Annotated in this window: 54 protein-coding genes (1 of these 54 running past the window's edge); 27 read left to right on the top strand and 27 right to left on the bottom strand. The window is 39.1% G+C overall.

Going from position 1 to position 57,671, the window contains the following annotated elements; translation table 11 throughout:
* Both EWU23_RS12530 and EWU23_RS12535 read left to right on the top strand, forming a co-directional pair.
* The coding region (locus EWU23_RS12530; RefSeq protein ID WP_166232716.1) for an integrase core domain-containing protein at positions 1 to 346 on the top strand (346 nt) is incomplete at its 5' end.
* Between the two features lie 248 nt (positions 347 to 594).
* Positions 595 to 2,979, top strand: coding sequence for a zinc-dependent metalloprotease (locus tag EWU23_RS12535; RefSeq protein WP_166232718.1), 2,385 nt, complete (start codon positions 595 to 597; stop codon positions 2,977 to 2,979).
* Positions 2,980 to 3,337: 358 nt separating this feature from the next.
* Here the strand turns inward: EWU23_RS12535 and EWU23_RS12540 are convergent, their stop codons facing one another.
* The 18 genes from EWU23_RS12540 to EWU23_RS12625 all read right to left on the bottom strand — a co-directional run bounded on the left by EWU23_RS12540 (position 3,338) and on the right by EWU23_RS12625 (position 26,416).
* Complete coding sequence (locus EWU23_RS12540) at positions 3,338 to 4,006, bottom strand: TetR/AcrR family transcriptional regulator (protein ID WP_166232720.1); 669 nt, start codon at positions 4,004 to 4,006, stop codon at positions 3,338 to 3,340.
* Between the two features lie 201 nt (positions 4,007 to 4,207).
* The gene (locus EWU23_RS12545) at positions 4,208 to 4,726 is read right to left on the bottom strand and encodes a hypothetical protein (RefSeq protein ID WP_166232722.1); all 519 of its coding nucleotides are present in this window, start codon (positions 4,724 to 4,726) and stop codon (positions 4,208 to 4,210) included.
* A 13-nt stretch (positions 4,727 to 4,739) separates the two neighbouring features.
* Entirely contained in the window at positions 4,740 to 6,167 is a 1,428-nt protein-coding gene (locus tag EWU23_RS12550; protein WP_166232724.1) for an amidohydrolase, read from the bottom strand.
* 20 nt (positions 6,168 to 6,187) lie between these two features.
* Entirely contained in the window at positions 6,188 to 7,075 is an 888-nt protein-coding gene (locus EWU23_RS12555; RefSeq protein WP_166232726.1) for a hypothetical protein, read from the bottom strand.
* Positions 7,076 to 7,223: 148 nt separating this feature from the next.
* Positions 7,224 to 7,589, bottom strand: coding sequence for a hypothetical protein (locus tag EWU23_RS12560; RefSeq protein WP_166232728.1), 366 nt, complete (start codon positions 7,587 to 7,589; stop codon positions 7,224 to 7,226).
* 121 nt (positions 7,590 to 7,710) lie between these two features.
* The gene (locus EWU23_RS12565; protein WP_166232730.1) at positions 7,711 to 8,955 is read right to left on the bottom strand and encodes a glucuronyl esterase domain-containing protein; all 1,245 of its coding nucleotides are present in this window, start codon (positions 8,953 to 8,955) and stop codon (positions 7,711 to 7,713) included.
* A gap of 26 nt (positions 8,956 to 8,981) precedes the next feature.
* Positions 8,982 to 9,890, bottom strand: coding sequence for a substrate-binding domain-containing protein (locus EWU23_RS12570; RefSeq protein WP_166232732.1), 909 nt, complete (start codon positions 9,888 to 9,890; stop codon positions 8,982 to 8,984).
* Between the two features lies 1 nt (position 9,891).
* Positions 9,892 to 10,839, bottom strand: a complete 948-nt coding sequence (locus EWU23_RS12575; protein WP_166232734.1) for an ABC transporter permease — start codon at positions 10,837 to 10,839, stop codon at positions 9,892 to 9,894.
* 7 nt (positions 10,840 to 10,846) lie between these two features.
* Positions 10,847 to 12,340, bottom strand: coding sequence for a sugar ABC transporter ATP-binding protein (locus tag EWU23_RS12580; protein WP_166232736.1), 1,494 nt, complete (start codon positions 12,338 to 12,340; stop codon positions 10,847 to 10,849).
* A gap of 20 nt (positions 12,341 to 12,360) precedes the next feature.
* Complete coding sequence (locus EWU23_RS12585) at positions 12,361 to 13,518, bottom strand: Gfo/Idh/MocA family protein (protein WP_166232738.1); 1,158 nt, start codon at positions 13,516 to 13,518, stop codon at positions 12,361 to 12,363.
* A 21-nt stretch (positions 13,519 to 13,539) separates the two neighbouring features.
* Positions 13,540 to 14,571, bottom strand: a complete 1,032-nt coding sequence (locus EWU23_RS12590) for a sugar phosphate isomerase/epimerase family protein (protein WP_166232740.1) — start codon at positions 14,569 to 14,571, stop codon at positions 13,540 to 13,542.
* Positions 14,572 to 14,593: 22 nt separating this feature from the next.
* On the bottom strand, positions 14,594 to 15,802 hold the full coding sequence (locus EWU23_RS12595) for a class I mannose-6-phosphate isomerase (protein WP_166232742.1): 1,209 nt from the start codon (positions 15,800 to 15,802) through the stop codon (positions 14,594 to 14,596).
* A gap of 16 nt (positions 15,803 to 15,818) precedes the next feature.
* Entirely contained in the window at positions 15,819 to 16,880 is a 1,062-nt protein-coding gene (locus tag EWU23_RS12600; protein WP_166232744.1) for an aldose 1-epimerase family protein, read from the bottom strand.
* Between the two features lie 15 nt (positions 16,881 to 16,895).
* Complete coding sequence (locus EWU23_RS12605) at positions 16,896 to 19,634, bottom strand: c-type cytochrome (RefSeq protein ID WP_235942216.1); 2,739 nt, start codon at positions 19,632 to 19,634, stop codon at positions 16,896 to 16,898.
* Positions 19,635 to 19,648: 14 nt separating this feature from the next.
* Positions 19,649 to 20,389, bottom strand: a complete 741-nt coding sequence (locus tag EWU23_RS12610) for a 3-keto-disaccharide hydrolase (protein WP_235942221.1) — start codon at positions 20,387 to 20,389, stop codon at positions 19,649 to 19,651.
* Positions 20,390 to 20,494: 105 nt separating this feature from the next.
* Positions 20,495 to 21,700 carry an FG-GAP repeat domain-containing protein gene (locus EWU23_RS12615; RefSeq protein ID WP_166232748.1) on the bottom strand — a complete coding sequence of 402 codons (1,206 nt, stop codon included), beginning with the start codon at positions 21,698 to 21,700 and terminating at the stop codon, positions 20,495 to 20,497.
* 63 nt (positions 21,701 to 21,763) lie between these two features.
* Positions 21,764 to 23,275, bottom strand: coding sequence for a RagB/SusD family nutrient uptake outer membrane protein (locus EWU23_RS12620; protein WP_166232750.1), 1,512 nt, complete (start codon positions 23,273 to 23,275; stop codon positions 21,764 to 21,766).
* Between the two features lie 33 nt (positions 23,276 to 23,308).
* Entirely contained in the window at positions 23,309 to 26,416 is a 3,108-nt protein-coding gene (locus EWU23_RS12625) for a SusC/RagA family TonB-linked outer membrane protein (RefSeq protein ID WP_166232752.1), read from the bottom strand.
* A gap of 350 nt (positions 26,417 to 26,766) precedes the next feature.
* On the opposite strand from EWU23_RS12625, the gene EWU23_RS12630 reads away from it, so the two are divergent.
* On the top strand, positions 26,767 to 27,993 hold the full coding sequence (locus EWU23_RS12630; RefSeq protein ID WP_166232754.1) for a M24 family metallopeptidase: 1,227 nt from the start codon (positions 26,767 to 26,769) through the stop codon (positions 27,991 to 27,993).
* A gap of 295 nt (positions 27,994 to 28,288) precedes the next feature.
* On the opposite strand, the gene EWU23_RS12635 is transcribed toward EWU23_RS12630, so the two are convergent.
* The 4 genes from EWU23_RS12635 to EWU23_RS12650 are packed head-to-tail and all read right to left on the bottom strand — an operon-like array spanning position 28,289 to position 33,444.
* A complete protein-coding gene (locus EWU23_RS12635; protein WP_166232756.1) occupies positions 28,289 to 29,716 on the bottom strand; it encodes an ATP-binding cassette domain-containing protein in 1,428 nt (475 codons plus the stop codon).
* A 1-nt stretch (position 29,717) separates the two neighbouring features.
* On the bottom strand, positions 29,718 to 31,625 hold the full coding sequence (gene acs, locus EWU23_RS12640) for an acetate--CoA ligase (protein WP_166232758.1): 1,908 nt from the start codon (positions 31,623 to 31,625) through the stop codon (positions 29,718 to 29,720).
* 18 nt (positions 31,626 to 31,643) lie between these two features.
* The gene (locus EWU23_RS12645) at positions 31,644 to 31,862 is read right to left on the bottom strand and encodes a DUF6814 family protein (protein ID WP_166232760.1); all 219 of its coding nucleotides are present in this window, start codon (positions 31,860 to 31,862) and stop codon (positions 31,644 to 31,646) included.
* A 1-nt stretch (position 31,863) separates the two neighbouring features.
* Positions 31,864 to 33,444: an MFS transporter gene (locus tag EWU23_RS12650; protein ID WP_166232762.1), complete on the bottom strand. Its 1,581-nt coding sequence runs from the start codon at positions 33,442 to 33,444 to the stop codon at positions 31,864 to 31,866.
* Positions 33,445 to 33,590: 146 nt separating this feature from the next.
* On the opposite strand from EWU23_RS12650, the gene EWU23_RS12655 reads away from it, so the two are divergent.
* Together EWU23_RS12655 and EWU23_RS12660 are read left to right on the top strand one after the other, a co-directional pair.
* Positions 33,591 to 35,135 carry a serine hydrolase domain-containing protein gene (locus EWU23_RS12655; RefSeq protein WP_166232764.1) on the top strand — a complete coding sequence of 515 codons (1,545 nt, stop codon included), beginning with the start codon at positions 33,591 to 33,593 and terminating at the stop codon, positions 35,133 to 35,135.
* 122 nt (positions 35,136 to 35,257) lie between these two features.
* Positions 35,258 to 36,286, top strand: a complete 1,029-nt coding sequence (locus EWU23_RS12660) for a sugar phosphate isomerase/epimerase family protein (RefSeq protein WP_166232766.1) — start codon at positions 35,258 to 35,260, stop codon at positions 36,284 to 36,286.
* Positions 36,287 to 36,499: 213 nt separating this feature from the next.
* Here EWU23_RS12660 and EWU23_RS12665 read toward each other — a convergent pair whose 3' ends face one another.
* Positions 36,500 to 37,333: an NAD(P)H-hydrate dehydratase gene (locus EWU23_RS12665; protein WP_166232768.1), complete on the bottom strand. Its 834-nt coding sequence runs from the start codon at positions 37,331 to 37,333 to the stop codon at positions 36,500 to 36,502.
* 108 nt (positions 37,334 to 37,441) lie between these two features.
* Here EWU23_RS12665 and EWU23_RS12670 point away from each other — a divergent pair, with 108 nt between their 5' ends.
* The 13 genes from EWU23_RS12670 to EWU23_RS12725 all read left to right on the top strand — a co-directional run bounded on the left by EWU23_RS12670 (position 37,442) and on the right by EWU23_RS12725 (position 48,112).
* On the top strand, positions 37,442 to 39,088 hold the full coding sequence (locus tag EWU23_RS12670; protein ID WP_166232770.1) for a carboxylesterase/lipase family protein: 1,647 nt from the start codon (positions 37,442 to 37,444) through the stop codon (positions 39,086 to 39,088).
* A 38-nt stretch (positions 39,089 to 39,126) separates the two neighbouring features.
* On the top strand, positions 39,127 to 40,173 hold the full coding sequence (locus EWU23_RS12675) for a Gfo/Idh/MocA family oxidoreductase (protein WP_166232772.1): 1,047 nt from the start codon (positions 39,127 to 39,129) through the stop codon (positions 40,171 to 40,173).
* Between the two features lie 4 nt (positions 40,174 to 40,177).
* Complete coding sequence (locus EWU23_RS12680) at positions 40,178 to 40,819, top strand: Crp/Fnr family transcriptional regulator (protein ID WP_166232774.1); 642 nt, start codon at positions 40,178 to 40,180, stop codon at positions 40,817 to 40,819.
* Between the two features lie 177 nt (positions 40,820 to 40,996).
* Entirely contained in the window at positions 40,997 to 42,391 is a 1,395-nt protein-coding gene (locus EWU23_RS12685) for an OprD family outer membrane porin (protein ID WP_166232776.1), read from the top strand.
* 162 nt (positions 42,392 to 42,553) lie between these two features.
* The gene (locus EWU23_RS12690; RefSeq protein WP_166232778.1) at positions 42,554 to 43,375 is read left to right on the top strand and encodes a sulfite exporter TauE/SafE family protein; all 822 of its coding nucleotides are present in this window, start codon (positions 42,554 to 42,556) and stop codon (positions 43,373 to 43,375) included.
* A gap of 48 nt (positions 43,376 to 43,423) precedes the next feature.
* On the top strand, positions 43,424 to 44,842 hold the full coding sequence (locus EWU23_RS12695) for an MBL fold metallo-hydrolase (protein ID WP_166232780.1): 1,419 nt from the start codon (positions 43,424 to 43,426) through the stop codon (positions 44,840 to 44,842).
* Positions 44,843 to 44,844: 2 nt separating this feature from the next.
* Complete coding sequence (locus EWU23_RS12700; RefSeq protein ID WP_205753178.1) at positions 44,845 to 45,126, top strand: rhodanese-like domain-containing protein; 282 nt, start codon at positions 44,845 to 44,847, stop codon at positions 45,124 to 45,126.
* A 4-nt stretch (positions 45,127 to 45,130) separates the two neighbouring features.
* Positions 45,131 to 45,382, top strand: coding sequence for a hypothetical protein (locus EWU23_RS12705; RefSeq protein ID WP_205753179.1), 252 nt, complete (start codon positions 45,131 to 45,133; stop codon positions 45,380 to 45,382).
* On the top strand, positions 45,357 to 45,566 hold the full coding sequence (locus EWU23_RS14110) for a DUF6132 family protein (protein WP_235942217.1): 210 nt from the start codon (positions 45,357 to 45,359) through the stop codon (positions 45,564 to 45,566). The genes EWU23_RS12705 and EWU23_RS14110 overlap by 26 nt, the downstream gene beginning before the upstream one ends.
* 110 nt (positions 45,567 to 45,676) lie before the next feature.
* The gene (locus tag EWU23_RS12710; RefSeq protein WP_166232784.1) at positions 45,677 to 46,240 is read left to right on the top strand and encodes a YeeE/YedE family protein; all 564 of its coding nucleotides are present in this window, start codon (positions 45,677 to 45,679) and stop codon (positions 46,238 to 46,240) included.
* 5 nt (positions 46,241 to 46,245) lie between these two features.
* Complete coding sequence (locus EWU23_RS12715; RefSeq protein WP_166232786.1) at positions 46,246 to 46,755, top strand: DUF6691 family protein; 510 nt, start codon at positions 46,246 to 46,248, stop codon at positions 46,753 to 46,755.
* A gap of 272 nt (positions 46,756 to 47,027) precedes the next feature.
* The gene (locus EWU23_RS12720; RefSeq protein WP_166232788.1) at positions 47,028 to 47,519 is read left to right on the top strand and encodes a hypothetical protein; all 492 of its coding nucleotides are present in this window, start codon (positions 47,028 to 47,030) and stop codon (positions 47,517 to 47,519) included.
* Positions 47,516 to 48,112 carry a hypothetical protein gene (locus tag EWU23_RS12725; protein ID WP_166232790.1) on the top strand — a complete coding sequence of 199 codons (597 nt, stop codon included), beginning with the start codon at positions 47,516 to 47,518 and terminating at the stop codon, positions 48,110 to 48,112. Before EWU23_RS12720 ends, EWU23_RS12725 begins: the two co-directional genes overlap by 4 nt.
* A gap of 539 nt (positions 48,113 to 48,651) precedes the next feature.
* On the opposite strand, the gene EWU23_RS12730 is transcribed toward EWU23_RS12725, so the two are convergent.
* The gene (locus EWU23_RS12730) at positions 48,652 to 49,668 is read right to left on the bottom strand and encodes a c-type cytochrome (RefSeq protein ID WP_166232792.1); all 1,017 of its coding nucleotides are present in this window, start codon (positions 49,666 to 49,668) and stop codon (positions 48,652 to 48,654) included.
* 121 nt (positions 49,669 to 49,789) lie between these two features.
* Between EWU23_RS12730 and EWU23_RS12735 the strand changes: the two genes are divergently transcribed.
* Positions 49,790 to 50,983 (top strand): NAD(P)/FAD-dependent oxidoreductase, encoded by a 1,194-nt coding sequence (locus EWU23_RS12735; protein ID WP_166232794.1) that lies wholly within the window; start codon positions 49,790 to 49,792, stop codon positions 50,981 to 50,983.
* Between the two features lie 50 nt (positions 50,984 to 51,033).
* On the opposite strand, the gene EWU23_RS12740 is transcribed toward EWU23_RS12735, so the two are convergent.
* The gene (locus tag EWU23_RS12740; protein WP_166232796.1) at positions 51,034 to 51,444 is read right to left on the bottom strand and encodes a DsrE family protein; all 411 of its coding nucleotides are present in this window, start codon (positions 51,442 to 51,444) and stop codon (positions 51,034 to 51,036) included.
* Positions 51,445 to 51,478: 34 nt separating this feature from the next.
* Between EWU23_RS12740 and EWU23_RS12745 the strand changes: the two genes are divergently transcribed.
* The 4 genes from EWU23_RS12745 (at position 51,479) to EWU23_RS12760 (ending at position 53,570) form a co-directional block, all read left to right on the top strand.
* Positions 51,479 to 52,081, top strand: a complete 603-nt coding sequence (locus tag EWU23_RS12745) for a class I SAM-dependent methyltransferase (RefSeq protein ID WP_166232798.1) — start codon at positions 51,479 to 51,481, stop codon at positions 52,079 to 52,081.
* 75 nt (positions 52,082 to 52,156) lie between these two features.
* A complete protein-coding gene (locus EWU23_RS12750) occupies positions 52,157 to 52,459 on the top strand; it encodes a rhodanese-like domain-containing protein (protein WP_166232801.1) in 303 nt (100 codons plus the stop codon).
* Positions 52,460 to 52,483: 24 nt separating this feature from the next.
* Entirely contained in the window at positions 52,484 to 52,780 is a 297-nt protein-coding gene (gene trxA, locus EWU23_RS12755; protein ID WP_166232803.1) for a thioredoxin, read from the top strand.
* An 85-nt stretch (positions 52,781 to 52,865) separates the two neighbouring features.
* Positions 52,866 to 53,570, top strand: coding sequence for a thioredoxin domain-containing protein (locus tag EWU23_RS12760; RefSeq protein ID WP_166232805.1), 705 nt, complete (start codon positions 52,866 to 52,868; stop codon positions 53,568 to 53,570).
* A 77-nt stretch (positions 53,571 to 53,647) separates the two neighbouring features.
* On the opposite strand, the gene msrB is transcribed toward EWU23_RS12760, so the two are convergent.
* Positions 53,648 to 54,133, bottom strand: a complete 486-nt coding sequence (gene msrB, locus EWU23_RS12765; RefSeq protein ID WP_166232807.1) for a peptide-methionine (R)-S-oxide reductase MsrB — start codon at positions 54,131 to 54,133, stop codon at positions 53,648 to 53,650.
* A gap of 187 nt (positions 54,134 to 54,320) precedes the next feature.
* Between msrB and EWU23_RS12770 the strand changes: the two genes are divergently transcribed.
* The 4 genes from EWU23_RS12770 (at position 54,321) to EWU23_RS12785 (ending at position 57,207) form a co-directional block, all read left to right on the top strand.
* Positions 54,321 to 54,986 (top strand): SOS response-associated peptidase, encoded by a 666-nt coding sequence (locus EWU23_RS12770; protein ID WP_166232809.1) that lies wholly within the window; start codon positions 54,321 to 54,323, stop codon positions 54,984 to 54,986.
* A gap of 94 nt (positions 54,987 to 55,080) precedes the next feature.
* Positions 55,081 to 55,446, top strand: a complete 366-nt coding sequence (locus tag EWU23_RS12775) for a bleomycin resistance protein (protein ID WP_166232811.1) — start codon at positions 55,081 to 55,083, stop codon at positions 55,444 to 55,446.
* A 168-nt stretch (positions 55,447 to 55,614) separates the two neighbouring features.
* The gene (locus EWU23_RS12780; RefSeq protein ID WP_235942218.1) at positions 55,615 to 56,268 is read left to right on the top strand and encodes an SIMPL domain-containing protein; all 654 of its coding nucleotides are present in this window, start codon (positions 55,615 to 55,617) and stop codon (positions 56,266 to 56,268) included.
* A 126-nt stretch (positions 56,269 to 56,394) separates the two neighbouring features.
* Complete coding sequence (locus EWU23_RS12785) at positions 56,395 to 57,207, top strand: SMP-30/gluconolactonase/LRE family protein (RefSeq protein WP_166232815.1); 813 nt, start codon at positions 56,395 to 56,397, stop codon at positions 57,205 to 57,207.
* A 241-nt stretch (positions 57,208 to 57,448) separates the two neighbouring features.
* On the opposite strand, the gene EWU23_RS12790 is transcribed toward EWU23_RS12785, so the two are convergent.
* A protein-coding gene (locus EWU23_RS12790) for a DNA polymerase III subunit alpha (RefSeq protein WP_166232817.1) crosses the window boundary here: on the bottom strand, positions 57,449 to 57,671 show its 3' portion. It continues 2,696 nt past the right edge of the window; only the last 223 of its 2,919 coding nucleotides appear in the window; the start codon falls outside the window, past its right edge — the gene reads right to left on this strand; the stop codon is at positions 57,449 to 57,451.

Consider the following 57,671-nt stretch of genomic DNA (forward strand, 5'->3'; position numbering starts at 1 on the left):
TGACAGAGGAGCTCAATATATTTATAAGCCCTATATAGAGTTATTAAAAGCTAATAAATGTAAAATCTCTATGGCTATTTGTGCTCAAGATAATGCATATGCTGAACGAATAAATAGAACAATTAAAGAGGAATACTTAGACCACTGGAAACCTAAAAATTATGAACAATTAAAAAAGTGTGTTGATAAAGCAGTTTATCATTATAATAACAAAAGACCACATAATAATAATGGAAAATTAAGTCCTGTAAGTTTTGAAGAAAGTTGGAATAATAATAAGTTTTTTTCAAAACCAAGATTTACTATTTTTAACAATGAAAAATTATTAGAAACCGGTCAACTCTAATCAGGGAAGTGCAAGAAATGATACATTATAAATGATTGCTGGATTTTCCCGCATTCCCTAGAATACTGTTAAAAACACATTAAGTATTGAATCGCAGATAGATTATTAAACAGAGATACAGTTTGTTGAACATTCCCATTTAACAGGCAACTATAACTAAACACAAATAACTGATTCCTAATAAAAACAACTAAGACATATCAATTTTTGGATTCTACATTCTACATTTTTCATTCTACATTTATACAATGAAAGCACTCAAACTACTCCTACTGATTTGTTTACTGAGTTATCAGGCTCCTGCCCAGATTATGGAGAAATTGAAATCGATGAAAGCCTATACGGGATATTTTGATTTCTTCTATGATGAGAGTGCCGACAAAATATATTTGTCAGTAGATAAGCTAAATCATGAGTTTTTATATGTGTATTCCCTCAGTCAAGGTGTAGGCAATAATGATTTAGGTTTGGACAGAGGGCAATTAGGTAATGAGCAAGTTGTCTATTTTGAGAAACAAGGAAATAAGCTTTTTCTTATTCAACCCAATTACCAATATAGGGCAAATACCAATAATCCTTTAGAAAAGGTCTCTGTCCAACAAGCTTTTGCTAAATCCATCCTTTATGGCTTCAAAATTGAAGGGCAAGAAAATGGGAAATACATCATTGATGCCACCGATTTTTTAATGCAAGATGCTCATGGGGTCTTAAAAACATTAACTAAAGCTAAACAAGGTTCCTATCAATTAGACAAATCAAGGAGTTCATTATTGCTAGAAAAGACTAAATCTTTCCCTAAAAACGCTGAATTTGAAGCTCGACTTACCTTTTCTGGGAATGCCACGGGAGCAGAAATTCGTTCAGTTACTCCTAATCCTGATTTTGTGACAGTGGTAGAACACCATTCCTTTATTGAACTACCTGACAATCAATATCAACCTAGAGTGTATGATCCAAGATCTGGCTCCAATGCCTTGACCTTCTTGGACTATGCTACACCCGTGACAGAATCCATTGAAAAGAAATGGATTACTCGACATCGCTTAGAAAAGAAAGATCCAAGCGCAGCAGTCAGTGAGGCCATTAAACCTATTATTTATTACCTCGACAATGGTACACCAGAACCCATCCGTTCGGCATTATTGGAAGGAGGAAAATGGTGGAATCAAGCCTTTGAAGCCATTGGATATAAAGAGGCTTTTCAAGTGAAAATTTTACCTGATGACGCAGATCCCATGGACGTGAGATATCATGTTATCCAATGGGTTCACCGATCTACGCGTGGCTGGAGCTATGGAGCTAGCATTTCTGATCCAAGAACGGGGGAAATTATCAAAGGACACGTGAGTTTGGGAAGTTTGCGCATCCGACAAGATTTTATGATTGCCCAATCTCTCATGAACGCACCTTATGCTAAAAACAACCAAAATAATCAGCCCATGCTAGAAATGGCCTTGGCGCGTATTCGACAATTGGCTGCACATGAAATAGGACATACCCTAGGTTTTGCCCACAATTATGCTGCCAGTGCTCAAGGAAATTCAAGTGTCATGGATTATCCACATCCTCAAGTGTCATTTCTTGGGAATGAAATCGACTTGTCGAAAGCCTATGATCGCAATATCGGGGAATGGGATAAAGTATCCGTAGATTATGCCTATGGTCAACATAGCGAGGCTGAACTTCCTCATATTTTAGATAAAGCCTATGAAAAAGGATTGAGATTCATCACGGATTTTGATGCCCGCAATCCTGGAGGAGCTCATATTTATGCCCATTTATGGGACAATGGCCATACGGTAGTCGATGAATTACAACGTATGTTAGGTGTCAGAAAACAAGCCATCAAACAGTTTTCCGCAGACAATATGCGTCAAGGTGAAAGCTATTCCAAATTAGAAGACATGTTTGTGCCTTTATATTTCATGCACCGCTACCAAACAGAAGCTGTCAGTAAAATAGTAGGTGGTTTTGAATATAATTATGCTGTCAAAGGAGGAAAAGAATTGATTCTTAAGCCTGCCTCCAAAAGCCTGCAAGTGGACGCTCTACAACAATTAATGCGGACCTTACAAGCAGATGAAATCGCTATTCCTAAAGATAAACTTAGCCTGTTCCCTCCTCGGGCCTTTGGCTTTCCTAGAACCAGAGAATCCTTTAAAAGCAAAACGGGAGTAACTTTTGATGCGTTAGGAGCAGTAGAAACGGCTGCTGAATTCACATTGGACTTTTTACTACATCCCGACAGAATTTCCCGAATTCAACAAAACCATACGATAGATGTAGCTAATTTAGGTGTATCTGAAATGTTACAAAAAATAAGCCAACAGACCATTGAAAAAAGCTGGTCAGACTCTTATTTAAATGCAGCCCAAGAAACCATTAACTATAAAGTCTGTGAAGCGGTCCTAAATACCTTACATGCCCCTACCTTAGCGCCTTTGGCAAAAGTGGAACTCCACTCGGGGATTAAAAAATGGCAACAATATTATGCCAAAAAAGCAGCTTCAAGTTCATTTGCTCAATACATGCAGCAATTCATTCAAGAATCACTCGATCATCCAAGGGAATGGAAAGCGTTAGCTAGTCCTCAAATACCTGATGGTGCTCCCATTGGTATGGATTGTTATTAATTGGTCATCCCATTAGGCCAATCCATGAATAGCTTCTGATAACTAAAACTACACATAAACAAAATTGTAAAAACATATGTCAATTATATTATTTTACAAATAATATGCATAAATTTACAATGAATAATAAAAAATTATTTTTTTATTTAAAGTCTATTGTATAATTTTGATTCTTTAATCAAAGGGGATAAATTTCCAATGATTAAAAGAAAATACTTATCCGCGAAATAACCCTATTAATTATAGAACACAGGGATGCAAAAAGCTCTTATTCTTTGAATAAGAGCTTTTTTTACTATTAAAATCAACAAGTGGAATGAAAATCGTTTCTCCTTTTTGATTTTAATACATGGTGTTACTATTGCTTTTTAATTAGTAAGGCCTCTAAATCCAGTGATTCAAATTCGGCTAAACCTTTGGCACTTAAATAAGGCTTATAAATACTGATAGTTCCAGCTAAATAAGTGGGTTTAACCTCTTCATAACTTTTGTTAAAATCAAATAACAAATACGTATTCAACCAATGAACGCTTAACACTGCATGTTGGTGATAAAATATCTTGAAATTCTTTTCTTCAAATACTGACTCCAATAAATAATTATCTTCAACCAATTTTTCAAAAAGTCGAATCATTTGATGCTTTCTACCCTTAAATGATTCAATGATATGCAAAGAAAGTGCCTCATCTTTGAAAGGTGCTGTCAAAATAAAAATAATGGCATTTCGATATTTAAACTGGATATCCATTATTTCAGAAAGAATTTCTACGTAATCTTTCCAGGAAATTTCTTTTGAAATAGTGATCGATTCAAAATATTGCTGAATTTCTACAATGTAAAAATCAGCAATGGCAATAAATAATGATTCCTTGGTAGAAAAATGGTTACTAATTTTGCTTTTATTAATACCTGTATACTTGGCTATTTCATCAATAGTGATATAATAACCGTAAGTGTTAAAAATATCTGATGCTTGTAAAATAATATGTTCACGACTCCTCTCCCCTTTTCTTTGGTATATTTTCATGATTATATTATAGGTTTATGTAAAAATAAAAAATATTTTTTTTATTACAAGTCAATGTGTGTTTTTGATACATTATAGAAAATGATAATACCAACCACACAAAACAAAATACCCATAACCACGGTTATTCAAGATAATTATAGAACACAGAAATGTAATTAGCTCTTATTTTTTGAATAGGAGCTTTTTTGTTTCATACAATTAGTGTGAAAATATGATCGTAGAAGACCAAATAGTCCAGGTTCTACCTACTCGATCTTCTGAATCTGATTCCAATTTAATCCCAATTCGCAAAACTTGAGAAGGTTGATGAGTGGGGTAGTTTATGTGGTACCAAGTCATGCCATTGGAATCTTTAGAAACAATTGGTTTCCGGGCAGCTATATCTTGCTCTAATTGTTTGATTACCATAAGTTTAGTGGGTGAAAGTAAAAATTGAACTTGCGTGTTTTCCTTTCTAATCAATCGCATTTGGTTGACACGACTTGTGGGAGCTAAATATTCCATCTCATTTCCACGATAAAACTCTTGATATTGATATTGTTTCATCAAACGTTGAAATACCTCTTTATTAGCATCCAATAAAACAAAACCATTTTCTAAACTTGGAACCAGATACGTAGAATATTCATCCGATTCGCACTGTAAAGGCGGGTTAGTTTGTGCCCAAGTAGATTGCCACAAACATAAATTCAAAATGACTCCTACCCAATATTTCATGTGTATTTCAGCATTAATCTCGGTAATTCAGAGCTGGTTGTCGATTCCCTAATAGAGATTTATATACAAAATTAGGGCCCCTTCGTTTCTCAAATTCAGCTTTGGCTTCTTTAATCCACTCGGGGTGCTTAAATAAATCGATGGCAGTAGAGGCCAAGGTCTTTGCAGCTACCATCATCCCCCTTCGACCAATGGAAGTTCCTCCTGCAGCCACAGCTTGCCAGCTATGTGCACTTGTCCCAGGCACCCAAGCAGCTGTTCCTAAACCTATCGTGGGCACAGTCCAGCTTACATCAGCCACATCGGTAGAACCTGTTGCTAAATTATCTCCATCGTTCAATCCCTTAATTTGATTTGTACTCGCTAAGTCCACTATTTCCATACCCTCCGACTGCTGGATTTGCTTGGCAAAAGCCAATTCGCTGGGATTCAATGTATAGCCACCCACCAGTTGCAAGTTGGCATGCATCACTCGAGCTAAGCGATCATTGGGCAACATTTCATATACCCCACCAATTACTTCGGCTTCATATTTAGTCCCAGTTCCCAAAGCTGCTCCTTTGGCTGCATTTTCTAAACGATCCCAAACGTCCATCACAACATCTCTTTTGGGGGAGCGAACATAATAATAGACTTCCGCAAAATCAGGCACAATATTGGGTGCTTTTCCTCCATGGGTAATGACATAATGCATGCGCGTCGTGGAAGGAATATGTTCCCGCATCATATTGGCCATATAATTCATAGCTTCTACCGCATCCAAGGCTGACCTTCCTCTTTCTGGAGAAGCAGCAGCATGGGAGGATAATCCGTAAAAGCGAAACTTCCCAGCCTTATTAGCTAAGGAATTACTCATTGAAATGACATGCTGATTGTTGGGATGCCAGTGTAACATCACATCTGCCTGAGAAAACAAACCCTCACGCACCATATATACCTTACCAGATCCACCTTCTTCGGCCGGGCAACCATAAAACGTAATGGTACCTTTTTGACCTGTTTCCTGCATCCATTCTTTCACCGCAATGGCCGCTGCCACTGAGCCTGTTCCAAATAAATGGTGCCCACAAGCATGTCCTGCCGAATTTCCCAAACTTCGTTTGGTGGGAATGGAATCTTGCGACATTCCCGGTAATGCATCGTATTCCCCCATGATACCAATGACAGGTTTCCCTTGTCCAAAAGTAGCCACAAAAGCCGTAGGAATATTGGCCACACCTGGTTCAATCGTAAAACCAGCTTTTCTCAAAGTTTCCTGTAATAAGGCGGAACTTTGTTTTTCTTTATAACCTACTTCAGCAAATCGCCAAATTTGATTAGCCATTTGACCGTATTGGCTTTCTTTTTGCTGAATCCGTTGAATAACTTTTTTCTTATCCGCCTCTTGGGCTAACAAGGCAAAGCTTAAAAAAATCAAGGCAAATGTTAAGATACGTTTCATCGAATTTTTTGTTGATATTGTTAATTTCTCCATTTGGCCAATTCATATTTAGCCATTTCCTCTTCTCTATCATACATATTTTTGTCGAACAAGGAAGCATGTCCGCAATCTGTATCATTGGTCCAAGCATGTTTAGCAAATGGCATATAGGATTCATTCACCATTTTATAGCCTTTCAAAGTCATGCCTTGAAACCATGGAATTCCATTATCCAGACTATTTTTTAATCCGATAGGCGCCACAGTACCTAAGGGGCTTGTTATTGGACGTGCCATGTCTAAATTAATTAAAGCGGCATGTTCATTGAGTCGGCATTCGGGCAATGGCCAGCTTAATTGACCATCTTGTACCAAGCCATGCATAACCGCTCTACCTTCTGGCCTAGATTGATATAAGGTTTTTAATTCCTCCATGGATGGTCGGTAATCCCAATAGCGGTTTCCATCACAAAGCTCTCCCAATGCTGGGCAATTCCAGCATTGACCCACTTGGCCTATTCCTATTGAATCTCCAATCTTAGTTAAATAATGTCCTATTAAATCATCGGTAAAAAGCATGTCGTTGTGCATCAAAAACAACCACTTAGCCTGGCTATTTTCCCAAGCGTATTGACTTCGAATGGAATAACGATAATCCTTAAAGCGCAATAGAATTCTATTGAGCAAACCTTTTCTCCTTCCTTCCCACCAACCAAAGAAAAATTTAGGCTTAAAGTAAATGATAGGTAAACCTTCCAAAAGTGATCTCAATAATGCTTCATCAAAATCTTCTGGCTGTTTTTTTTCTAATGTCACATAAATTTGTTGGATATGCTGCCCAGAATTTTTCATCAATGACCAAATACTTACCGCCGTTTGGTAAGGTTTTCCATACACATTAATGGCTACGTCTACTTTTTGAATAATCATACGGTACAAAATTACCCTAAAATTAATGGTAATTTTTTAATGGTGAATTGTAAATGATGAAATGCAAATGGTGAATTGTAAATGATAAATTATTAATGGTACATGGTAAAAAATATTCACCGACATGCTAGTATTTACCATTCAACATTTAAAAAGGTTCATACTTCGCCTGTATAACATAATAATTGCCATTTTTGCCTTGGATGATGGAATTCCCTAGGTCATCAATGTCATTGATTTGCAATGTGTCTTGAAGGAATTTTGAGCCTTTAGGAAAACGAATGCCTATCACTAAACAGCCTTCTATTTCGACTGCAATCCGAGCAAAAACAGTGGAATCCTTGGTCATTGTATTTCGTTGAATGACCGTAGCAGGATAAGCCCCATCTTCAAAAATACAGGCATATGGCAAATGAGCATTCTTTTTTTCCGGCAAAGGTTTTTTCACCTTAGTCTGTTGTGAATACCCTAAGGTCGGAATCAATAAACCCAAAAATATAAGTAGACGAAGCAAGGGATGTATTAGTTATTAGTTATTAGGGATTAGTTATTAGAGATTAGTTAGTAATTGACACAGTTTATTAAGCATACTCAAATAAAACTATCTTAATCACTAATACCTAGACACTAACAACTTACTTAACTTCTTCTTTTCCAAACTTAATATACTGATCCCAATCGTAGTCATTGATATCATGTTTACCATCCCGAATATGGTATCGAATGAGCTTACCAACCGGTTGATTTAACCCTGGCATGTCGATATTTCCTAATCCTTTTTTACCGTACAAAGAATACACTTTTTCCATTTCTTTGGTACCTAAAAACTCTCCTTTAGGGTCCGACCATTGATCGCCAAAGGCAGAAGCTACATAAACTGGTCGTGGAGCCAATAAGCTCAATAAAATATGTTGATCAAAAGGTAATTCATTTTCTCGGTCAGCATAGGTGGCATATGTAGGCAAAAACCAATGAGGGAAGCTATTGGTAATGCGCCAAATGGTTTCTCCATATATTCTCCTACTCAATGCAGCTCCTCCTTCTCCTGATTCATTGGAAATAATGGCAGCAAAACGTCGATCATTAGCACCCGCCCATAAGGCAGCCTTACCTAAGCGAGAATGCCCATGCAATATCACTTTCTTTCCATCAATTTCAGCTATACTTTGAGCTAAGTCTAACATGCGGCTCAATCCCCAGGCCCACGCTCCATTGGCGGTCCATTCTTCTGGCTTTAACCCCAATTCTCCTGCCAATTTTGTTCTAAGCCCATTTTTGAATCCTGTCGCAAAATCTTCCTCAAAATCGCCACAGGCAGCCGTAATGGTGCCAAAACCGGCATCTATTACTTTTTCAATCTGCCATCGACTAGCCCATTCTCCTCTAGATGCGGCTTGAGAGATATTGTTAATAAAATCGGGAGCGTTATTACAAACTACATATTTGTCAAAAATGGGAATACCTTCATCCTGACTGATCGTCTGATTTCCACAGAAATTCAATCCTAAAAATACCGGAGCCTTCTTGTTCGATTTGGGCAATATTACCACCACCGTGGCTTGAACCTTCCCCGCAAAATCCATTTTCCAAATCGATTGCGTCGCTTTTCCGCCTAAAATGTCTTTTTGAGAAACTAAGGTGTTGGTCTGTTTGATGGATTTTGGGGGCATTTGTCCATACATGTGATCGGCAAACAAAGTCAACCAGGTAGCCCTATTCTTTTCCCAGTCCTCTTCCGTGCTTATTTTCATTGAACCTAACCGTAATGGATCTGGTAAAGTAAATTGACCTACTTTACTTTCATCATAATTCGCTACAAAAGGTTTTTGCTGGGCCATAAGCGTAGTAGTTATCAAACAAATAAAGAGAATTTTTTTCATCGTATAAGTTTATTGTAAAGCTGTTACTATTTTGATTTAACTTGAAATGGAATTAGTACTTGTGTTTCTTTGATTGGCTTTTTATGAATTAAATCTAATGCCAAGGCAATAGCTTGGGCTCCTTGTTGTTCGGCATTTTGTAAAATAGTTGCATCTAAGGTTCCTGCATCCACTGCTTTAATAGCATCACCTATACCATCCACGCTAACCACCAGTACTTTATCTTTTTTCTTAGCATCCACTAATGCCTGCATAGCTCCTAGTCCCATTTCATCATTATGTGCAAATACCCCTTGGATTTGATCTCCATAAGATTGTATCCAATTTTCCATTAAAGACATGGATTTGGCTCGATCCCACTCTCCAGTTTGAGTAGCTAATAATTTCAAATTAGGATATGCTTTTAAAGCCTCAACAGCTCCACGTTCACGATCTATCTGAGCTGCTTGCCCCATATATCCTTGGATAATCAAGATATTGCCTTTACCATTCAATTTCTTCGCCAAAAAATCGATGGCCATTTTAGCCGATTCGGCATCATCTGATCCCACCCAAGCATCCGGTTTTTCTTTGGTGGAAGAATTGACATTAACGATGGGAATTCCTGCTTTTTTAGCGCGTAATATAGCTGGAGAACTAGCCTCAAATTCAGCTGGATTTAGTATAATAGCGTCAACTTGTTGACTGATAAAATTCTCTACTTGCTCCACTTGCTTCAATGCTGAGCGTTCCGCATCCACAACAATTAATTCTACATCAGCCTCTTTGGCATGCTTTTCTAAAGACGCGCTTACTTGCTGAATGAACTCATTTTGTAAACTCAACATGGACACTCCAATGACGATTTTTTTCTTTCCACCCGATTCTTTATTTCCACAAGCCCAAGCCAATGCCGCCACTAAACAAATAACTAAAATGCGTAAACCAATTTTCATATTAACGTTTCATTTTTTGATAAACACTATCCAATACTACTGCTAATATAATGATTCCCCCCATGACAACTTGTTGCCAATAGGCAGAAACATTTAATAAATCCAAACCATTATTAATAACTCCAATGAACAAGACTCCCAAAAGTGTTCCAGTCATACTTCCTTTTCCTCCCCGAGTACTGGTACCTCCGATAATCACTGCGGCAATGGCATCTAGTTCAAAACCTAATCCAGCATTAGGCTGACCTGTATTAATCCTGGCTGATAACAATATTCCACCTAAAGCAGCGAATATCCCACTAAGGGTATACACCCACCATTTAACTTTGGCAACAGGTATCCCCGCCACCCAAGCAGCTGTTTCATTTCCTCCTATGGCGGTGACATAACGTCCAAATACCGTTTGTGTTAATACGAAATGACATACGACATAAGTGCCTACTAGGAACAATATAGGGATAGGTATTCCAACAAGATCTCCATTACCCAAATAATTAAAGGATTCGGATAAATCAGACACGGGTCTACCGGATGATATAATCAAAGCCGCACCTCGAGCGATGGTCATGGTACCTAAAGTCACGATAAAGGGGGGAACTTTTGACAATATGACTGTAAAGCCATTCATAGCTCCCATCAATGCACCTACTCCTAGCGCCATCAATAAGGCTAAATACACATTTCCTCCATCTGATTTGGCAAATAAAGCAGCCACTACACCCGCTACGGCTAACATGGAACCTAAAGACAAGTCGATCCCTCCTGAAATAATCACAAAGGTGACACCAAAGGCTAGAATGGCATTGACCGAAACTTGATTTAAGATGACCAAAAGGTTGGTATCCGTTAAAAAGCGAGGTGTCAAACTAGAGATTAACACACACATCAAAATCAACGCAAGAAAGATTCCTCCTGACTGACTCCCAATAAGTATTTTTTTCAAATTCATGTGCTTACTATTTCATAGCATAAAACATAATCTCTGCTGGATTGGTCTCTTCTTTATTCAAATTGGCTGTTTGCTTTCCTTTGGAAATAACCAAAATCCGATCACTCATATGCATCAATTCTGGCAAATCGGAAGAAATTAAAATGATGGATTTACCTTGTCGACTTAATTCTGCCATCAAGGTATATATCTCAAATTTGGCTTGCACATCAATTCCTCGGGTGGGTTCATCCAAAATTAATACGTCAGGAACATGTTGCAACACACGACCGAAGACTACTTTTTGTTGATTACCTCCACTCAAATTCATCACCTGTTGACCTACTCCTTTAGACTTAATGTTCAGTCGGGCAATATGGGCAGATGCTATTTCTTTCTCTTTAACTTTATCCAGTATACCCCAACGCTGACAGCTTAGCAGAGAAGATAACGTTATATTATGCTGAATGGAAAATTCGGGAATAAATCCCATTTCTTTTCTGTCCTCACTCACATAGCCTATACCTTGCTTTATCGCATCTTGAGGGCTTTTAAACGAAACAGACTTGTTTCTCCAAATGATTTCACCGCTTTGAGGACTTAATAATCCAGCTATGGCCTTACCTATATCTGTCCGTCCTGCTCCAACGAGTCCACCAAAACCTAAAATTTCTCCTTGATGCAAATCAAATTCAATGTCTTGAAATAAGCCAGGAATACCTAGGCCTTTTACTTGTAAACAAATTTCTCCTTTTTGTACTTCCCGGTGAGGGAAAAACTGATTCATTTCTCGACCAACCATTTGTTGGACTACCTCCTGCTCTGTACATTCCTCCCGACATTTGGAAGAAATCAAATAACCATCCCGCAAAACAGAAATTCGATCTGAGAAGCCAAATATCTCCTCCATTTTGTGGGAGGTAAATAAAATACTAACTCCTTCGTTTTTTAATTTATTAATCAGACGCCTGAACAAGGTAATTTCCTTTTCTGACAAGGATGAAGTAGGTTCATCCATCAAAATCAAATGGGCACGCTGGGATATAGCCCGCAATATTTCTACTAATTGTTGTTCGGCAATCGACAAATTCTTGACCAAAGTGCTTGAATCTAAGGGGATTTCACAATCCGACAATAATTCCAAGGTTTGTAATTGGGCATTTTTCTTCCTTTTCCAAGGCCAGAATCCCAATTCATGCTCTCTCCCCAAAAATATATTCTCAGCTACGCTTAACTCGGGAATCAACATCAATTCTTGATGTATCATGGATATTCCTGCATCCATGATTTGCTTCAAACTTTGCTGCTGCCGTTTTTGACCAAAAAAAATCACCTCCCCATGGTCAGGAGAGATGATTCCTAATATAGTCTTCATTAAGGTAGATTTCCCTGCCCCATTTTCACCCACCAAAGCGTGGATTTCACCAGGATACAAGGATAAATCAATGGAATGTAAAATGGGAGTTCTCGAATAAGCAATAGATACTTGTCTGAGTTCTAAAACTGGTTTCTCTCCTTCCACCCTACATTCCATTTAAAAAATTAACAAGGCCACTCTACGTTCGTATCCTTCCACTGTTTTTGCTTAGCAGAATCAATGACAGCCTCACACACTTTTTGTGTTTGTAAAGCCTCACGGAAGGTAGGTGAACAAGGCTCTCCTTTCTCCAATGATTTCAGGAAATCAGCGGCTTGATGTACAAAGCTATGCTCATAACCAATGGATAGACCTGGAACCCACCATTTGTCCATGTAAGGTTGGTCGCCGTCAGTTACTAAAATCGATTTCCAACCACGGACATTGGATTCATCCGAATGATCATACATTTCTAAGCGGTTCAAATCATGTAAATCCCAACGAAGAGAAGCATGCTCTCCATTGATTTCAAATGTATAAAGCGCCTTATGTCCACGAGCATAACGGGTAGACTCAAATAAACCTAATGAACCATTATCAAAGTGGCAGTGAAACAAACATGCATCATCAATACCCACTTTTTGAACTTGTCCAGATTCTGTATGTACACGTTCCTTAATGAAAGTTTCCGTCATAGCAGAAACATCGGTGATTCCGCCATTGATCCATAGAGCTGTATCAATACAGTGAGCTAATAAGTCGCCCGTCACACCTGAACCAGCTGCTTCCACATCTAGACGCCAAGTACCAGCTCCACCTTGAGGTAGATCAGGACTAATGGTCCAATCTTGTAAGAAGTTAGCACGGTAGTGAAAAATACGGCCTAATTTACCAGAATCAACGATTTGTTTGGCTAAAGTAACGGCAGGCAAGCGACGGTAGTTATACCAAACGGTGTTTTTCACACCAGCTGCTTCTATTTCCTTCACCATTTCTTCTCCTTCTGCTAGAGTTCTAGACAAAGGTTTTTCACAAAGAATCATTTTGCCTGCTTTGGCAGCGGCAATGGCGATTTCTGCGTGAGTATCGTTAGGAGTACAAATGTCTACCGCATCAATATCATCACGGGCAATTAATTTGCGCCAATCTGTTTCGTAAGAGGCATAGCCCCACTGTTCAGCAAACGCTTTCACTTTCTCCTCATTACGAGAGCAAACTGCCTGCATAACAGGCTCATAAGCCAAATTGGGGAAAAAGTTGGTAATACGGTTGAAACCGTTGGAGTGGGTTCTTCCCATGAAGCCCGTTCCTATTAATCCTATTCTTAATTTCTTCTTTTCCATTGTCAAATATATTTCAAAATTCTAAGACCAACCATGGGCATTACGCACCTTAATCATGGTAGCTAAAATATCGTTCCACGTTTTTTGTTGTAACATTACTTCATTGCTGAACATACAACCATCCCAACAAATATGTTTGAATGCTTTGGTCAATTCACCTTTTTCATCACGAAGCCAAAATCCTGCATCTTCAGCCACCACTAATTTTCCATTAGGATCAGTAGCTTGGCAGTGTCTTCCTGTTTTATCATGGCTACCTGTTCCGTGAACAGTACCATCATTTTGTGCCACGTGGAAGTCGATGGTCCATGGACGAAGCGCCGCTGTGATTTGACGTAAAGCATCTTTCAATACTTCACGATCAGACCAATCATACCCTTCTGGTAAAATACGATCTTCTGGAGAATTGTATCCCATGGTATACAATAGAGTATGTGACATATCCGCTTGAAAACCAATGTTTTTACGATCTACTGCTTCTAATGTGGCTACCATCTGACGCCAAGAGTGCATCCCCCCCCAGCAAATCTCTCCCTCAGCGGCTAAGCGCTCGCCATAATCAGCCGCTACATCACATGCACGTTGGAATGTTTCCACAATTTTTTTGGAATTACCCACGGGATCTTTCGCCCAATCAGACACGCCACTAGCAGAATCAATACGAACAATACCATTCGGGCGAATACCCATTTCACGCAATGTTTGACCTATTTCACAGGATTTTTTTACCATGTCTACGAAAGTATCTTGATCTGCTTTAGAACCAATAGCTGGTCCCCCCCAAATAGGAGCAACCAAACTACCTATTTCTAAACCGTGAGCTGCTACTTTTTCCGCCAAGCGTTTGGCTCCCTCTTTACCTGAATTAATGTCAAAATGCGGATCAAATAAACCCACATCTACTCCATCAAATTTCACGCCATCTACTTCTGCCGCAGCCGTCATTTCAAGCATTTGATCTAAAGAAATAACGGGTTCGGAATCAGGACCCTTACCCACAATGCCAGGCCAAGTGGCATTGTGCAATTTTGGATAATTATGTATTTGTGTCATTTGTTCAAATGGTTTATATCAATTATAAAGTTAAATCAGGATTGCTTGGACCAAAATGCTTCAACATCACGATTGGGTCAGTAGAAGAATGGTTAGTAATCACTACCCCTTCTTGAGCTGCTTTTTCAGTTACAAAGAATTCATCATTAGTCAATTGTCCGTAACGAATCATCGCAGGGGTCTCCACATTCCAAACACCCATTTTACCGTGACCTTGCATCATGATTAGGCCATAAGCAGCTGCATCTTTGATGGTTACGGTTTGACCCGGGAATACGGTTAATTCTTTGGCAGAGAATGCTTCTGAACGGTAGCAAACCCATTTCTCTGAATATCCTTCTTTGGCCATTTCTGCCTCATCTTTCACAGGAATTGGAGCCATGAAACGAGTTTCCAATAAATTAGGATTGGTATTCAAATCCCAGTCAATCACTTCCATTAATTGGTCATAATTTCCAATTTCTTCTTTAGGAGTTCCATTCCACAATAATTCTTCTGGAATGATTGCTTCATTCACTAAAGATTGATACATAGCAAAAACGTCAGAAGCTTTCTGAGGCTCATAGGTACAAAGGCTACCAGGAGCATGTAACATTCCTGGAGGCACATCCCAACCTGTTCCTGGAATTAAAGGGAATGCTTGAGAGAACATGGTGATTTTATTATCTCCCTTGGTGAAATTCTGCAAACATTCTTTGATTTGTTCCTTAGTCGTTCCTGGAGCGATTCCAAAGAAAGTATATGGAAAATCTCCACCATGGTTATTCAATTGTGGAGGAAAATAATAGGCCTCAGGCTTACCCAATTGACCAATTTTAGCCGCATGCTCGTCGTTATGGTGAATGTGGTGAGGTAAAGGACCCATGTTATCAAAAAACTTGGAATACATAGGCCAAGACTTATATTCATTCCAAAGACGATCACCAATAATTTGGCCACCTAATTCTTCAATGACATCCTTCAACAGGATTTGTTCTTCATTTCCACCTTCGGAATAAACTACTGCACTAAGGCCTTCATTTTCTCCCGTTAACGGACCATTTTTAGCAGGGGTAGTAGATGATAACCAACGCTCATCAATTCCTCCTCGCACTCCTCCGAGTACATAATAATCATCTGGATGCAATTTAATACGACGACCTGGAACACAAAATGATCTTGGTACCCAAGTTGGCGCTAAACGCAATATGCCCTTTCCTTGCTCTAGGGCTTTTTCTGCTTTATTTTTCATAAGAATAGGCAATCTTTTATTGTATAAAATTAGTTAATTTCTCTGTTTGTTTTTGTTGATCTAAGACTTCTAAAGTCACCGAAAAACGTTTACTCGCTCTGGGGGCTAAAAACACCAACGAGCCTTCTTCCCTAGCTGCTTTTTGGCCAATGGGAGGGTTTGTGCCAGGTTCAATTCCCGTAACATATTCATCCTTTCCCCAATGTTGCCAATTGGTTAAACTAGGCAATTCTCTTTTGTCGTAAGACATCTTCACTCCTAGTCCTAGCTGTTCATTGTAAAGTCCGCAAACAACTTGATGTTGCGCATCAGTAGCGGCATCAATAAAGGCCACTTCTTCTCCCCCACCCAAATGGATATCCAATGGGGCTGGACAAGTTTTGTAATCATTTCCTTCCTTGAAAATCAAAGCATCTTGAGTTCCCTCAAAACGGTATTTCCAAGTTCCTTTCGCCACAATCTTGGTTCCTTCGTCTACAAGAGGCCAGCCAAAATTAAAGTGATATAATAACATCAAAGGGGCATCCATATTGCCTTCATTGACAATTTCATCTTCAATTTTCAGAAATGCTTCCCCTAATCGACCGGAAATCGTTCTTTTTAATGTCAAACATGGTCCAAAAATCACATGCTGACGAATAATACCTGAAATACTCATGTCTAATTGACCCGAATGAATATCAGGTTGTACAATGGAAGTAATTTCAGCGATTTGATTACTGATTTTTCCATGAATACCACGAATCCCAAACTCATCTTGCTCTGGGCCACCTACGTGGTCCAAACCACAGGTAGTCAGCAATCCTCCGCCAAAGGTGCGTAACCAGTGCAGCCCCTGATCAGACAGGGGCTGTGGACTGGTAATGCCTGCATGGGAAATCCATGCTAAACTATTCTCTTGGTAAAAGGCCTCGGCAATATCCATGCCACGATCTAGTACAATTTTGTAGCGAAATCCCGCTCCCGTATCCATCCAAGCAATTCGAACGCCTCTACCTGCTCCGTTATCTAATGTGGAGGTTTCAATGCCTCCGAGTTGCTTGTGATTGGATATTTTATCTTTCCAAGGATACGTCATCTTTTTTCTATTCAATTATTTCGCAGCTGGTTTAGCAAACATGGCATTAGCCTCACTACCACCTGACATTAAATAAGCCATTAAATCTTTCAATTCTTCTGGATTCAAGCTATTGATCAAACCAGCAAGCATGGGAGATACTCCAGAATACTTCACTGAAGTTACATTTTTCTTCAATACCTTTTCAACTTGATCCGGAGCATATGGGTTTTGCGACACATAGAATGCTACTTTATCCTGATTTGTGATACGACCTACTACGGATGTTCCATTTCTCAACATCAACTGAGAAGCAGCATATTGATCTGAAACCGTTTTGTTCGGGTCAATGATTGATTCCAAAATATCCTTCTTAGAGAAACGAGTTCCCAAATTAGTCAAGTCGGGACCAACATTTCCTCCGCCATCAGAACCTACGGCATGACAGTTTCTACAAGTTGTAGCAGCAAACATCGATTTACCATTTTGGAAATCACGATTTGTTAAAGGAGCATCCAAAAGTGCTACTGCGTCTTCCACTTTCCAGTTTCTACCAGGGCCTTTCGGTGCATTTACTTTTACTAAATCATTACCATTAGCTGTTAATAAATCAGCACCTGACATTTTATCATATTTTGCACGCTGTGCTTCAGCTACATTTTTCAAAGCTAATTTACGAGCACGATCAATGAAACCTACATAACTACGTCCACCTTGATACTCAAATCCTTTACGGAACCAAGCAAAATAGCGGTCGTGTAATTCTGGAGTCCAATTGTTCTTAGCCGCACTTAACATCGTAGCTAAATAGGTTTGTTGTGCTGGTGGAATTTTTTCCAACATACGAGCGATATCTGTACCATACTGAGGGTTACGCATAATTAAGTCAGCAGAAGAAGTCGCCGTTTCAGCACGGTAAGCAGCTACGGAAGCGGTATCTTTTGTTTCCATCAACTTCAAAGTACGAGGAATGATGTTTGGAGCTTCCAAAGTCACCAAGATACGGCTCAATGAACGAGTTAAGTTCATTTGTTTCGCTGGGTATAATGCATCAAACTTCGCCACAATAGCTGAAGATTGAGAAGCATCTGGCAAACCGTTTCTTAAAATATTCAATTCAAAGGCACGGATGTAATCAATTTGCAATGCCTCATTGAAACCTTTATTATCAATCTTCAATAAAGCTGCATTGATAGCATTTTTATTTTCTGGCTTATCCATACGAATCAAACCAATCAAAGCATTGATAGCTGCAACTGGATCTTTTTCATTCAATGCTTTATCTTTCCAAGAATCAGCTGGATTATGCTCTAGAGCAATACGTGCAGCATAACGAACAAAACGATCTGGGCTATTCAAATGTGGCCAAACTGTAGCAACAGCTGCAGGATTTGGTCCATTATGGAATACCTCTAACTTACGACGCAATTCATTCAATGGAGTAATTTGAGAAACAACTGGTTTGGTATTAGCTTCTTCAGGTCCTGTATAATATACACGATACAAATCAGACTCTAAACGACGACCACCAATTAAGAAATATAAAGCTCCATCAGGACCAATTTGACCATCTGTTAATGGTAAAGGAATACCCGATAAGAATTCTTCACGATCAGCTGTATAAGTAGAACCTTGTGGTTTCAACTTGATTAAGTGAGCAATACCAAATGTCCAGTCAAATGCCAATAACGATTTTTTGTATTTCGCAGGAAACTTAGCATCACGCAATGACAATAAACTTGTTGGAGAACCTTGTCCGATATTCAATACTGGAGGTAAGTTATCCGGTAAAGAAGGTGACCATTTGCTGTTACCTGTTCTCCATCCATGCTCTGAACCAGATGTTACGTGGTTGATACGAGTTGGTCTGTACCAAGGTAAACCGAAATCCCACTCCATATCAGCATCATATGCGAATAAATCACCTACTTCATTAAAAGCAATATCAAATGCATTTCTGTATCCAGCACTGATTAATTCCCATTTTTTGCCATCTGGATCAATGTTTACTACATATCCACCTGGAGCATAACGATCATTAGCATGTCCACGCGGGTCTTTGATTAAAGGGAACAAATTGTCCTCATGCCAGTTTTTAGGCAAACGGTAAGCATCCATTGGAGGTACATCCGTATGGTTACCATTGATTAAATAGATGGATTTTTTATCAGGAGATAAAATGATGGAGTGTGGACCGTGTTCTCCTTCACCTTTGAATTCCTTCATCAAAGTGATCTTATCGAACTGATCATCACCATCTAAATCCTGAACACGGTACAATCCACTACCACGTGGAGCATAGCTAGGAGCAAAATTAGGATTACGACCAGGTTGAGCTGCAGGAGGATTAACTGGAGCTACACGAGCATTCACCATCACGTACAAGCTATTGAACGCATATAATAAACCGTGAGCATTACCAATACCTAATGTATCCACCCCTTTTCCAAATTTCAATTTCTCAATTTTCGGAGTATTATCTTTTGATCCAATAGCTGGAATAGTTAATCTAAACAATCCACCATATTGGTCAGAAGCAATCATTCTGCCTTTATCATCAAAACACATAGCTACCCATGAACCAATTTTGGCATCCGATGGGCTAAATAAGTGTTCTACTTTAAATCCAGGTTGTAGACGAATCTTATCGATCTTTGGATTAGCTCCTTCTGCCAGAGCGGGCTGTACTTTGTGGAGTGAATTGTAGCCAAAACTGCCCAAAGCAATTACGGCTGCAAACACCATTCCAAGTTTAACTAGAGGTCTCATTTTCATATAATTAACAGTGTTTATTTAAGAGTTTTCAATCGAATATTTTTGTATTCCACTTTCATGGGAGGTCCTACGTGAACTTGCATACCTAACCAACCAGAAGCTTTTCCATTAATTTTATCTAAATCAGTTACATCGCTCATCAAAACGCCGTTGATGTAATGCAATAAATGATTTCCTTTGGCCACAATATGTAGCTCATTCCAATCTTCTGATTTAATCGAGGTTTTCAAAGAATCCGTATGTCCTAAAGAACCTTTTACCTGACGAGCTGTCCAGTTATTTCTTTGAGCCAATGTACGTAAATTGTTCTTTATTTCTGGGTCTGTTTGCTCGTTAATGACGGATATTTCACCGCGATAGGCCAAAGTTGTGCGAGCACGTTCTTCATAATTCTGACCAGTATAACGGTTACTACCATCGATATCCGCTTGATATCCTTTTAAAGCATAAGGCAAATCAGGTAATAATTCTTCCGAACGGTAGTTCACACCGGTATTACCCGATTTAGTAATTTTAACATCTGCCTTAAATTCAAAATCAGCAGGCTGTCCACCTCTCCAAATTAAGAAATGATTTCTTTTTAATATTGTTGCCGGAGTAATTTCCCCTACGATGGATCCGTTTTCTACTCGCCAATAGGCTGGATCACCCTCCCATCCTTTTAAACTCTTGCCATCAAAGATTTTCTTGAATCCTTTTTCCTTAGGTTTGTCCTGGCCTGCCGAAGGATTGCGAAACGCAAAGAATGGAAGCATCAGCCCTACGAGGCCTAGGTACAATAATTGTTTTTTCATAGGTACTATAGATTATATGTAAAAATTAGTGAAAAAATTCGCATTTATATAATGTTTTATAGGGTTCTAAGCCTTTTTCTTAGTCTGTTGAAAAAAGACGAAAACACCCTTTTTATTCGAGATAACTATATCTTTTAATCCATCTTGATTCATATCTTCTATCACAATATGTATCCCTGCACCTGAATCTTCGTCAATGTCATGGCTTATCCAAGTAGGGTTTTTACCTGATTTAAATTCATACCAGCGTAACAGTGATTTTTCAAATTCTCCTGGATCTTTTCCATTATGCGCCATAAAGCGCTTGCCAACGACAAAATCAGGCTGTTTATCTCCATTTAAATCGGCCATCACCATAGCATGTGTTTGAGATAAATCTTTTTGAATGACTTGGGTTTCAACACCTGTGGCTGTCCGGCGGTGCCACCAAATGCCATAATCATGTGCTGAAGAATTAAGTAAATCAACCAGGCCATCTCCATCCAAATCAAGAACCATGATATGAGCACTATCAAAACTCAAGGATAAAGGGTGAAAAGTCCAATCATTGGCTAATACATCTTGTGGACATTCCCACCAACCTTCTTTGAAGATGATGTCTTTTCTTCCATCTCCGTTCATGTCGCCATGACCTAAACCATGGGTATATTTATGTGTCCCTAAACTAGGGTTAGAGGAAATCACGTGTGCTTTCCAAACAGTATCTTTTTTAGTGCTAGGTGCTTGTAACCAAACCATTTGTTTTGATTTGGAATCATTGCCAATAATATCTTTCAATCCATCTCCATTCACATCTTCAAAAAGTGGAGATTCATTTCCGATGGACGCATATAAAAAATGTCTTTTCCAAAGCTCAGTCTTGTTTTTGGGATTCTCAAACCAAAAAACTGCTTCACCTGGCAATCCCACTTTAATCAAATCGACCCAGCCGTCGTGGTTTACATCCTGAGCAAAATTTAAAAATGAATTACTATATCCCTCGTCTACCTTAAACACATGATCTTTCGGGAAAACTTTCAATGATTTATCGTAACGAAGATCATCATCACTAATAACATGTTTTGTCCATTTCGGTGCTTCAAACCAATAGGAACCTGCCATAACATCTTTTTTTCCATCATGGTTTACATCTCCCACGCAAACCCCTTCAGAGAGAAAAGTTGAACTTAGAATCACTTTCTTAAAATCGGGAGTATGATTTGCTCCTATGGCTTGCCCAACAAATGCCAAACTAAACAATAGAGCCTTCAAAGTGAATGTAAACGTTTTCATAGAAATAAGAGAAAAAAATAGCTGTCCTGATGATCTAGGACAGCTATTCTAACTACTAAATGATTACTTAATATTTGGATTCAATGCAGCTTCATCAGCAGGCATTGGGTAATATTTCTCAATAACTGAGAAAGAGTTACTACGAAGTGTATATCCTCTTTGGTAATAATAAGAGAATGGATCCTTTTTGATAGCTTCTCCACGAGCAGTGATCACAGCTTTATACGTATCTGTACGTACTAGGTCATGCCAACGCTTGTTCTCAAACGCCAATTCTACACGACGCTCTTGCATTAAAGCCGTACGGAAGTCAGCTTGAGAAGTAGCTGTAGAATTCGCTAAACCTGCACGCTTACGTACCATATTTAAGTACGTTGCAGCTTCAGCCGTTTTTCCTTGCTCATTCAATGCTTCAGCTAAGAATAATAAAGCTTCAGAATAACGATATACTGGCCAGTTCATACCATGGTTACCATTCAAGGAGTGAGTTTTCATATACTTCTTAATGATTGGGTATGTTTTACCTTCCCATAAAGTTGATGAACATAAAATGTAACCAATGGAAGCATCTTTACGTAAATCACCTGACTCATATGCCGCAATAATATCTGGAGTTGGAATGTTATTACCTTCTCCTGTTTGGGGCTGTGGATTTGACGTTCCTGAAAGCGTTTTTAATTCAGACTCTAACATAGGACGAGGCAAAAAGTTGTACATAAATGTACCGTTAAATCCATTAGAACCCTCTTGGAACTGAACTTCAAATACGCTTTCGGCATTATTTTTGTTCGCAGTAGAAGTAGAGAATACATTGTTGTAATCTGGAATTAATGAATAATTTCCTTCTGCAACAACTTCCTTCATTAATTTCTCTGCTTCAGCCCATTTCTTCTGAATGATGTACAAGTTAGCCAACACTGTTTTGGCAGCACCTGAAGTAGCACGTCCAGCTTCCTGAGTAGACTTTGGCTTTAAGTTTGCCGCAGCACCTATTAAATCATCCGTGATAATTTTCTCTAAATCAGCGGCAGTTCCCATTTTGGCAGCTGCTGCCTCACGAGTAGTAACTGGAGTTAATTGTAAAGGCGCTTTATTGAAATAACGGTACAATTCAAAGTAAGCAAATCCACGCATGAATTGGGCCTGACCCTTCAAGTTTGCTTTTTCTGTAGCATCAAAATCCGCTTTATCAATCAAAGCTAGGATTTGATTCGCACGTGCGATAATCAAATAATCTTGACGATATTGGTTCAATACGTGTGCGTTGGTGGTTAATCCATTCGATACTGGAATAGAGAAATCCGCCAAATCTTCTTGCTGCTCTGTTGCACCAAATGCTGTATTACGAGCATAATAAGTGTTATCCGAGTGCATTTCAGATAATAACCAAGAACGGTCATTGTAGATTGTTCTCAATGGAACATAACATGCATTCACCGCTTGTTGAAAATCGGACTGCGTCTTAAAAAACGTTACCGAACTTAAACTTGTTTCCGGAGTAATATCCAAGAAACTCTCTGTGCAACCTGTCAATCCGACAGCCAGCAAACAGCTTAATATTATTTTATTTTTCATTGTTTCTAAAAATAAACGTGATTATCTGGCTAATTAAAAGTTAAAGTTGGCTCCAACAGTGAAGGTACGCGGAACTGGATAACTTGAGAAGTCAATACCTTGACTTAAGTTACCACCATCTCCTTGACCGTTTCCTTGAGAACTAACCTCAGGATTTGGTCCACCCCAGTAATTAGTGAAAATAAATGCTTGCTGACATGAAGCATATACACGAAGCGATTTGTACACCTTAGAAGGCTTAGTAAATGTATAACCCAACGTGATGTTACGGATAGTGAAGTAAGAAGCATCAGAGATGAAACGAGAGTTAATCCAGTCACGCTCAATACCCGTTACGTTACCACCACCTACAGTAGTACCATATTTACCTAAACCAGGATTAGATTCTGATCTCCAACGATTAGCTACTTCTTCTAACAAGTTGAAAGGACCATCTAAGTTAGCCGTTGAGTAAATGTGACGAACCATAACTTGGTTTCCATAAGAACCAGATCCAATTACATTGAAATCCCAGTTTTTGTAGGCTACATTGTTCGTAATTCCGTAAATGAAATCTGGGAAAGGATTACCCATAATCACACGGTCATCATTGTTACCACCATAAGTAATTACACCATCACCGTTAGCATCCCAAATTTTGATTGTACCAGGGAATGAACGACCTGGAACCTTAGGACTATTGTCTACATCAGCTTGGTTTTTGTACATACCTTGAGAAATCAAACCGTAGAACTGACCGAATGGTTGACCTACTTTAGTGATGTGGAATGTACCATAAACACGGTCAATACCAGGAGCTAAAGCTACTACTACGTTACGGTTGAACGAGATGTTGGCATTGGTAGTCCACTTAACTGCACCAGTTGTATTTTTTGTGTTTACACCAAATTCATGACCCCAGAATTTAATCTCACCAATGTTATCATTAAAGTTAGAGAAACCTGATTCCTGAGCAATTTGAACGGAATACAATAAGTTAGACGTATTCTTTAAGTAATAATCATACGTGAAACTCACACGATCATTCCATAAGTTCAAGTCCAAACCTAAGTCTAACTGACGTGTTTTTTCCCATCCTAAGTTCGGATTAGCTAAAGAACTAACAGAAGCTCCAGGAGAAACAGTATTACCAAATACACCGTTGACCGTATTGTTAATCAAGGCATACTGAGTATAGTTACCAATGTTGTTGTTACCAATTTCACCGAAACTACCTCTGATTTTCATGAAAGAAACAGCTGGGATATCTTGCATAAAGCCCTCATCAGAAACGACCCAACCTAAACCAACAGATGGGAATGTACCCCAACGGTTATTTAAACCGAAACGAGAAGATCCGTCACGACGAATAGCTGCGTTTAATAAATACTTTCCTTTGTAGTTATACGTAGCACGAGCTAAGAAAGAGGTCAACGCCCACTCTTGAACACCACTTTGAGTCGCTCCACGATTGATGTTGATAGCACCTTGGATTGTAGGAAGACGGTCATCCGAATAAGTATCCGCTTGAACTTGAGTAAACTCTTGACGGAAATACTGGTTGGTGTAACCTCCTAATAACTCTAATTTATGATCTTCGTTGATTGTCTTGTTATAAGTAACAGTATTCTCATTCAACCAAGATACGTTCTCTACGTTTTGACGGATAGAAACCGCCGTAGTAGGAATTGGAGTGTTAATAGCACTAGTAGCAGTTGATGGGTTGAAGAAGAAGAATTTCGTTCTTAAAATTTCACCATTGATACTAGACTTCAATTTCAAACCTTTGATTGGCTCATACTCCATGAAAGCATTCGTCAATAAGTTCGTTGTAGTCGTTTCATTTATTAACTCTTGAGCAGAACGAACCCAGTTAGCATAAGCAAAGATGTTACCTGTACTTGCTGGAAAACGGTTGAACTTAGTAAGTGTAGTACCATCAGCCTCATAAATCGGCATGATAGGCCATGTATGCAAAGCATTGAACAAGATACCAGTACCACGGTCACCATCAGTTCTTGGAGTATTATCGTAGGTCAATTGAGGAGCTACGTTAAAACCAATAGTCACTTTGTCAGAAATGTCATATGCTGAATTTAAACGTAATGAATAACGCTTATAATCCGTATTGATAACCACACCTTTTTGATCCAAAACTCCAGCTACTAAGGAAGTTCTAGATTTCTCCTTGTTAGAAGTGATGGATAAGTTATAACTTGTGATAGGTGCATTTTTATTAATTAATGCATCAAACCAATCGTTGTTTTTACCTGCATACTGAGAAGGATTTTGGAATTCAGCAGGAACTGGTTGCTTTGCATCTTCATAGAATTCTTTCTTGAATTGAGCAAACTGAACAGCATCCATCATTTTAACACGTCCCTTCATTGGAACTTGCTGAACACCTGTGTAAACGTTAAAGCTTACGTTAGTTCCACTTCCTTTACCCTTCTTCGTTGTAATCAAAACCACACCATTAGCTGCACGAGAACCATATAATGAAGTAGAAGCAGCATCTTTCAATACGGAGATATCTTCAATCTCATCTGGGTTCATAGCGCCGATTGTACCCGTGATAGGGAAACCATCCACTACATATAATGGATCAGAACCAGCAGAAACTGATAATTGACCACGAATACGGATATTCAAACCCTTACCAGGTTGACCAGTAGTTTGATTAATTTGAACACCTGCTAATTGACCTTGTAATTTTTGGCCAATTTGAGTCACAGGTAAATCTTTCAATTCTTTGTAACCAATCGTTTGTACAGCACCCGTGATTTCTTTTTTCACTTGACTACCGTAACCCACTACTACGATTTCGTTCAGTGTCTTGTTATCCGCAACTAATGAAATATTCAAAGTCTTTTGACCCGAATAAACGACATCTTTGGATATAAAACCAACCGAACTAAAACGTAAAGTTTCATTGTTTTTAACATCGATGGCAAAGTTACCTGAACCATCTGTGGAAGCTCCACGAGTGGTACCTACGATAGTAACTGCAGCACCAATCAAAGGCTCCCCGTCGGAACCACTTACTTTACCTCGAAGATTCTGGGCCTGTGCCATTGCTACCGAGGACAAAAAGAAAATCAGCGCTAGAAGCAAGCCTCCAGTCCGATTTCCCATTCGTAGATCGTAAAATTTGTTTTTCATAGAGAAAAAATTAAAGGTTAAAAATGTGTGATTTTGATTAATTCAGAAGCCAAGTTTTAAAGCAACATGATTAATAACTGTCGAAATTTAGAATATAGCACTACCCTAACCGTCCTTATCTATCCTTATGAAAAAAATAAAAAATTTCTAGATTTCATCAAAAAAGTACCATTTCGTGTATTTAATGGTAAATAAAAATACGCTAAATAGTACTTTAACTGCATTATTTTGAAAATTTCTGACTTGGTCTTTTTTAATTTGACTTAACCTGAGGTGCTGATGAAAATCATACTTATGTGCTGATTTTTGAGAAAAAAGAAAGAAATTAGATTATATATCTATTAAATAACATGATTCATCGACGACAATTCCTTCAATCTTCTTCTTTAGCATTCTTAGCTCCCAGTATTTGGACACAAGCCAATCAAACAATACTTCCTCCAAGCATCAAACCAATAAGTCTGGAAGAAAGGAGACAAAGGATAGCTAAGGCCCAACGTTTATTAGTGAAAAATAAATTGAGGGCTTTGATATTGGATGCAGGAACAAGCATGGAGTATTTCACGGGTGTAAAATGGTATCCTAGTGAAAGATCCTTATTGGCCATCATTCCTGACAAAGGAGAGTTGAGCTTTATTTGTCCAGCCTTTGAAGAGGATCGATTCAGAGAAATAAATATGTTAAGCCAACAAGTCCGTACTTGGGAGGAACATGAAAATCCATTCGCCATGACGATTGAGCTGTTGAAAGATCATGGAATTCGCTCCGGGAAATTAGCCATAGAAGAAAGAACTCGATTTTTCATTTTTGATGGTTTAAGAAAGGCGGGGATGTCTTTTCAACTAGTCAGTGGTGATTCTATCAGTATTCCTTGCCGGATGATTAAATCCCCTACGGAAATTGCTTTGATGCAAAGAGCCAATGATATCACGGTGGAAGCGATCAAAGCTGGGATGGCTAGTTTAAAAGAAGGTATGACTCCAGCGGATGTATCTGCCAAAATTGCTCAAGTACATCGAAGCCAAGGAGCAGTACATGATTTTGCCTTGGTAAATATGGGGGTTGCTACCTCATTTCCTCATGGAAGTAATAAACCACAAATTTTAAAGCAAGGGGATGTGGTATTGATGGACGTGGGCTGTGTGGTAGGTGGTTACAGTTCTGATATTACACGTACGATTGTTTTTGGACAAGCCAATGATCAACAAAAGCGGATTTGGGATCTAGAGAAAAAATCGCAGGCAGCTGGTTTTGCTGCGGCTCAACTAGGCCGCCCTTGTGAAGAGGTGGATTATGCTTCTCGAAAAGTTTTAGAAGATGCGGGCTTTGGTCCAGGATATCGCTTACCTGGTTTGCCGCATCGAACAGGACATGGTATTGGAATGAATGGACATGAATGGGGAAATATGGTCAAAGGGAATAAAGATCCTTTACAAGTAGGTATGTGTTTCAGTATTGAACCCACTATTGCTATTCCTGGAGAATTTGGTATCCGACTAGAAGATTGTGTGTACATGACCCAAGATGGCCCTCGTTGGTTTTCACAACCTAGCCCATCCATTGATGTGCCATTTTAGTAATTAGACAATCTTCTAATTACTGTCGATTCACGAGCATATTTGAGTAGATTTTTCTACTCTCCTTTGAATCCTATGGCTCTTATGAATTTGGTGAATTCTGTAACACCTGTGGTACAGTTGTCATTGTTGTTACAGGAATTACCTGGGTTACTAGGCAAGATTTGTCAACTTTTAAAAAGTTGACAAATCTAAGTGATAAATCTAAGTAACAAATACATATACCAAACTACTTATTGGCACACTTTCTACCTATATAAAAATTGATAATTTCAATCAAAAATTTGATAATCAACTATATCATACTCTTTCTATGTGTGACACAACGAGGTACATCACTTTCGTAATGCGATACATAAAGTAAGGTAAACTCATCCTGCTCGGACATAAAGTCCAACAAATGCTTAACATGCTGTATTTGATCTTCATCTAAACCCTGACATGGTTCGTCTAAAATCAATAGAGGTGGGTTCTTCACCAATGCCCTGGTTAATAAAACCATTCGCTGTTCACCTGTCGAAATCTGCTGGAAATGTCTTTCTGACAAATGTGATAAGCCCATTATTTCCATCCAAGTCTGCACCCGACCACTCTGATCCGTACTCATTCTTTTGCCTAAACCCATGATATCAAATAAACCAGAAGAAATCACTTCTCTGACCGTACCTGGTGCTCGGAAATACACATGCAATTCTGGACTTACATAACCCATGCGTTTCTTAATATCCCAAATGCTTTCACCACTCCCTCGTTTCCGATCAAATAAGAACAAGTTTTGAGCATAAGCCTGGGGATTATCCGCCGAAATCAAACTTAACATGGTGGATTTTCCTGCACCGTTAGGTCCATAAATCAACCATTTGTCTCCTTGAAATACTTCCCAATCAAATCCAGACAAAATCACTTTTTCGCCGTACCTAACTTGTACATCTTTCATTTGAATGGCCCATTGAAAAGCAGGAAATACCTCTTTTGTCGCTATCAAGGTCTTCAATTTCTCTTTCCAGCCATCTTCCCGTTGGTTAAAAAACAGCATTTTTCTCTGCTCGTATGCTTTCTTTTCTCCTTGCCAGACAGATTGACCTGCCTCCAATACCATGACATGAGTTATGGTATCAGGCAATTCCATAGCTGAACTAATCAAGATAAAATGAATTCCTAATTGGGGCAATTTAGCCAAACATTGACTTAATATTTCTCGGCCTTGAACATCTAATCCTAAAAACGGATTGTCTAATATCAACCAATCTGGCTGTTTTAATAAGGCCTTAACTAGTTGCAATCGCTTATTCTCTCCATTGGACAATTGAATCAATGGCTTGTTTACCAATTCTTGTAAATGAAAGACATTTAACCAGGCATGAATAGCTTCAGAATCCTCTTCTGCCAACTCCTCTAACATGGTATATGCATCCTCAGAATCTTGTGAATTAAAGCGCTGTTGTAAATAAAAATCGGATACATTACTGCGGTTCTTAAAGCGATGTTGCTGCTCTATCCAATACACTTTTGATGTAGGAGCATCATCTTGGAAAAAGCTAAATGTTCCTTTTCTAAATAACCGCCCTGTCAATGCTTTCGCTAAAGTCGTTTTTCCTGAACCCATCGAACCCACAATGGCCCAATTTTGCCCTTCCAGCACTTGAAAGCTAATATCATTCAGCACTTGAGCACTTCCATAAGAAGCACTCAAATGCTGAATATCGGCCAAAATTTTTGCCATATTACAATCTTTCTTCCTTGATTTTGTCCACGACTGACGGATCTAATAAAGTGGAAGTATCTCCCAAATTATTGATATCTCCTTCCGCTATTTTTCGCAAAATCCGGCGCATGATTTTTCCTGAACGTGTCTTGGGCAAACCCGTCACAAATTGAATTTTGTCTGGTCTAGCTATAGCACCTATAATCTGGCTTACCGTGGCCGCTATGTCTTTACGTGCCATGACAGGATCTTTGGGCGTTGAAGCCATAATGACATAAGCATAAATACCTTGTCCTTTGATATCATGTGGATATCCTACCACAGCTGATTCAATCACATCCGTAAACATATTGATCGCATTTTCAACCTCAGCCGTCCCAATGCGATGGCCGGAAATATTCATCACATCATCTACTCGACCAGTAATCCGATAATACCCATCCTCATCGCGCATACAACCATCCCCTGTGAAATAAAGGTTTTCATAGGTGGCAAAATAGTTTGTCCGACAACGCTCATGATCTCCATACGTAGTTCTTAAAATACCAGGCCAAGGGAATTTAATACATAGGTTTCCTGAAACGCCATTACCTATTATTTCTTCTCCTTTTTCATCCACCAAGATGGGCTGAACTCCCGGTAAAGGTAGCGTGGCGTAACATGGCTTGGTTGGGGTAATATTCGCTAAAGGAGAAATCAAAATACCTCCTGTTTCAGTTTGCCACCACGTATCTACAATCGGGCATTTCCCTTTGCCAATCTGTTCATTATACCAATTCCAAGCCTCCTCATTAATAGGTTCTCCTACCGACCCCAATACACGTAAACTACTCAAATCCTTGTCTTTGACATAATCCAAGCCGAATTGCATCAAAGAACGAATAGCCGTTGGTGCTGTATACAGGATATTTACATCATGTTTATCGACTATATCCCAAAAACGACCCGCGTCAGGATAAGTTGGAATACCTTCAAAAATCAAACTAGTGGCTCCTTGAATTAATGGTCCATAAACAATGTAGGAATGACCCGTAATCCAGCCAATATCCGCAGTGCAGAAATACATTTCCCCAGGCTTATATTGAAATATATTTTGGAAGGTATAGGCCGTAAATACCATATATCCTCCACATGTATGCACCACCCCCTTCGGCTTGCCTGTTGAACCAGAAGTATATAAAATAAATAAAGGATCTTCGGCATCCATTTCTTCAGCTGGACAATCCGTCAAACCTAAGCTACGCATACGATCCATTTCTGAACTCCAAAAAAGGTCGCGGCCCTTGATCATACTTACGGCCGATTTAGACCGCTCCAATACAATCACTGTTTTCACACAGGGACAAGTAATAATGGCCTCATCCATGATATGCTTCAAGAAAATCTCTTTATTTCCTCGGTGTGAACCATCAGCTGTAACCACTATGGAACATTGGGCATCTTGAATTCGGTCAGATATCGACTGAGCAGAAAAACCACCAAATACCACCGAATGTATAGCACCAATACGAGCACAAGCTAAAACAGCAATGGCCAATTCGGGTACCATAGGCATGTATAAACAAATTCTATCCCCTTTCTTTGCCCCATTTTGTTTCAGCACATTGGCAAAAGTGCATACTTCTTGATGTAATTCGCGATAAGTATACGTCTTATTAGCCTCATTAGGGTCATTTGATTCCCATACAATAGCTGGTTGATCTGCTTTATCTGTCAAATGACGATCCAGACAGTTTTCTGTAATATTCAACTTGGCCCCTTGGTACCATTCAATTTTGGGTTCTTTGAAATTCCAATCCAGTACTTTATTCCATTTTTTCTTCCAAACAAAATTTTCAGCTATTTCACCCCAAAAACCCTCCGGGTTTTCAATACTATATTGGTACGCTTTTTCGTATTCTTCAAAATTTTCTACTTGTAGTTTCATGCGGATTTTGTTTTTAATCTATAATTCATATTCGTTTTGTAAGGCATAAAGGCCAAAGACACACATCCCCCCCGTGATGATGGGGGATAAAATAAACGTGTAAATGATTGCTGGCACCAAACTCTCCATGTCACCCTTAGCAAACAAGGGAATAGCTTGTTCAACAATCAAAAAATAAGCAGCTGCGATTCCCAAAAGTATCCAAACGGCTCCAGCAATACGTCTAATGTTATTCATTTTAATCATTGATCTCCCGATCTTTTCCGTTAATGTATAATAATCCAATCACAAAACAGACCCCACCTATGATGATAGGATACCATAATCCTTCCAAATATGGCTTAGCATAAGGAAGGCTTTGCCCTGCTGCTGCGGCAACTTCATTAGCTGTATTCGCTTTGGCGGCTAAATAGGTGGCTACCGCAGGAAGTAGTCCTCCAAAAATACCATTTCCAATATGGTAAGGTAAAGACATAGAAGTATATCGAATGGCCGTAGGAAACATTTCAACCAAAAAAGCGGCTATAGGACCATACACCATGGTAACATACAATACTTGTATAAAAACCAGCAATATCAACATCCAAAATGCATGCTGACCCACGTGGATTGTTTTTTTCAACATGGCTTTTTCTCTCTGAATAGATGGCAAATGAGATACTTTCTCCGTCTTTTCTTCCAATAATTGAGTCCCATCCGTATAAGTATAAATGGTGCGCGTCACTTTGGATAGGGTCACCGTTCCGTCAATCATGTGATAATCCGTGTGAACTTGCCTGGAATTCGCTTTCTCCGTCTTCAAACTTACATCGGCTAGTTCATACATGGCCTGATATATGGGACGATAGGTACAAATAGCGATTAACATTCCAGCTAACATGATGCCTTTCCGACCAATCTTATCAGATAACCACCCAAAAAATATAAAGAAACCCGTTCCCGCTGCTAAGGAAATGGCAATGATGTAATTGCTTTGTTCAAACTCAATATTCGCTACTTTTTGAAGAAAAGAAAGGGCATAAAATTGGCCAGTATACCAAACTACCCCCTGCCCCATGGTGGCTCCAAAAAGAGCTAAAAGAACGAACTTGAAATTCAATTTCTTTCCAAAAGATTCTTTCAAAGGGTTTGCTACAATCTTACCCTCCTGTTTCGCTTGGGCAAACAAAGGAGATTCATCCATGTTTTTGCGGATGAAGTAGGAAATACCTACCATCACAATGGAAATCAAAAAAGGAATTCGCCAGCCCCAATCATTGAACGCTTCTAGGCTCATCGACTTCTTGGTTGCTAAAATAACTAACAAAGAAATGAATAAACCCAGAGAAGCGGTGGTTTGAATCCATGCCGTTCTTAGCCCCCTTTTGTTAGGCTCAGCATGTTCGGCTACATAAGTGGCTGCACCTCCGTATTCCCCGCCTAAGGCTAATCCTTGCAATAAACGCAAGGTTAAAACCAATATAGGAGCTAAAAAACCAATACTGGAATACGATGGAATTAAACCTATGGCAAAAGTGGAAAAGCCCATGATTAAAAGGGTCACAAGGAAGGTATATTTCCTCCCTAATAAATCTCCTAAACGACCAAAAAATAGTGCCCCAAAGGGGCGAACAACAAAACCTGCTGCAAAAGTAGCTAAAGTGGACAAAAAGGCTGCCGTGGGATTATCAGAAGGGAAAAATTTAGTAGCAATGATGACAGACAAACTTCCAAAAATATAGAAATCGTACCATTCTATTAAAGTACCTACGGAAGAGGCGGCAATTACTCTACGCAATTTCTTTCCATCAAAGCCTTCGCTTATTTCATTCTGTAACATAGTTGTATTCATAGGTTGATATCCATGTCATACCTTCACTCAACTTCTCCTTCAGACACGAAAGTCTAAATTACTGATAATTTCATTATTTTTAGAAATCTTTAGACAATAGAATTGTAAAAAAACACGCAATCCCATTATAGACCATGAAAAAATTATCCTTACTCTTTTTACTTACTGGAATCTGGTGTCTTAGTATCAGTCAAAACCTAGCACAAAGTTTAGTGAGAAGTACGCCTGAAGCAGAAGGCGTTTCCTCCGCGGCCATCGAACAGTTCATTGATTCTTTTGATGCCAAAAAACACGAATTACATTCTGTCATGATCCTGCGTCATGGAAAAGTCATAGCGGAAGCTTGGTGGAAACCTTATGCTGCTAATTTGAAACATAGTATGTATTCCGTATCAAAAAGCTGGACTTCTACCGCTATTGGTTTCGCAGTTGCTGAGAAAAAAATCCAAGTCAGTGATAAAGTCATCAACTATTTTCCTGAATACCCAGACTTAGCTAATAAGCCTTACATCGCTGATCTAAGCATTCAAAACCTGTTAACCATGTCGGTTGGGCATGAGGTAGAACCGCTTCGTGGCGTAGTGGCCACACAGACAGATTGGGTAAAAGGATTCCTTTCCGCTAGTATTGCCCATCAGCCAGGGACTAAGTTCTTGTACAATACCTTAGCTACTTACATGCTTTCTGCCATCATTCAAAAAGTAACAGGACAAAAAGTGGTGGATTACTTAGACCCTCGTTTATTTAAACCGTTGGGCATCCAAGGGGTTGATTGGGAAGTTGATCCCCAAGGCATTAATACGGGAGGCTGGGGAATTCGAGTGAAAACAGAAGATATGGCCAAGCTTGGTCAATTATATCTTCAACAGGGTAAGTGGAAAGGCAAACAAATCTTACCTGCTGCCTGGGTAGCAGAGGCTACTTCCAAGCATATTGATCAAGATCCTAGCGCAAGTGCGGAGAAAAAATCCAATTCCGATTGGTTACAAGGGTACGGATATCAGTTTTGGCGTTGTAGAAATGGAGCCTTTAGAGCTGATGGAGCCTATGGCCAATACATTGTGATGATGCCCGAACAGGATGCTGTGGTTGTCATTACTTCAGAATCGCATGAATTGCAAGACGACCTAAACATGGTTTGGAAGCATTTACTTCCTGCCTTTGAAAAAAATGCTTTAACTCCAAATCCTATTGCTCAAAAGCAGTTAAAATCGAAACTAAGCCAATTACAATTAATTGCTCCTGCACAAGACAATGCAATTTCATCGACTACTTGGAATAATCCTTCCGTTCAATTAGATAAAAATGCGTTGAATGTAGAACAAATTGGATTTCAATGGATAGGTGAAAAATTGAATCTACAATTGATGGATAACAAACAACAAAAGCACTTGATCCCCGTGGGACATGGGACATGGGCTGAGACAAGTACGGAGATGCCTGGTCCTTATTTATTGAGAGCAGCTAAGGCCAATTTAGAAGGTCAATCGCCCTTTAAAGTAGCCTCAAGCTATCGTTGGATAGGTCAAAATACATTGGAAATCACTTTGCGTTTTTATGAGAGTCCCCATCACTGGGTTTGGACTTGTCAGTTAGACCATGGCCAATTCAAGATGGAGATTAAAAACTCTTTCGATCGACTAAATACCATTAAAGTAAGTGGTAATGTGAAACTTTAACCTACGTAATCCCCTACTCGTCGCAAAATAGAGAATGCCGTATAAGAATATTGAAAACTTTTTCTAACATTGTACAATAGCAAAAATATTGCATCTAAAGATTTCATTTAAATCATATATCTATGTCAACTCATTTACCAAAAAACTCATCTCGTCGTCAATTTTTACTTTCGGGATCCTTGGCCACGGTAGGCCTATTTTTGGCAGGAAAAGCGAATGCTTCTTCCTTACTCTTAGCCGCTAAACCAGATTCTAAATTTGCTGGTGTACAAATCGGAGCTATTACTTATTCATACCGTAGTTTACCAGGTAGCATTGAGCAAGTATTGCAATATTGCATTGACAGTAACATTTCTGCCATTGAATTGATGGGAGATGCTGCCGAAGAGTTTGCAGGAAAGCCTAAAAATCCAAATCCAAGACCGATGATGGGTCCTCCAGCTCCAGGCGCAGCACGTCCTCAAATGACGGATGAGCAAAGAGCTAAAATGGCTGCTTATCAAAAAGAAGTAGCAGAATGGAGAGCATCTGTTTCTATGGACAAGTTCAAAGAGGTGAAACAAATGTTTGATAAAGCAGGTATTAACATTTATGCATTTAAACCGAATGCTTTAGGTGCAAACAACACGGATGCAGAAGTAGAATACGCATTAAAAGCTGGTAAGGCTTTAGGAGCTAAGTCGGTAACCATTGAATTACCAACAGATCCTGCTCAATCTCAGCGTTTAGGTGATTTAGGTGCTAAGCACAAAATGTACATTGGATACCACTTGCACACTACGGCTACTGATACAGCTTGGGATGTAGCATTAGCCCAGTCGCCTTACAACTCCATGAACTTGGATTGCGGTCACTACATTGCTGCTGGTGGAAATAATACCACAGCTAGTTTATTGAAATTGATCGAATCCAAAGCAGATCGTATTACTTCGATGCACATTAAGGATAGAAAAAATAAGGAGAATGGTGGTCAGAACCAAGTTTGGGGACAAGGAAACACTCCATTGAAAGAAATTCTTACTTTGCTGAAGGAGAAAAAATACAAATTCCCTGCAACCATCGAATTGGAATATGATATCCCAGCAGGTTCTGATCCAGTATCAGAAGTTAAAAAATGTGTTGCTTACGCAAAAAACATTTTGGTAGGATAAAATCAAAATCTGGCATGAAACATGCCAAATTTTGAAATGATAAATGATGAATTGTAAATGGTAAATTATTCTATTTCATTCACCATTTTTTAAAAGTCCTACAATTGAATTAAATAGGTGGATAAAACGAACGTTTTGTTCACCTATTTTTTTGATTTATAATTGATAAAAATTACATAACCATTAAGAAACTTTTGAATTCACCATTTACCATTAAATTTTAATTTCCTTCAGCATCTCGATCAAATCTCCAGCCATCAAACTGGATTTAGAATAAGTACTGGCATACAAATCACCAGCCAGGCCATGATAATAGACTCCTAAGCAAGCCGCCAACCCTGTTGGATAAGATTGTGCAGCCAAAGAAGCAATGATGCCGGATAATACATCTCCACTCCCTGCTGTAGCCATACCATCATTTCCTGTGCTATTCACCCATTTCTTGCCATCCGAGGTAAAAACATGGGAATTCTTACCCTTTACCACCAACTGAACAGGATAATGGTGGACAAATTTTTGTGCTTCCTCCAAAGCGGTTTCCGCATCTACTGTTTTCCCTACGAGTCTACTTAATTCTCCCAAATGAGGAGTTAAGATATGATTCTCATGTAGTAAAGCATACCACTCGGGATGTTGGGCCAATAATGTCAAACCGTCCGCATCAATCACCATGGGAGTTTTAATGTGCTCCATTAAATAATGTAGTTCTTCCGTAGCTAGCTCGCTCAAGCCCACACCAGGTCCATAAACGATCGCAGTTTTATCTTCATACAAAGGCAAATTCTCCAACACAGATCTTCCTCCATTGATTTCATACATGACTTCAGGACTATTCGCTAACAAGGGAATTACCCCTTCTGATGGAATAATGGCTGTTACTAAACCACAACCCGCCCTCAAGGCAGCTCGAGAGCTTAATGCGGAGGCTCCTAATTTGCCTTCACTCCCGGCAATCACCCATACATGACCAAAACTTCTCTTATGGCCATCCATCGCTCTTTCTTTCCGGTGACTTTGCACCCAATCTTCTTGCAGGACTGTTTCCATTTTTATTCTATTTTATCGTCAAATAATAAAATTTATAACCAAATTTGCAATTCTAGTAATCGAGAACTACTATTGTAACAAACGGATACAATAAAGAATTTAACACACATGAAAAGAATCTTACAACTAGCTGCTGGCTGCCTTTTCAGCCTATCCCTGTTGACCATGAATGCACAAGGACCTCAAAACTCCTATGGTATCGATGTACAAGTTAAAACCAAAAACGGAACTGTAGAAGGTGAACTTGATACTCGATCAAAAATCGTTAGTTTCAAAGGCATTCCATTTGCTCAAGCTCCTGTAGGAGAATTACGCTGGAAGGCTCCCCAAGAACCCAAATCATGGAATGGCACATTGCAAGCTAAGCAATTTGGTCCAAAAGCGGTGCAAACTCCCATCTTTGGAGACATGGGTTTCCGTAGCAATGGCATGAGCGAAGATTGCTTATACCTAAACGTTTGGACTCCTAAAGTGGAATCAGGAGCTAAATTACCAGTATTAGTATATTTTTATGGAGGGGGATTTATGGCTGGAGATGGCTCTGAGCCACGTTACGATGGAGAATCCATGGCTAAAAAAGGTGTGGTTTCTGTGACCATCAATTACCGTTTGAATCTATTCGGTTTCTTTTCTCATCCTGAATTAACTCAAGAGTCTCCTAACAAAGCTTCGGGTAATTATGGCTACATGGACATGGTGGCTGCCTTAAAATGGGTAAAAGCAAATATCGCTCAATTTGGTGGTGACCCTAATCACGTGACCATTGCTGGTGAATCGGCTGGATCTATTGCTGTTTCTGCACAAATGGCCTCTCCTTTAGCTAAAGGTCTATTCCAAGGAGCTATTGGGGAAAGTGGAGGTTGGTTAAGCAATACCTTAGCACCTATGAGCTTAAAAGATTCTGAGAAATATGGAGCGGATTGGGCTAAGAAAGTGGGGGCTACTTCGTTGAAAGAATTGAGAGCCATGTCTACCTATGAATTGTATCAAAAAATGGTCGATTCTAAAGCGCTGAGTTTCCCTGGCAATATTGATGGCTATTTCATGCCAAAAACAGTTCGGGAAATTTTTGAGGCAGGAGAACAATCTCAAGTCCCTTTATTAGTAGGCTGGAATTCCGAAGAAATGGGATATCGCGCCATTACTAGAGGAAAGACCGCTACACCAGAAGTATTTACAGAGGTCGTTAAAGAACTTTACAAAGACAAAGCAGATCAAGTGTTGCAATTATACCCTGCCAAAACGGCTGAAGAAGCGGAGCAATCAGCCACGGATTTAGCGGGTGATCGTTTCTTAGGATTCTCTACTTGGAAATGGTTTGATCTACATCGTAAACACAGTCAACAACCCATTTATCGCTATTATTTTGCCCGTCCTAGACCAGACATGGTACAAAAAGACGTAGAAGCAGCCTTAGCGGGTGGTGTGGTGAAAAGAGATCCCAATGCTCCGAAAGCCCCTAAACCTAAAGGCGCTGTTCACTCGGCTGAAATTGAATATGCTCTAGGCAATTTATCGACTAATTTAACCTATGCTTGGACCCCAGAAGATTATAAAGTGTCCAAAGTTATGCAGGAATATTTTGCCAATTTCATCAAAACCTGGAATCCCAATGGAGCTAATTTAGCCAATTGGCCAGCAGCAAAAATGGAAGCCAAACCAGAATTGATGTTGTTAGACGTAGAATCCAAAGTCATTCGCGGCGAAAAAGATGCCCGATATGAATTTTTAGATCAAGATTCAGGTAAAAAATAAATTGCTTATTTTTACCTAATCTAATGTAAACCTATCACATGCAATCGAACATATTTCACACGGCCATACTTTCTTACGGAATGTCTGGTCGTGTTTTTCATGCCCCTTTCCTTGTTACACATCCAGGATTCCAATTAATAGGATGCTGGGAAAGATCTCAAAAAAACATTCAATCAAGATATCCAGAAGTAAGTAGCTACGATTCATTAGAAGAAGTCTTGGCGAATGATTCCATTGACTTGGTCGTAGTCAACACTCCCATTGTTACCCATTTTGAATACACCTTGAAATGCTTGGAAGCAGGAAAACATGTCCTAGTGGAGAAGTGTTTTACCCGTACCGCTGAGGAAGCTATTCAGTTAAAAGCAGCCATGGAAAAAGCAAATAAGCAGCTATTTGTCTTTCAAAACCGTCGCTGGGACTCTGATTTTCTAACTGTCAAAAAAGTCAAAGAATCGGGTGTATTAGGCGAATTAGTGGAAGCTGAATTCCATTATGATCGCTTTGACGGAAATCTTTCTTATAAAGCCCACAAGGAAACCGCAGGTGTGGGTGTGGGTGTGGTTACCGACTTAGGTCCACATATCATTGATCAAGCGATATCCTTATTTGGCATGCCTGAGCGTGTATTTGCTGATTTACGCAAAACTAGGAAAAATACGCAAGTGGACGATTACTTTGAAATTTTACTGTACTACGCCAATTTGCGCGTACGATTGAAAGCCGGATATTTTGTCAAAATGCCTGTACCATCCTTTCAATTGCACGGCAAACAAGGTAGTTTTTTAAAGACCCGTTCAGACAGGCAAGAAGCTGATTTACAATTAGCTATACTTCCCAATACTCCCAACTGGGGCCAAGATTCGGAAAAGGATTTTGGTCAAATTTGGATTGATGGAGAAGATAGTCCACGTGCTATCCCTTCTGAGACCGGTAATTACATGGCCTTCTTTGAAAATGTATACCAAACCCTGTTAGGGAACGAAAAGCCAGCCGTATCTGTTGAAGATGGTATTCGTAGCATGCGCATTGTAGATGCAGCCTATGAAAGTAATCGTCAACAAGCTATCATCCCGCTTTCCTAAAAATATGGCAACAGCATCAACTACCCAGAGATTATTCCAACAATTTGAACCTGAATTACTAAAAAAGGTACAACAGGTAGGATTGGTTCGTAAGTTTAAAGCGGAGGAGTATTTAATGCAAACAGGCCAACAAATCCGTTCGGCTGTATTAGTATTGGACGGTGTTATCAAAGTATTTAGAGAAGACGATGAGGGCAATGAAGTCTTTATGTACAACCTGCATCCTGGAGAAGCTTGTGCAATTTCTATGACTTGTGCTGCTCGTCAACTCTCTAGTCAAATCATGGCCAAAGCCTTAGTGGACACGGAGGTTTTGGCTATTCCTGTAGAATTAATGGATGAATGGGCACTTAAATACCGTTCTTGGTACCAATTTGTCTTAGAAACTTACCGCTCTCGTTTTGAGGAACTTTTAGATACGCTGGACCACATTGCCTTCCGTAATCTAGATGAACGTCTACTTTGGTACTTAAAACAGCATCAAAAAAGCCTAAAAAGCAACTTTATCAAAACTTCCTTCACAGACATCGCATTAGAACTCAACTCTTCCCGTGAAGTCATCTCTCGCCTAATGAAAAAACTGGCTGAAAAAGGCCATGTCAAATTACATAAGAATGAAGTGGAGATTCTGAACTTAAAAATGTAGAATTTATTGAACTTAATTAATAACCTTTCAGAGAATGCTCAATGAACTGTATAAATGTGTAATAATGTTATCTTAAAAGGGTCTGAGTTATTCTACATTCTTCATCACCCTCCTGTGATGCTTATCACGCCCAAAGTACCTATAATATTGGAAATTTGCGAGTGTAAATAACTCAAAATGCCGGCAAAAACCACCCATTACCTGATTCTATTCTGGTCATTGTGTATTTTACCCACTGTTCAAGCAAGTCCAACCATCTCCCATACGACAGATTCTATTTCGGTTTGGAATGCCTTAACAAACGGGAAAATACGACCTAATCTTCGCTATTTTTACATGAACACTGATAATGTAGGTGAGGCATACGATGCTTTCGCCCATGGAATAGGTCTGGGACTTTCCTATGAAACCGCTCCTTGGAACCATATAAGCTTGGGAGTAAGTGCCCAATGGATGTACAATATACATTCCAGCTCCTTGACACCTGATCCCAAATTTCCTATACTCAATCGTTATGAAATGGGGCTTTTTGATCTGATTCAGCCTCAATCAAAGGATATACTAAGTCGATTAGAAAAATTATATGTAGCCTATTCTATCCAAAAATCAAGCATTAAAATTGGGCGTCAAGTCATCAATACTCCTTTTATCAATCCGCAAGATGGAAGACTACGACCTACGGCTGTATCAGGAATTTGGGTAGATTGGAATAACATATCCAATACTAAAATAGAAGGAGGATTTCTTCAGGCCATTTCACCCCGAAGTACCACGCAATGGTTTGGTATAGGTGAATCTTTAGGAATATATCCACAAGGCCTAAATCCTGACGGGTCTAAGTCGAATTACTTGGGCAACATTAACTCACAAGGTATCGGAATCTTAGGAATCACCCTAAAACAAATGAAACCTTGGAGCATTCAGGCTTGGAATATGTATGTGGATCAAATGATGTACACAGGTATGCTACAAGCGGACGTACAATGGTCAACTCATCAACATAGCCAATGGCTTGCAGGTTTACAATACATCGAACAACATGCCGTCCAACATGGAGGAAATCCTGAACCTTCCAAAACATACATGAGCCCTGGTACAATGTCAAGGTCTTTGGGAGCTAAATTTGGTTGGGAAAATAAACAGTGGAAAACCTCCATCAATTACAATAGAATAACGGGAGAAGGGCGGTATTTGATGCCCCGAGAATGGGGAAAAGACCCATTCTTTACTTTCATGCCCAGGGAAAGAAATGAAGGTTTTGGTGATGTGCAAGCCTTTGTAGCAAAAGTCACGTATCAATGGAAAAAAATTCCATTAAAGACCCAAATTGCTCAAGGTTATTTTCACCTACCTAATGTGAATGATTTTACTTTAAATAAATATGCCATGCCATCCTATTCACAAACCAACCTAGATATGACCTATGAACCAAAAGGGTATTGGAAAGGTATGAGCTTTTCCATTATTTATGTTTATAAAAACCAATTGGAAAGGGGGGACTTGGCCGACAAATTCATCATCAACAAAGTGAATATGAGCCAATTGAACCTCATCATAAATTACAATTTATAGAATCAAGGAAATATTCAAAAGAATTCTCCTGTATGTACATAGCTTTGAAGGCTAAAAACTAAACACTAATCCCTTATAAAATTTTCTTCCCTTGTGATAAAAATCACGAATTAGGCCAAATAATTGCTTGACATTTGTATCAACAAAAAAGAAAAGCACAACATGGAAATTATTGGATACTTTGCCTCTTTACTGATTGGAATCTCCTTGGGACTCATAGGTGGTGGTGGATCCATTTTGACGGTACCTGTATTGGTCTATTTATTTGGCATCAATCCTATTTTAGCTACAGCTTATTCTCTTTTTATAGTGGGTGCCAGTAGTTTGGTAGGAGCGTTCCCAAAATACAAACAAGGCTTAGTCAATTTAAAGACGGCCATCATTTTTGGAATACCTTCTATCATCTCAGTCTACGCTACACGTAAGTTCATTGTTCCATTAATACCAACAGATATATTCCAAATTAGAGAATTAATGATTACCAAATCCATCTTAATGATGGTATTATTTGCTATCCTGATGGTAGCCGCTTCCATCTCCATGATTCGTGGAAAATGTGAAAATTGTGGAAAAGAAGGAACTGAGGAACTAGATGTAAAAGAACAATCGTTTAATTACCCTGTGATTATTCTGGAAGGTGGAGTCGTAGGATTACTAACTGGATTAGTCGGCGCAGGAGGTGGATTCTTAATCATTCCAGCTTTGGTCGTACTTTCCAAATTACCGATGAAACAGGCGGTTGGGACTTCCCTACTCATCATAGCCATGAAATCATTGATTGGTTTCACGGGAGATTTGGGACATCAAATCATCGATTGGCCCTTACTATTAACCATTACGGCATTGGCCATTGCAGGAATTTTTATAGGAGATAAATTCAGTAAAAACGTCGACAGTGATAAATTAAAAAGAGGCTTCGGCTGGTTCGTACTCATCATGGGTATATATATCTTAATCCAACAATTAGCCTTTCCATTAAAATAAGCAATAATTACTTTAAAACATCACATTAACAACATAGCATTAAAGAAAATGAAAGTAGAGCAAATTTACACAGGATGTTTAGCACAAGGTGCCTATTACATTGAAAACAATGGCGAAGCTGCCATCATTGATCCATTGCGTGAAGTAGAACCTTATATCCAAAAGGCAGAACGAAATGGAGCTAAAATCAAATACGTATTTGAGACGCATTTTCATGCCGACTTCGTTTCAGGACACATCGATTTATCTGCGAAAACAGGTGCTCCAATCGTCTATGGTCCTAATGCAGCTTGCGCATTTGATTGTATCTCGGCTACCGATGGACAAGAGTTCCCATTAGGAAATGCAATAATCCGAGTGATCCATACACCAGGTCATACCATGGAAAGTACTTGTTTCTTGCTGATTGATGAGCATGGAAAAGAAACCAGTCTTTTCTCTGGAGACACCTTATTCATTGGAGATGTGGGTCGTCCGGATTTGGCTCAAAAAGTTAAAGCGGAATTAACCGAAGATATTTTGGCTGGGCATTTGTACGATTCTCTACGCAATAAAATCATGCCATTAGCTGATGATATCATCGTGTATCCAGCGCACGGTGCGGGTTCTGCCTGTGGAAAAAATATGAGCAAGGAAACCACGGATACCTTGGGCAACCAGAAGAAAACCAATTATGCTTTGAACCCGAATTTGACCAGAGAAGAATTCAAAAAAGAAGTATTAACGGGTCTAGTCGCTCCTCCATCCTATTTCCCATTAAACGTATTGATGAATATTCAAGGATACGATAGCATTGACAAGGTATTAGAAAGAGGTCAGCATGCGCTATCTCCAGAAGCCTTTGAAGTAGCTGCCAATGAAACTGGAGCCTTGATTTTAGATACCCGTGATCCACAGACATTCACGAAAGGATTTGTACCTAATTCCATCAACATTGGCATTGACGGATCCTTTGCTCCTTGGGTGGGTGCCATGATTCCAGACATCAAACAAGAAATCTTGTTAATCACAGATGAAGGACGTGAAGAAGAAGTCATTACACGCTTAGCTCGTGTAGGTTACGACTTTACTATTGGATATTTAAAAGGAGGATTGGAGGCATGGAAAGCTGCAGGAAAAGAAATGGACAGCATTGAATCCATTTCAGCAGAGGAAGTAGCCAAGCGTTTTGAAGCAGGAGAGGGTGAGATATTGGATGTACGCAAAAACTCTGAATATTTGAGCGAGCACGTCAAAGAGGCAGAAAATGCCCCATTAGATTTCATCAATGACAGTATGTTGAAAATTGACAAGAACAAAATCTATTTTGTACACTGTGCAGGAGGCTATCGTTCCATGATTTTCAACTCCACCTTGAGAGCCCGTGGATATCACAACTTAATTGATGTCAACGGAGGTTTTAAAGCCATCAAAGAATCAGAGAAATTTCACATCACGGACTATGTTTGTCCATCAACTTTATTGTAATCATGAACATACAAGAATTAATCAGCAACCCGAAAACCAGTATTGTGGATGTGCGTGAAGTCGGAGAATTCATGCAAGGGCACTATGAGGGCGCCATCAACATCCCCTTGGGAACCATTCCTAATCAATTGGATAAATTCAAAGCTATGGATGGACCTATCATCGTGTATTGTCGCAGTGGAAACCGCTCTGGCTTAGCACAAACCATGTTGAAGCAAATGGGCTATCAAGAGGTTTACAATGGCGGTGCCTTGCAGGATATGTTGGTCTACTCGAACAACTAATCTTATGTGGAACACACTCAGACAACCTTGGGATCTTATGCGCATAGCTCGCCTAACGATGGGCGGCTATGCGCTGTATGAGGCTATAAAAACACAAGAGCTTTTTTTAGGCCTCTTGGCGGGAATTTTATTGATCCAAGCTTTGTTTAATATAGGCTGTGGAGCACAGGGATGCGGCATCCCAACGAGTACTAAGAAATCATCCTCTAAAAACATAGATGAGACAACATATGAAGAAGTTCATTCAAAACCATAAATTAGCCCTAATAGGCACGTTCTTGGGTGGAATCGCAGGCTATTTCTATTGGCAGCAAATTGGTTGTAGCACGGGCACTTGTCCACTTACCTCCAAGCCACTGAATAGTACTTTGTATTTTGCCTTTCTGGGCTATATAGGAAGTGGATTTTTCAATACAAAAAAAGCTGTAAATAGGGATTAGTTGTTAGTTATTAGGGAGTAGATTTTTTATCCCATAAGACTAAAATTAATAATTTTGATTCCACTAAAACCTAATAACAAAACACTAACTAAGCTTACCATACTCAAACAATGATAGAAACAATTTCACAACCTTGGCCTTGGTACGTGGCGGGGGCCCTAATCGGTTTAATTGTACCAGCTTTATTGCTTTTAGGCAATAAGCATTTTGGCATATCTTCTAATTTAAGGCATATTTGCGCGGCTTGTATTCCTAGTAATATTCCCTTTTTTAAATACGATTGGAAGAAAGAATCTTGGAATTTATTCTTTGTAGGTGGAATTTTGGTGGGTGGATTTTTATCAGCCCAATACCTAGGTTCCAATGAGCCCATCCAAATTCATCCTGATTTAGCTAAGGAATTAGCTGCCTATGGCATAACTGATTTTTCAGGTATGGTTCCGGTTCAACTGTTCTCTTTTGACTCCTTGTTTTCAGCCAAAGGATTGATCATGATGATAGGAGGCGGATTTTTAGTGGGCTTTGGCACTCGTTATGCGGGAGGTTGTACTTCTGGACATGCCATCATGGGCTTAAGTAATCTTCAGTGGCCTTCCTTGATAGCTACGATTTGCTTCATGGCAGGAGGATTCATCATGGCCAATTTCATTTTACCTTACATTCTTAGCCTTTAATGAACATGGAAAATAAGACAATCGTACATAGTAACCCGGCAGATTACGAAGCAAGATCATTGGATACCATGTGTATCAATGAATCCGAGTTAAAGCACCCATGGTGGTATAATTTTAAGTATTTAGCTGTAGGCATCGTATTTGGAGTAGTATTCGTGAAAGCGGAAATTATTTCTTGGTTTAGAATTCAAGAAATGTTTCGCTTGCAAAACTTTCATATGTATGGCGTGATTGGCACAGCGGTTGTGGTAGGAGCCATTTCGGTATTCTTAATTAAGAAATTTAATGTCAAAACCATTCACGGAGAAGAAATCACCTTTACGGATAAGAAATTCAACAAAGGCCAGATTTACGGCGGTTTGATGTTTGGCTTTGGCTGGGCGATCACAGGAGCTTGCCCAGGTCCGCTGTTTGCCCAATTGGGTACTGGAGTATTGTCCATCGCCGTAGTAATCCTAAGCGCCATTGCTGGCACTTGGACTTACGGATACCTACGCGATAAACTACCGCATTAATACCAATATATCCTTAATTTATACGAAGACCATCACCGAGAGGTGGTGGTCTTTTTTTATGGTGGGGGTAATATTTGAACAGATTAAACCATTCCAAATTTTCTGAAATTAACTTCAATAATTGAACAACATATTAATTTTAATTAGAAATCATTTTACCAAAACAGTAATATATATGCTTCAAATTTCAAAATAGGCCTAATGTAAAATCAAAAATCAACATAATTCTTACTATATTTTGGAAACTTAATTAATGAATTTCCTATTTTCAAATGAACGATTACTGTATTTCAACATCAGAAAAAAAATCCTTGTCTGAATATAATTCTTTGGAACTAAGAGGATGGATAATTGAACGTTTATCTAAAATTGAATTTCAAATAAATCAAGTTATTATCAACCATATAAAACCTGTCAATTGTGAAGATTTCGAAAGAATTATATTAAACCCATCAATTATTTCATTTGGAAGTAAAATCAAGATTCTTCAAAATATAAATGATTTCGATAAGTCAATAATTGGTAAAATCCGCGAATCGGCTTCTATTCGGAATGTATTTGCACATGCCCCCATCTATGATTTAATTGAAATAGATATAGACCCTGATATTAATAGTATTAACGCGTCTAATAAAATTGATAAAATGAATAGTCAAGGACAAATAACCTCAGTAAAAGTTTCGGAAAGTCTGAATCAATTCTATGATTCAACTTCTGACATATTAGAATATTTTTCAAAATATTCATTAAATAAATCGGAATGAAGCCCATGCTAAAAAAACACCCAATTCTAGTAGGCATTATCTGTGCAACTATCTTGTTATTCATCGCTACCCAATTTTATCCGGGTGGTTCTATGGCCGACAAAAACTCGGTTGGTTTTGATTGGACCCAAAATTTCATTTCCAATCTCTTTGGCGAAAAAGCCATCAATGGCAATGAAAATCTAGCTCGTTATTGGGCCTATGCAGGAATGGTTTTCCTCTCGCTTAGCTTGACGGTCTTCTTTGTTCAGTTTTCCGTCAAAATACCTCATAAAGGGTCTGGACTTGTAGTCCGTTACCTTGGTTCTCTGGGTATGCTATTTACTTTTTTAATCGTAACTCCATACCATGATCTCATGGTGGTATTATCCAGCACGCTATTTCTAGTTTGCCTCTTCTACATCACCGTCTTTATCTTTAAAACGAAACAGCACTTCTTAAAACTCTTATGTGTCATCTGCTTACTTATTTTCTATGCGACACTGTACCTATATGGCGCTGGCTCATTTGACATACTGCCCATCATGCAGAAATTAACTTTTGTAAGCGTCATTAGCTTGGTATTAACGCTGCAATATCGATGTACGTTGTAGCAAAAAAACCACAAATACCTACTCTTGCTCAGGTCAAAAACCCGTCTACCGCTGCGTTCATCACATTTCGCTGGAGCTGAACGACGGGGTTCTCTTTCTTAAGAAAATTCTACATTCTTCATTTTACATTCTACATAGAAAGGTTAATCCCAACGAAAGATTGGAGCGTAGCTTGAGCGAAGCGGCAGGCGGATATTTGACTTTGCGCATAGGCCATGTGCGAAAGCGTCAAAGATTAAAGCCATAAGCGAAGTGACAATCGGTTCTGCAAGGCAGAATTCGTCTTGGATTAACCGTACTCTTCCTGTTTTTTTTGTTTCTTTTTTTATGAAAAAAAAGAAAGAACATGAAAAGTATTTTTCCAATAATGTTAATGATAAAAGGAAACAGAATAAGCCAACCTTTTATTGTTTCATCATTTCACTAGGCATTTCTTTTTTTTCAAAAAAAGAAAGACCAAAGAAAGGTTGAAATAAAATGATGAATTATAAATGGTTTTGTTTCAAATTCTTCATTCCCCTCTAATCCCTAATAACTAATCACTTTTTATATGGCCCATACTTATGCCTTTTCTCCGAATAGGAATCTGCATATGGACCAAAGGGATGATCAAAGGGCTTTTTAGCTATTTTAGGCCAATCATGACTTAGATCCATGCTCGGTCTAGGCATGGAATTGATGTAGGCAGCTACATCCCAAGCTTCTTCATCGCTCAGTTGAGCTTTTTCATACGTAGTACCCAAGGGCATATTGTATTTCACATAGCCTGCCAAATTGGAGATCCGGAACAAACCCGCCCCCTGGTTATAACTATGAACTCCCCAAAGCGGTGGATAGGTATACGATTTTCCTCCTTCGGCTAACACCCCTTCCCCATTGGCCTGATGACAAGATTGACATTTACCTTCATACACCATCTTCCCTTTGTCAAGATCGGTGGCTCGTTTCAGAAATTTCAACTTAAAGATCCCTGATCCCTTGGGTTTATCCCCTTTGGCTACATCCTTTCCTAGCCATGCGATATAGGCTAAAATGGCCTGCATTTCCTTACTGGTAGAGTCCAGTTTCTTCCCATTCAAACTCCTTTCAAAACAATCATTGACCCTTTTAACTTGGTTTTCTACAGTCCCCGAACGGGCTCTAAACTTAGGATAAGTGGATTCCACCGCAAAATAATTATTTCCCCAAGGCTGAGCACCCGCCTTCAAATGACAATTTTGACAATTCATGCCATTGGACATGGCTCTCACTGAGCCTTTAGGCCCCAAATAATCCGATGTATGCGCAATCAATTCCCGCCCATACAAAACCAATTCCTTTTGCTTAGGACTTAAATACATCATACGCCAGTCGGAAGGTGCCGTCCACACATGGCTAAAATTGGAATCTGGCTGAATAAATATAGCACTCGAATCGGCTCTTGTTTCTGTGGATGTCATGGTATGACTTCTTCCAAAAATCAAATATGCCGCCAGACCTAGCAAAAGTACAACTAGGCCGTACAAAAATCGAATGAAGGTGTCTATGGATGTCTTAGGGGATTGACTTGTTTTCATGAGTAATGATGCTGGTAAAACATTCAAAATTAGCTCCTCTTTTTGCCTCTCATAGTGACAAATATCACGAATTACTATGCTTGAATCCTATAATATTACATATAATTAAAACAAAAACCACATGAGAATTCATCATCAAATTGTCATCATCGGTGGAGGGAATGCTGGAATTTCCGTTGCTAGCCAGTTATTACGTACTGATTCCTCTTTAGACATTGCCTTAATAGATGCTGCCGACAAACATTATTATCAGCCTGCTTGGACTTTAGTGGGTGGCGGCGTGTATGATATTCAAAAAACCGTTCGCGATGAGGCTTCGGTAATGCCTGACAAGGTTCGATGGATAAAAGCTATGGTGACGGAGGTTCAGGCCGACAAGAATAAATTGGAACTGAGCAATGGAGAATCCATCTATTACGACTACCTCGTGGTAAGTCCAGGCATTCAATTGAATTGGTCTGAAATCAAAGGTCTAAAAGAAAGTCTGGGTAAAAACGGAGTTTGCTCCAATTATAGCTTTGAAACAGCTCCCTATACATGGGAATGTGTACAAGCGCTACCCCAAGGAGGAAAAGTCATTTTTACCAATCCTCATACTCCTGTGAAATGTGGTGGTGCCCCTCAAAAAGTCATGTACCTTTCCTCCGACTATTTCAAAAAACACCACAAAGCAGCTGATGTTCAATTTTGGAGTGGTGGAACTCGGGTATTTGGTGTGGAAAAATATGAAAAAACATTAAAGCGAGTTATACATCGTTATGGGATCAAAACTCAGTTTTTTGTCAAATTAGTGGAGATTGATGGACCAGCTAAAAAAGCCAAATTCGTGGGTATAGGAGAAGCTAATAAAGACCACGAATATTGGGTAGATTATGATATGATTCACGTAACTCCACCCCAGTCCGCTCCTGATTTTATTCAAAAAAGCAGCTTGGCCAATGCCACAGGCTGGGTAGAAGTAGACAAACATAGCCTACAACATGTTCGTTTCCCAAATGTGTTTTCTTGTGGAGACGTAGCAGGTATACCTGTTTCCAGAACGGGAGCGGCTATACGTAAACAAGCCCCTGTATTGGTGGCCAACTTAAGTTCGCTGATTAAAGGAGAAGCATTAAAGGCATCTTACAACGGTTATTCATCCTGCCCTATTGTTACGGGATATGGCAAATTAGTCTTAGCGGAGTTTGATTATGATAATGTACCAACGGAAACTTTTCCTTTTGATCAATCAAAAGAAAGGTGGTCTATGTACCAATTAAAAACTAAAATCTTGCCTTGGCTCTATTGGAATGAAATATTACCCGGTAAAATGTAAAAAAGCTGGAGACATTTTGTGCCCCCAGCTCTAACAAAAATGCCCGATGACTATGGTTTCAAATAAGACCAACCCGCTTCTTGCTTTAAAACTACTTCAGCAACTCCAGATGGTACAAATCCCGACTGAGGCAATAAAGTGGCTTTATCAATTTTGTTCATGCGGATGGTATTTTCGCAAGCTACAAAAGATACACCTTTAGCGGCTAATTCGGCAATTTTAGCCTTTTGAGTAGTTTTTGAATCAATTAATAAACCAATACCTGATCCATGTGCCACTACTTCAATGGAAGTATTAGGCCCAAGGGCAGATTGAAGATTACCAATATTACGTACCACACCATGCCAAGCAATGGTATCCGAAGTGTTCACTTGAATCACAATTTTGTGAGTAGGCGACTGGGCTAAAACATGAAAGCTCATTAATAGCGCAAAGACAGAAGTAACAAGGATTTTTTTCATTTTCTAAATTTTTCCGAAAGTAAGCAATCTACACATGAAAGCCATATGGAATTCCAAATATGATTCAAAAGAATATCAATACGGCTTAGAGCCTAATGAATTCTTAAAAAAAACATTAACCCAAATGGCGGTAGGTAGACTCCTCGTTCCTGCAGCCGGCGAAGGACGAGACGCTGTTTTTGCGGCTCAAGTAGCTTGGGAAGTCCATGCTTTTGATAGCAGTGCTACAGCTCAAGGAAAAGCCAACAAACTAGCCGGAGAAAGATCCGTCAATTTACATTATGAATGCATCGATGCAGCCAGTGTGCGCTATCCCTTAGAATCCTTTGATGCCATAGCTTTGATCTACTTCCACCAAATGCCAGAAGAAAGACGAAAATTTCATCAACAATGTATCAAATGGCTAAAACCTGGAGGTAAAATTATCTTGGAAGGATTTCATAAAAATCAACTGGGTCAAAAATCAGGTGGACCCAAGGAATGGGATATGCTGTTTGATGAGGAAGAGCTGAACCAAGATTTCACTGGATTACATATCGAGTATTTGGAAGAAAAGGAATGCATACTAAACGAAGGACCCTTACACCAAGGAAAAGCTTATGTGATTGATTTAGTGGCTACAAAACCCTTGAGCTAATCACCTTGAGTGAGATAATAGTCACGCCGACAGATCTAAATCAACGCTACCTTTGTCATATAAAAAATCAAAGACATGTTCGAATTTATTAAGAATTTATTGGGTATAGGCCCACAGGTGGATGTGAAAGCGCTTATTCGAGAAGGTGCAAAAGTTGTCGATGTTCGGACTCCTGCCGAGTATCAGCAAGGACATATCAAAAAATCCATGAATATTCCTTTGCAAACATTGGCCAACAATCTGAATAAATTAGGCAAAGATGAAGTCATCATTACCTGTTGTGCCTCTGGTATGCGAAGTGGTGCCGCCAGACGCATGCTAAAGTCCTATGGATATAAAAATGTCCACAATGGTGGAACTTGGTCATCATTACAATAGTTTAGCCTTATAAACGCCTTAGACATGAGCAATTTTTCAGAATTATTAAAATCGGAGCAGCCAGTACTGGTCGACTTTTCGGCAGAATGGTGTGGCCCTTGTAAGCAATTGAAGCCTATTTTGGAGCAAGTAAAAGCCAAAATTGGAGACTCCGCGAAAATCATCAAGGTAGATGTGGACAAAAACCGAAAAACGGCTGAGAAATTCCAGATTCGATCTGTACCAACCATGATTTTATTCAAAAATGGTAAATCCGTCTGGCGACAATCAGGCGTTATTCCTGCTCATACGTTGGTGGAAATAATTCAACAATACAGCTAAATCAATGTAGAATGAAGAATTATCACTTACCAGACAGTGAAAAGAAATATATGAATAACGAATTATCCTACATCCTACATTTATTATGAAAGCTTTTCTCTTCTCTCTACTTATCTCACTTACTCTATTTTCTTGCTCGAAACCTGCAGGAAACGGATTACAAGATGTCAGTGCTACCGAATTCCAACAATCGATTCAAACTAATGCCTCGAATCAAGTATTAGATGTCAGAACTCCGGATGAATTTGCAGGTGGACATATCGCAGGGGCTATTTCGGCTGATATCAGTTCAGAGGCATTCCAACAAGCTGCCGAGGCTTTGGATAAAAACAAAGCGGTATATGTTTATTGTTTGTCGGGAGGTAGATCATCCCAAGCAGCCCAACAATTAGTTGCCATGGGCTTCAAAGAAGTCTATAATTTAGGTGGAGGGATCTTAGCTTGGAATGCAGCTAGCCTACCATTATCTACTGAAACAGGGGCTTCTAGCCCACAAGCAGGCATGACATTAGCCGCATTTGAAACCCAAATTAAAGGGAAGAAAAAGGTTATCATTGATTACAATGCTACGTGGTGCGGTCCTTGCAAACAACTAAGCCCCATTTTGGAAGCTTATGTAAAAGATCAAAAAGGGGCGGTTGAACTAATTAAAATCGACGTAGATGCTAATCCTGAATTAGCTAAAACAAAAAACATTGAAGCTATTCCCTACTTGGAACTATACCAAGACGGGAAACTAACTTGGAAAAACGTAGGATTGATTGGAAGAGCAGAGCTAGATAAATTATGAATTATAAATTATAAATAAGTGGTAGGTTGTATTCAATTCGAAACGAATAATATCAATAACCTATAATTTATAATTCCCTACTTGCTTGCTTCAAAACTCAAAGAGACCGAATTGACGCAATAGCGTAAACCTGTTTCTGTTGGGCCATCATCGAAAATATGGCCTAAATGACCACCACATTTTCCGCAAGTTATCTCCACGCGACGCATGCCTAAAGAATTATCGACTGTCTCTTTAATGACCCCAGCCTTTATTTCTTTATCGAAACTAGGCCATCCACAATGTGCATCGAATTTCGAATTGGATGAAAACAAATGAGCGCCACAGCCTCTACAAGTATATACTCCTTTTTCGCTGTGCATCACAAATTTCCCCGTAAAAGGTCTTTCTGTCCCTTTTTGACGCAAAATATAATACTCATCTGGAGTTAATTTGGCCTTCCATTCGGCCTCTGACTTAGGTAAATCTTTCATAGGTATATTTGCTTGAGCAGCATCCTTGGGTCTTTGACCGCAAGCTTGAAAACATAAAAAAACGATACAAGAAACAAAGAAGGATTTCATAAATGTTTTTTTTACAAATAACGAGAAAAAAAGGAGATTGTTTTAAAAAAGGAAATGTCCTTTTTTAAATTATAGATGATAAATTTAGGAGGACAAATAAAATTGTAATCAGCAACGAGTTCTTAATCATCTCGATCTTACCGATTACGAAATCAAAATAATTTATAAATTATAATCTATAATTTCCATGTGTTACTACACCAACCAAACCAGCTCCAATAAAACCCTGGAAAATAGGTTCAAAGCACAGGCGAAATACGATGAATCCATGGCTAAAAAGGGTAAAATATCTGGTTTTACACGAGCTGCATTACCGATCATCACGCAAGCTAAACCAGAACTCATCCAATTAATTCCATGGGGCCTTATTCCCGCCTGGGCCAATGAAGAACAAGCCCAAGAACTACCCAAAAACACCTTAAATGCCAAATCAGAAAGCATTTTCGAAAAGGTCTCTTTTGAGCCTTCTATCCTAAAACAACGCTGTATCGTGCTAATTGATGGTTTTTATGAATGGCAACATGTGGGCAAAGAAAAAATCGAATACCACATACATCTAAAATCAACGGGGCCCTTTGCTTTAGCTGGAATCTATGCCATTTGGCATAATCCTCGAACAAGAAATCTCGAACCCTCTTTTTCCATCATCACCACTCCTGCTAATGAACTGATGGAAGATATCCACAATACCAAAAAGCGAATGCCCTTAATCCTTTCAGCCGAACAAGAAAGAAATTGGCTTGAAGATATGTCGAGCGAGGGCATTAAAACCTTTTTCAAACCTTTTGCCAGCGATAAGATGCAGGCACAAAAGGTGAAAAATGTGGGAGATCAAACCCAACTCTTCGCTTAAAATCCCTCTCTTGTATCCAATCGAGATTCTATTTTGATACATGATCGATGACTTTCTGGCAAAAAAACACCTTTTACACATAAATCGATTTCTTATGCTCACTGAAATACACCCCAAATTACCCATGCGAAACAAAGCCGCAACCATGGACTATTACGTACATCAACTAGGATTTCATGAAGTGGGACAAGTGGATTATGATGGTTATTTAATGTTGCAAAAAGATCAAATCCAACTCCATTTTTTTGAGTTCAAGGACTTAAATCCGTATGAAAATTATGGACAGGTATACATCAGAACTAAGGATATCACCGATTTTTATCAATCTTTAATAAGCAAACAAGTGAAAATCCATACAAATGGGCCTTTAGAAACAAAACCCTGGGGTCAAAAAGAGTTTTCCTTACTTGATCCAGATCACAATTTGTTAACATTTGGGGAAGCAATAATTCCCCAATAAAAGAGTTAATAGTTCTCCCATCCTAGCTCAATTCCAAATATCCTTGGATGTATGTTATAAACCTGAAACTAGCAGCATCTTCCAGCCATTTATTAACCGCCTAATTTACTTACCATACATATGAAAAAAATAGCCCTTTTTTTACTTCCATTCATCAGTTTTTGCGGCATGTCGCAAACGAAAAATTTCATCGATCAAGCCCATATAGAGACCTCTGCCAAAGTAGATACACTCGTAAGCCCTGACAGAATTTACCTGAATATCACCATTTCAGAAAAAGACACCAAAGGTAAAATTTCACTAGAGGAATTAGAAAACAATATGAATAACAAATTAAAATCCTTAGGAATAGCTACCGATAAGCAACTGATTTTAAAAGACTTATCGAGCAATTTTCAAAAATACTTTTTAAAACAACAAGATATCCAAAAAAGTAAAAATTATACCCTATTAGTATATAGCGCCCTAATGGCTGGTAAAGTGATGGTGGGTTTGGAACAAATAAATATTTCCAATATCAGCTTAGAAAAAACAGAATATGCTAACATGGAATCATTGCTTTTAACATTAAAAAGTAGAGCCATTAAAAAAGCCAAAATGCAAGCTCTGGCTATGACAAAACCGCTGAATCAATCATTAGGAAATGCGCTATATATTTCTGACAATTCCAATTTCATGAGTCCATACAATAACCGAATGCTAGGCATACAAATGAAAGCTTCCAAAAATTCCTTAGAAAATGATAGCCTAACACCAATTGACATTGAATTTGAGAAGATTCCAGTAGAGACAGAAGTGCGGGTTGTATTTAAATTAGATTAAGCGTTTGGATTAATCACCTTCTTGATTTTGAGGGGTTTGCCAATTTGCTGATTACATCGTGTAGCAAAATTTTGTATATTGAAAATCTAATTGGCATCAATATCTATTCTACTTATCCATTTTATTATGAAAAACCTACTTCTTTTACTCCTCACGTTACTCTCTTGGACAAGTCTAGCCCAACATACCTTAGAAAAAGTTTGGGAAAGTGATACCACACTCGCCGTACCTGAGTCTGTTTTATACCACCAAGGTAGTCTGTATGTCGCCTTGATTAATGGCCAACCCTGGGATGTCGATGGCAAAGGAGAAATTGCCAAACTAGATCAAAATGGTAAAATCCTAAACGCCTCGTGGGTCACTGGCTTAAACGCTCCCAAAGGAATGGGGATTTGGAAACAGCAAATGTATGTGGCTGATGTCTCAGAAGTGGTCCTTATCCAATTAGCAACTGGAAAAATTACGTCTAAAATACCTGTAGAAGGAGCTACTGGCTTAAACGACATCACGGTTGACAAGCAGGGGATTATCTATGTCTCTGATTCAAAATTGGGGAAAGTTCACCGCATTGAAAATGGTAAAGCAGCCCTCTATTTAAGTGATCTCAAAGGGGTTAATGGGCTTAAAGCGGTAGGTGATGATTTGTATATGCTGACAGCCAATGTTGTCTTCAAAGCGGCTGCCGACAAAAAACTAGTACCTGTCGCTACGACGGAGATTGGTGGAGATGGCATTGAGCCAGTTGGTAATGGAGATTTCGTAGTTTCTTGTTGGCCAGGCTTAATTTACTACATGGACCAAGCGGGTAAATTAACTACGATGCTGGATACCCGTGAAAAAAAATACAATACTGCCGACATTGGTTATAACCCGGAGCAGCGCATCGTATATGTCCCTACTTTTTTCAAAAAATCAATTGTGGCGTATAAGCTGAGGTAGATAGTGATTAGTTATTAGGATTTAGGATTTAGTTATTAGGGAGTTAGATGGAAGTGGTAAATATCTCCGCTGTTTTAAATATGCTATGTCGAATAGCTGATAAAAATGCTTGGATCCCAGTTTAGTTTATTAATGTCTTTATTAAATATTCTCCACTGGGTACATTCTATTTTGCCTCTGAGGATATTTATAACTTTATGTTCTGTCCCCTAAACACTAATCCCTAACAACTAATAACTAACTAATACCTCGGATCCGCTTTCCAGCCTAGTTTGCGCATTTGTAAGACCCGCAAAGAGCGCTGACCAAATTCCTCCATGACTGGCCCCTGCATCCAGTAAACGCCTCCGCCTTTAAAAGCATATTTCTTTAAATCTGAAGGAAAATGTACCGTATCAAAAAAGGCACCTTGCGCATCCAAAAAATACCCAAAATACATCCGTTCTCCCTTTTTCGTCCAAGTA

It is taken from the genome of Aquirufa beregesia (assembly GCF_011090385.1).
Lineage (GTDB): Bacteria > Bacteroidota > Bacteroidia > Cytophagales > Spirosomataceae > Aquirufa > Aquirufa beregesia.

Excerpts from the sequence above, each read along its gene's own strand:
- EWU23_RS12535 (WP_166232718.1), top strand. The coding sequence starts at position 595 with ATGAAAGCACTCAAACTACTCCTACTGATTTGTTTACTGAGTTATCAG.
- EWU23_RS12540 (WP_166232720.1), bottom strand. The coding sequence starts at position 4,006 with ATGAAAATATACCAAAGAAAAGGGGAGAGGAGTCGTGAACATATTATT.
- EWU23_RS12545 (WP_166232722.1), bottom strand. The coding sequence starts at position 4,726 with ATGAAATATTGGGTAGGAGTCATTTTGAATTTATGTTTGTGGCAATCT.
- EWU23_RS12550 (WP_166232724.1), bottom strand. The coding sequence starts at position 6,167 with ATGAAACGTATCTTAACATTTGCCTTGATTTTTTTAAGCTTTGCCTTG.
- EWU23_RS12555 (WP_166232726.1), bottom strand. The coding sequence starts at position 7,075 with ATGATTATTCAAAAAGTAGACGTAGCCATTAATGTGTATGGAAAACCT.
- EWU23_RS12565 (WP_166232730.1), bottom strand. The coding sequence starts at position 8,955 with ATGAAAAAAATTCTCTTTATTTGTTTGATAACTACTACGCTTATGGCC.
- EWU23_RS12570 (WP_166232732.1), bottom strand. The coding sequence starts at position 9,890 with ATGAAAATTGGTTTACGCATTTTAGTTATTTGTTTAGTGGCGGCATTG.
- EWU23_RS12575 (WP_166232734.1), bottom strand. The coding sequence starts at position 10,839 with ATGAATTTGAAAAAAATACTTATTGGGAGTCAGTCAGGAGGAATCTTT.
- EWU23_RS12585 (WP_166232738.1), bottom strand. The coding sequence starts at position 13,518 with ATGGAAAAGAAGAAATTAAGAATAGGATTAATAGGAACGGGCTTCATG.
- EWU23_RS12590 (WP_166232740.1), bottom strand. The coding sequence starts at position 14,571 with ATGACACAAATACATAATTATCCAAAATTGCACAATGCCACTTGGCCT.
- EWU23_RS12595 (WP_166232742.1), bottom strand. The coding sequence starts at position 15,802 with ATGAAAAATAAAGCAGAAAAAGCCCTAGAGCAAGGAAAGGGCATATTG.
- EWU23_RS12600 (WP_166232744.1), bottom strand. The coding sequence starts at position 16,880 with ATGACGTATCCTTGGAAAGATAAAATATCCAATCACAAGCAACTCGGA.
- EWU23_RS12605 (WP_235942216.1), bottom strand. The coding sequence starts at position 19,634 with ATGAAAATGAGACCTCTAGTTAAACTTGGAATGGTGTTTGCAGCCGTA.
- EWU23_RS12610 (WP_235942221.1), bottom strand. The coding sequence starts at position 20,389 with ATGCTTCCATTCTTTGCGTTTCGCAATCCTTCGGCAGGCCAGGACAAA.
- EWU23_RS12615 (WP_166232748.1), bottom strand. The coding sequence starts at position 21,700 with ATGAAAACGTTTACATTCACTTTGAAGGCTCTATTGTTTAGTTTGGCA.
- EWU23_RS12620 (WP_166232750.1), bottom strand. The coding sequence starts at position 23,275 with ATGAAAAATAAAATAATATTAAGCTGTTTGCTGGCTGTCGGATTGACA.
- EWU23_RS12625 (WP_166232752.1), bottom strand. The coding sequence starts at position 26,416 with ATGAAAAACAAATTTTACGATCTACGAATGGGAAATCGGACTGGAGGC.
- EWU23_RS12630 (WP_166232754.1), top strand. The coding sequence starts at position 26,767 with ATGATTCATCGACGACAATTCCTTCAATCTTCTTCTTTAGCATTCTTA.
- EWU23_RS12635 (WP_166232756.1), bottom strand. The coding sequence starts at position 29,716 with ATGGCAAAAATTTTGGCCGATATTCAGCATTTGAGTGCTTCTTATGGA.
- acs (WP_166232758.1), bottom strand. The coding sequence starts at position 31,625 with ATGAAACTACAAGTAGAAAATTTTGAAGAATACGAAAAAGCGTACCAA.
- EWU23_RS12645 (WP_166232760.1), bottom strand. The coding sequence starts at position 31,862 with ATGAATAACATTAGACGTATTGCTGGAGCCGTTTGGATACTTTTGGGA.
- EWU23_RS12650 (WP_166232762.1), bottom strand. The coding sequence starts at position 33,444 with ATGTTACAGAATGAAATAAGCGAAGGCTTTGATGGAAAGAAATTGCGT.
- EWU23_RS12655 (WP_166232764.1), top strand. The coding sequence starts at position 33,591 with ATGAAAAAATTATCCTTACTCTTTTTACTTACTGGAATCTGGTGTCTT.
- EWU23_RS12660 (WP_166232766.1), top strand. The coding sequence starts at position 35,258 with ATGTCAACTCATTTACCAAAAAACTCATCTCGTCGTCAATTTTTACTT.
- EWU23_RS12665 (WP_166232768.1), bottom strand. The coding sequence starts at position 37,333 with ATGGAAACAGTCCTGCAAGAAGATTGGGTGCAAAGTCACCGGAAAGAA.
- EWU23_RS12670 (WP_166232770.1), top strand. The coding sequence starts at position 37,442 with ATGAAAAGAATCTTACAACTAGCTGCTGGCTGCCTTTTCAGCCTATCC.
- EWU23_RS12675 (WP_166232772.1), top strand. The coding sequence starts at position 39,127 with ATGCAATCGAACATATTTCACACGGCCATACTTTCTTACGGAATGTCT.
- EWU23_RS12680 (WP_166232774.1), top strand. The coding sequence starts at position 40,178 with ATGGCAACAGCATCAACTACCCAGAGATTATTCCAACAATTTGAACCT.
- EWU23_RS12685 (WP_166232776.1), top strand. The coding sequence starts at position 40,997 with ATGCCGGCAAAAACCACCCATTACCTGATTCTATTCTGGTCATTGTGT.
- EWU23_RS12690 (WP_166232778.1), top strand. The coding sequence starts at position 42,554 with ATGGAAATTATTGGATACTTTGCCTCTTTACTGATTGGAATCTCCTTG.
- EWU23_RS12695 (WP_166232780.1), top strand. The coding sequence starts at position 43,424 with ATGAAAGTAGAGCAAATTTACACAGGATGTTTAGCACAAGGTGCCTAT.
- EWU23_RS12700 (WP_205753178.1), top strand. The coding sequence starts at position 44,845 with ATGAACATACAAGAATTAATCAGCAACCCGAAAACCAGTATTGTGGAT.
- EWU23_RS12705 (WP_205753179.1), top strand. The coding sequence starts at position 45,131 with ATGTGGAACACACTCAGACAACCTTGGGATCTTATGCGCATAGCTCGC.
- EWU23_RS14110 (WP_235942217.1), top strand. The coding sequence starts at position 45,357 with ATGAAGAAGTTCATTCAAAACCATAAATTAGCCCTAATAGGCACGTTC.
- EWU23_RS12710 (WP_166232784.1), top strand. The coding sequence starts at position 45,677 with ATGATAGAAACAATTTCACAACCTTGGCCTTGGTACGTGGCGGGGGCC.
- EWU23_RS12715 (WP_166232786.1), top strand. The coding sequence starts at position 46,246 with ATGGAAAATAAGACAATCGTACATAGTAACCCGGCAGATTACGAAGCA.
- EWU23_RS12720 (WP_166232788.1), top strand. The coding sequence starts at position 47,028 with ATGAACGATTACTGTATTTCAACATCAGAAAAAAAATCCTTGTCTGAA.
- EWU23_RS12725 (WP_166232790.1), top strand. The coding sequence starts at position 47,516 with ATGAAGCCCATGCTAAAAAAACACCCAATTCTAGTAGGCATTATCTGT.
- EWU23_RS12730 (WP_166232792.1), bottom strand. The coding sequence starts at position 49,668 with ATGAAAACAAGTCAATCCCCTAAGACATCCATAGACACCTTCATTCGA.
- EWU23_RS12735 (WP_166232794.1), top strand. The coding sequence starts at position 49,790 with ATGAGAATTCATCATCAAATTGTCATCATCGGTGGAGGGAATGCTGGA.
- EWU23_RS12740 (WP_166232796.1), bottom strand. The coding sequence starts at position 51,444 with ATGAAAAAAATCCTTGTTACTTCTGTCTTTGCGCTATTAATGAGCTTT.
- EWU23_RS12745 (WP_166232798.1), top strand. The coding sequence starts at position 51,479 with ATGAAAGCCATATGGAATTCCAAATATGATTCAAAAGAATATCAATAC.
- EWU23_RS12750 (WP_166232801.1), top strand. The coding sequence starts at position 52,157 with ATGTTCGAATTTATTAAGAATTTATTGGGTATAGGCCCACAGGTGGAT.
- trxA (WP_166232803.1), top strand. The coding sequence starts at position 52,484 with ATGAGCAATTTTTCAGAATTATTAAAATCGGAGCAGCCAGTACTGGTC.
- EWU23_RS12760 (WP_166232805.1), top strand. The coding sequence starts at position 52,866 with ATGAAAGCTTTTCTCTTCTCTCTACTTATCTCACTTACTCTATTTTCT.
- msrB (WP_166232807.1), bottom strand. The coding sequence starts at position 54,133 with ATGAAATCCTTCTTTGTTTCTTGTATCGTTTTTTTATGTTTTCAAGCT.
- EWU23_RS12770 (WP_166232809.1), top strand. The coding sequence starts at position 54,321 with ATGTGTTACTACACCAACCAAACCAGCTCCAATAAAACCCTGGAAAAT.
- EWU23_RS12775 (WP_166232811.1), top strand. The coding sequence starts at position 55,081 with ATGCTCACTGAAATACACCCCAAATTACCCATGCGAAACAAAGCCGCA.
- EWU23_RS12780 (WP_235942218.1), top strand. The coding sequence starts at position 55,615 with ATGTCGCAAACGAAAAATTTCATCGATCAAGCCCATATAGAGACCTCT.
- EWU23_RS12785 (WP_166232815.1), top strand. The coding sequence starts at position 56,395 with ATGAAAAACCTACTTCTTTTACTCCTCACGTTACTCTCTTGGACAAGT.